Source organism: Salipiger sp. PrR003 (assembly GCF_010500785.1).
Taxonomy (GTDB): Bacteria; Pseudomonadota; Alphaproteobacteria; order Rhodobacterales; family Rhodobacteraceae; genus Salipiger; species Salipiger pacificus_A.
Genome location: NZ_JAAGOV010000051.1, coordinates 1 through 49,640 on the forward strand (window position 1 = coordinate 1; position 49,640 = coordinate 49,640).

Annotated in this window: 45 protein-coding genes and 1 pseudogene; 31 read left to right on the forward strand and 15 right to left on the reverse strand. The window is 67.0% G+C overall.

The window, feature by feature from the left end:
• Positions 1–673 precede the first annotated feature (673 nt).
• Complete coding sequence (locus tag G0D83_RS18835) at positions 674–2,023, forward strand: MmgE/PrpD family protein (RefSeq protein ID WP_164196308.1); 1,350 nt, start codon at positions 674–676, stop codon at positions 2,021–2,023.
• A 12-nt stretch (positions 2,024–2,035) separates the two neighbouring features.
• On the opposite strand, the gene G0D83_RS18840 is transcribed toward G0D83_RS18835, so the two are convergent.
• On the reverse strand, positions 2,036–2,965 hold the full coding sequence (locus tag G0D83_RS18840) for a LysR family transcriptional regulator (protein ID WP_164196309.1): 930 nt from the start codon (positions 2,963–2,965) through the stop codon (positions 2,036–2,038).
• On the reverse strand, positions 2,962–4,089 hold the full coding sequence (locus tag G0D83_RS18845; RefSeq protein WP_164196310.1) for a zinc-dependent alcohol dehydrogenase family protein: 1,128 nt from the start codon (positions 4,087–4,089) through the stop codon (positions 2,962–2,964). Before G0D83_RS18845 ends, G0D83_RS18840 begins: the two co-directional genes overlap by 4 nt.
• A gap of 184 nt (positions 4,090–4,273) precedes the next feature.
• Here G0D83_RS18845 and G0D83_RS18850 point away from each other — a divergent pair, with 184 nt between their 5' ends.
• From G0D83_RS18850 to G0D83_RS18890, 9 genes are all read left to right on the forward strand, one after another.
• Complete coding sequence (locus G0D83_RS18850) at positions 4,274–5,269, forward strand: cyclase family protein (RefSeq protein WP_164196311.1); 996 nt, start codon at positions 4,274–4,276, stop codon at positions 5,267–5,269.
• 29 nt (positions 5,270–5,298) lie between these two features.
• Positions 5,299–6,588, forward strand: a complete 1,290-nt coding sequence (locus G0D83_RS18855) for an ABC transporter substrate-binding protein (RefSeq protein WP_164196312.1) — start codon at positions 5,299–5,301, stop codon at positions 6,586–6,588.
• 101 nt (positions 6,589–6,689) lie between these two features.
• Positions 6,690–7,595 (forward strand): branched-chain amino acid ABC transporter permease, encoded by a 906-nt coding sequence (locus G0D83_RS18860; RefSeq protein ID WP_164196313.1) that lies wholly within the window; start codon positions 6,690–6,692, stop codon positions 7,593–7,595.
• Positions 7,596–7,605: 10 nt separating this feature from the next.
• Entirely contained in the window at positions 7,606–8,631 is a 1,026-nt protein-coding gene (locus G0D83_RS18865) for a branched-chain amino acid ABC transporter permease (protein WP_164196314.1), read from the forward strand.
• Complete coding sequence (locus G0D83_RS18870; RefSeq protein ID WP_235958140.1) at positions 8,628–9,407, forward strand: ABC transporter ATP-binding protein; 780 nt, start codon at positions 8,628–8,630, stop codon at positions 9,405–9,407. The genes G0D83_RS18865 and G0D83_RS18870 overlap by 4 nt, the downstream gene beginning before the upstream one ends.
• Positions 9,407–10,087, forward strand: coding sequence for an ABC transporter ATP-binding protein (locus tag G0D83_RS18875; RefSeq protein WP_164196315.1), 681 nt, complete (start codon positions 9,407–9,409; stop codon positions 10,085–10,087). Before G0D83_RS18870 ends, G0D83_RS18875 begins: the two co-directional genes overlap by 1 nt.
• Entirely contained in the window at positions 10,084–11,553 is a 1,470-nt protein-coding gene (locus G0D83_RS18880) for an aldehyde dehydrogenase family protein (protein ID WP_164196316.1), read from the forward strand. The genes G0D83_RS18875 and G0D83_RS18880 overlap by 4 nt, the downstream gene beginning before the upstream one ends.
• Before the next feature lie 80 nt (positions 11,554–11,633).
• Positions 11,634–12,383 (forward strand): SDR family oxidoreductase, encoded by a 750-nt coding sequence (locus G0D83_RS18885; RefSeq protein WP_370457268.1) that lies wholly within the window; start codon positions 11,634–11,636, stop codon positions 12,381–12,383.
• A gap of 30 nt (positions 12,384–12,413) precedes the next feature.
• A complete protein-coding gene (locus G0D83_RS18890) occupies positions 12,414–13,163 on the forward strand; it encodes a class I SAM-dependent methyltransferase (RefSeq protein ID WP_164196318.1) in 750 nt (249 codons plus the stop codon).
• Here G0D83_RS18890 and G0D83_RS18895 read toward each other — a convergent pair whose 3' ends face one another.
• The 6 genes from G0D83_RS18895 to G0D83_RS18920 all read right to left on the reverse strand — a co-directional run bounded on the left by G0D83_RS18895 (position 13,164) and on the right by G0D83_RS18920 (position 21,531).
• Positions 13,164–13,964 carry a CoA ester lyase gene (locus G0D83_RS18895; RefSeq protein WP_164196319.1) on the reverse strand — a complete coding sequence of 267 codons (801 nt, stop codon included), beginning with the start codon at positions 13,962–13,964 and terminating at the stop codon, positions 13,164–13,166.
• Positions 13,958–14,812 (reverse strand): MaoC family dehydratase N-terminal domain-containing protein, encoded by an 855-nt coding sequence (locus G0D83_RS18900; protein WP_164196320.1) that lies wholly within the window; start codon positions 14,810–14,812, stop codon positions 13,958–13,960. Before G0D83_RS18900 ends, G0D83_RS18895 begins: the two co-directional genes overlap by 7 nt.
• Positions 14,813–14,814: 2 nt before the next feature.
• On the reverse strand, positions 14,815–15,924 hold the full coding sequence (locus tag G0D83_RS18905; RefSeq protein WP_164196321.1) for a CaiB/BaiF CoA-transferase family protein: 1,110 nt from the start codon (positions 15,922–15,924) through the stop codon (positions 14,815–14,817).
• Positions 15,924–17,087 (reverse strand): acyl-CoA dehydrogenase family protein, encoded by a 1,164-nt coding sequence (locus G0D83_RS18910; RefSeq protein WP_164196322.1) that lies wholly within the window; start codon positions 17,085–17,087, stop codon positions 15,924–15,926. Before G0D83_RS18910 ends, G0D83_RS18905 begins: the two co-directional genes overlap by 1 nt.
• A 148-nt stretch (positions 17,088–17,235) precedes the next feature.
• The gene (locus tag G0D83_RS18915) at positions 17,236–18,744 is read right to left on the reverse strand and encodes a fumarate hydratase (protein ID WP_164196323.1); all 1,509 of its coding nucleotides are present in this window, start codon (positions 18,742–18,744) and stop codon (positions 17,236–17,238) included.
• A gap of 669 nt (positions 18,745–19,413) precedes the next feature.
• The gene (locus G0D83_RS18920) at positions 19,414–21,531 is read right to left on the reverse strand and encodes a gamma-glutamyltransferase family protein (RefSeq protein WP_164196324.1); all 2,118 of its coding nucleotides are present in this window, start codon (positions 21,529–21,531) and stop codon (positions 19,414–19,416) included.
• 107 nt (positions 21,532–21,638) lie between these two features.
• On the opposite strand from G0D83_RS18920, the gene G0D83_RS18925 reads away from it, so the two are divergent.
• Genes G0D83_RS18925 through G0D83_RS18940 form a run of 4 tightly spaced genes read left to right on the forward strand, consistent with a single transcriptional unit; the run spans position 21,639 to position 25,608 of the window.
• Positions 21,639–22,415, forward strand: coding sequence for a GntR family transcriptional regulator (locus G0D83_RS18925; protein ID WP_235958141.1), 777 nt, complete (start codon positions 21,639–21,641; stop codon positions 22,413–22,415).
• Between the two features lie 38 nt (positions 22,416–22,453).
• Positions 22,454–23,392, forward strand: coding sequence for a tripartite tricarboxylate transporter substrate binding protein (locus G0D83_RS18930; protein ID WP_164196326.1), 939 nt, complete (start codon positions 22,454–22,456; stop codon positions 23,390–23,392).
• Positions 23,389–24,012, forward strand: coding sequence for a tripartite tricarboxylate transporter TctB family protein (locus tag G0D83_RS18935; protein ID WP_164196327.1), 624 nt, complete (start codon positions 23,389–23,391; stop codon positions 24,010–24,012). Before G0D83_RS18930 ends, G0D83_RS18935 begins: the two co-directional genes overlap by 4 nt.
• Positions 24,013–24,024: 12 nt before the next feature.
• Positions 24,025–25,608: a tripartite tricarboxylate transporter permease gene (locus tag G0D83_RS18940; RefSeq protein WP_164196328.1), complete on the forward strand. Its 1,584-nt coding sequence runs from the start codon at positions 24,025–24,027 to the stop codon at positions 25,606–25,608.
• Positions 25,609–25,821: 213 nt separating this feature from the next.
• On the opposite strand, the gene G0D83_RS18945 is transcribed toward G0D83_RS18940, so the two are convergent.
• On the reverse strand, positions 25,822–25,980 hold the full coding sequence (locus G0D83_RS18945) for a hypothetical protein (RefSeq protein WP_164196329.1): 159 nt from the start codon (positions 25,978–25,980) through the stop codon (positions 25,822–25,824).
• Between the two features lie 126 nt (positions 25,981–26,106).
• Between G0D83_RS18945 and G0D83_RS18950 the strand changes: the two are divergent.
• Both G0D83_RS18950 and G0D83_RS18955 read left to right on the forward strand, forming a co-directional pair.
• Positions 26,107–26,495: pseudogene (locus tag G0D83_RS18950) on the forward strand (transposase); the annotation flags it as partial.
• Between the two features lie 484 nt (positions 26,496–26,979).
• Positions 26,980–27,675 (forward strand): GntR family transcriptional regulator, encoded by a 696-nt coding sequence (locus tag G0D83_RS18955; RefSeq protein ID WP_235958143.1) that lies wholly within the window; start codon positions 26,980–26,982, stop codon positions 27,673–27,675.
• A 9-nt stretch (positions 27,676–27,684) separates the two neighbouring features.
• Here G0D83_RS18955 and G0D83_RS18960 read toward each other — a convergent pair whose 3' ends face one another.
• Complete coding sequence (locus G0D83_RS18960; protein ID WP_164196331.1) at positions 27,685–28,995, reverse strand: amidohydrolase family protein; 1,311 nt, start codon at positions 28,993–28,995, stop codon at positions 27,685–27,687.
• 216 nt (positions 28,996–29,211) lie between these two features.
• On the opposite strand from G0D83_RS18960, the gene G0D83_RS18965 reads away from it, so the two are divergent.
• The 8 genes from G0D83_RS18965 (at position 29,212) to hydA (ending at position 37,583) form a co-directional block, all read left to right on the forward strand.
• Positions 29,212–30,264, forward strand: a complete 1,053-nt coding sequence (locus G0D83_RS18965) for an extracellular solute-binding protein (RefSeq protein ID WP_164196332.1) — start codon at positions 29,212–29,214, stop codon at positions 30,262–30,264.
• Between the two features lie 13 nt (positions 30,265–30,277).
• On the forward strand, positions 30,278–31,357 hold the full coding sequence (locus G0D83_RS18970; protein WP_164196333.1) for an ABC transporter ATP-binding protein: 1,080 nt from the start codon (positions 30,278–30,280) through the stop codon (positions 31,355–31,357).
• Complete coding sequence (locus G0D83_RS18975) at positions 31,354–32,184, forward strand: ABC transporter permease (RefSeq protein WP_164196334.1); 831 nt, start codon at positions 31,354–31,356, stop codon at positions 32,182–32,184. The genes G0D83_RS18970 and G0D83_RS18975 overlap by 4 nt, the downstream gene beginning before the upstream one ends.
• Positions 32,181–32,981 carry an ABC transporter permease gene (locus G0D83_RS18980; protein ID WP_164196335.1) on the forward strand — a complete coding sequence of 267 codons (801 nt, stop codon included), beginning with the start codon at positions 32,181–32,183 and terminating at the stop codon, positions 32,979–32,981. The genes G0D83_RS18975 and G0D83_RS18980 overlap by 4 nt, the downstream gene beginning before the upstream one ends.
• 4 nt (positions 32,982–32,985) lie before the next feature.
• Positions 32,986–33,885, forward strand: coding sequence for a polysaccharide deacetylase family protein (locus G0D83_RS18985; RefSeq protein WP_164196336.1), 900 nt, complete (start codon positions 32,986–32,988; stop codon positions 33,883–33,885).
• On the forward strand, positions 33,882–35,237 hold the full coding sequence (locus tag G0D83_RS18990) for an amidase (protein ID WP_164196337.1): 1,356 nt from the start codon (positions 33,882–33,884) through the stop codon (positions 35,235–35,237). The genes G0D83_RS18985 and G0D83_RS18990 overlap by 4 nt, the downstream gene beginning before the upstream one ends.
• Entirely contained in the window at positions 35,237–35,980 is a 744-nt protein-coding gene (locus G0D83_RS18995) for an aspartate/glutamate racemase family protein (protein ID WP_164196338.1), read from the forward strand. The genes G0D83_RS18990 and G0D83_RS18995 overlap by 1 nt, the downstream gene beginning before the upstream one ends.
• Before the next feature lie 208 nt (positions 35,981–36,188).
• Complete coding sequence (hydA, locus tag G0D83_RS19000; RefSeq protein WP_164196339.1) at positions 36,189–37,583, forward strand: dihydropyrimidinase; 1,395 nt, start codon at positions 36,189–36,191, stop codon at positions 37,581–37,583.
• A gap of 69 nt (positions 37,584–37,652) precedes the next feature.
• Here hydA and G0D83_RS19005 read toward each other — a convergent pair whose 3' ends face one another.
• Positions 37,653–37,865 carry a hypothetical protein gene (locus tag G0D83_RS19005; RefSeq protein WP_164196340.1) on the reverse strand — a complete coding sequence of 71 codons (213 nt, stop codon included), beginning with the start codon at positions 37,863–37,865 and terminating at the stop codon, positions 37,653–37,655.
• 503 nt (positions 37,866–38,368) lie between these two features.
• Here G0D83_RS19005 and G0D83_RS19010 point away from each other — a divergent pair.
• Positions 38,369–38,563, forward strand: a complete 195-nt coding sequence (locus tag G0D83_RS19010) for an MHC class I heavy chain (RefSeq protein ID WP_164196341.1) — start codon at positions 38,369–38,371, stop codon at positions 38,561–38,563.
• 30 nt (positions 38,564–38,593) lie between these two features.
• On the opposite strand, the gene G0D83_RS19015 is transcribed toward G0D83_RS19010, so the two are convergent.
• The 4 genes from G0D83_RS19015 to G0D83_RS19030 all read right to left on the reverse strand — a co-directional run bounded on the left by G0D83_RS19015 (position 38,594) and on the right by G0D83_RS19030 (position 43,101).
• The gene (locus G0D83_RS19015; RefSeq protein ID WP_164196342.1) at positions 38,594–39,343 is read right to left on the reverse strand and encodes a hypothetical protein; all 750 of its coding nucleotides are present in this window, start codon (positions 39,341–39,343) and stop codon (positions 38,594–38,596) included.
• Between the two features lie 520 nt (positions 39,344–39,863).
• Entirely contained in the window at positions 39,864–41,045 is a 1,182-nt protein-coding gene (gene fdhA, locus G0D83_RS19020) for a formaldehyde dehydrogenase, glutathione-independent (protein WP_164196343.1), read from the reverse strand.
• A gap of 292 nt (positions 41,046–41,337) precedes the next feature.
• A complete protein-coding gene (locus tag G0D83_RS19025; RefSeq protein WP_164196344.1) occupies positions 41,338–42,765 on the reverse strand; it encodes an alkaline phosphatase D family protein in 1,428 nt (475 codons plus the stop codon).
• Between the two features lie 141 nt (positions 42,766–42,906).
• Positions 42,907–43,101, reverse strand: a complete 195-nt coding sequence (locus tag G0D83_RS19030) for a hypothetical protein (RefSeq protein WP_164196345.1) — start codon at positions 43,099–43,101, stop codon at positions 42,907–42,909.
• Positions 43,102–43,348: 247 nt separating this feature from the next.
• Here G0D83_RS19030 and G0D83_RS19035 point away from each other — a divergent pair, with 247 nt between their 5' ends.
• From G0D83_RS19035 to G0D83_RS19060, 6 genes are all read left to right on the forward strand, one after another.
• Complete coding sequence (locus tag G0D83_RS19035; protein ID WP_164196346.1) at positions 43,349–45,481, forward strand: hypothetical protein; 2,133 nt, start codon at positions 43,349–43,351, stop codon at positions 45,479–45,481.
• Complete coding sequence (locus tag G0D83_RS19040; RefSeq protein WP_164196347.1) at positions 45,478–46,851, forward strand: toxin-antitoxin system YwqK family antitoxin; 1,374 nt, start codon at positions 45,478–45,480, stop codon at positions 46,849–46,851. The genes G0D83_RS19035 and G0D83_RS19040 overlap by 4 nt, the downstream gene beginning before the upstream one ends.
• Positions 46,848–47,354: a DUF805 domain-containing protein gene (locus tag G0D83_RS19045; RefSeq protein WP_164196348.1), complete on the forward strand. Its 507-nt coding sequence runs from the start codon at positions 46,848–46,850 to the stop codon at positions 47,352–47,354. Before G0D83_RS19040 ends, G0D83_RS19045 begins: the two co-directional genes overlap by 4 nt.
• 99 nt (positions 47,355–47,453) lie before the next feature.
• Positions 47,454–47,702: a hypothetical protein gene (locus tag G0D83_RS19050; RefSeq protein WP_164196349.1), complete on the forward strand. Its 249-nt coding sequence runs from the start codon at positions 47,454–47,456 to the stop codon at positions 47,700–47,702.
• A gap of 17 nt (positions 47,703–47,719) precedes the next feature.
• Positions 47,720–49,264 (forward strand): hypothetical protein, encoded by a 1,545-nt coding sequence (locus G0D83_RS19055; protein ID WP_164196350.1) that lies wholly within the window; start codon positions 47,720–47,722, stop codon positions 49,262–49,264.
• A 214-nt stretch (positions 49,265–49,478) separates the two neighbouring features.
• Positions 49,479–49,640, forward strand: a 162-nt coding sequence (locus G0D83_RS19060; RefSeq protein ID WP_164196351.1) for a transposase, incomplete at its 3' end; no start/stop codon positions are given.

Consider the following 49,640-nt stretch of genomic DNA (forward strand, 5'->3'; position numbering starts at 1 on the left):
ATGCTCTACTATCCACCCTACGAGAAACTGCCGCCGCTGGTCGGCACCTTCACCGACTTCTTCGAGGCCTACATCCGCGACATCGACAGTTTTGATTTTTGATCTCCGCGCCCGGTTCAGTTTCGATTGGAAATCGGCAACCCCAAAAAGGGGGTCGGGCTACGTCGATCACTTCAACTTGCTGGCAGAACGGCTGACGAGGCAGCGCTGTGTGCGCACATATCCGACAGCGCAGGTGCTGTCGCCCTTGCGAGCCTGCCCGAGCCTTGGCTTCGCCGAGGCCGGCACCACGTCTGGCCCATTTTGGGAACCGGAGAACCGGCAGTCTTGTGCGGAGCAGGTATGCGCCAGAGGAAGAAAGCACCGGCTGCTTTCCGTTCTCATGGCAAAACGAATTTCGTTTCGTTTTCGCTTTTCGAATTGCTCCGGCGCGCAACCGCTCAAACGTCCGATATGACATAATTCCCAGTTATCGGTCACTGCCGACCCGCGAGTGGACCATGTTGCTTGCCATACACCGGCTCATCGCGAACTTACCTGCTATTGTTTAAGCCAAATCCACCCTTCGCATCGCTAGTCAGAACTTCCTTCTATGGCCGACAGAGCCAAGAGCTATTGGCCCGCGGCGGCCTTGGGCGGGAAGGTGCGGGCAGCACAGAAAGAGGTCTCAGTCATGCCCGAAACAAGCCTTGCCGCGCCGGACTCTCCGGTTGTCCGTCCGCTCGACGCGCTGATCGGGCTGGCGCGCCTGGCGCCATCCGATTGCCCGTCCGAGGCGCTTGCCCTGGCGCAGGTCTCGCTGGTCGACTGGCTGGTCTGCGGCATCGCCGGCGCGACAGAGCCGGTGGCTGAGAAGATGCGCGCCTTCGCGGCGGCAGAGCAGGGTGCCGCATCCGCGGCCTCGGTGTTCGGCGGCGGCCATGCGCCGGCCCGCATGGCGGCGCTGGTCAATGGCACCACCTCGCATGCGCTGGATTACGACGACACGCATTTCGATCACGTCGGGCATCTTTCGGTCGGCATCTTTCCCGCCGCGCTGGCCATGGCTGAGGCGCAGCAGGCCTCTGCCGAGGCGCTGGCCGCGGCGTTCCTGCTGGGGGCAGAGACGGCGATCCGGCTCGGCACGGTGCTCGGGGCGGGGCATTACAACCGCGGCTTTCACCAGACCGCCACCGCCGGCGCCTTCGGAGCCACGGTGGCGGCGGCCCGGCTCGCCGGGCTGACCGAGCCGCAGATGCGCGCCGCGCTTGGCCTCTGCGCGACCCGCGCCTCGGGGCTCAAGAGCCAGTTCGGCACCATGGGCAAGCCACTCAACGCCGGGATCGCCGCCGCCAACGGGGTCGAGGCGGTGCAACTCGCGCAGCTGGGGCTGACGTCGGCGGATGACGGAATCTTCGGGCCGCAGGGCTTTGTCGAGACCCATTGCGATGCGCCGGTGCCCTTCGCCGGCGGGCTGCGCGACATGCGCTTTGCCGACAACCGCTACAAGTTCCACGCCTGCTGCCACGGGTTGCACGCGATGATCGAGGGGCTGCGCGGCATCGCCGCGGGCATCGACCTCGCGCAGGTCGACCGGCTCGAGCTGCGCACCAATCCGCGCTGGCTGCGGGTTTGCGACCTGAAGGCGCCGCGCACCGGGCTCGAGGTGAAGTTCAGCTACGCCTGGCTGGCGGGCATGGTGCTGCGCGGACTCGAGACCGGCGAGGGCGGGATCTACACCGATGCGCTGGCGCACGATCCGGGGCTCGCCGCCTTTGCGCAGCGGGTCGAGGTCACCGGCGATCGGGCGCTTTCGGATCAGCAGGGCAGCGGTGTGCTGCACCTGCGGGACGGCCGCGCGCTACGCTTTTCGCATGACCTTGCCGCGCCGCTGCCGCCGGCCGAGCTGATGCGCCGCGTCGCCGGAAAGGCGCGTGCCGTGCTCGGCGCGCGGGCCGAGCCGGTGCTGGCGCTCATGCAACGGATCGAGGCCGATCCCGCCGGCGTTCCGGCCCGCGACATCGGCGCGCTGATCCGCGCCTGACCGCTGGCTGGGTCAGACCAGGCTGGCTTCCCAGATGCCGCGCTGCACCAGCTCGCGCGCGACGTCGAGCGTCAGCTGCTCGACGGCGCGGCAGGCCCGGGTCATCACCCGGGCCGGGTTCGACACCAGATAGACCGGCCGCATCATGGTGGGCGCGACGATCGGCGCGCGCAACAGCTCGCCGCGCTGGACGAAATCCTGCGCCGCGACCGGGGCGAAGATGGTATAGCCCGAGCCGCGCGCCACCAGCTCCTTGATCTGCGTCATCGCGTCCATCTCGACCACCACGTTCAGCTTGATGCCGTGCTTGCTGCAGTAGCCCTCGATGGTGTTGCGCAGCCCGTTCGAGGTCAGGATCATGTCGAGCGGCTGTAGCGCCGCCAGCGGCACCGGCGTGCCGGGCGGCGTGTCCAACGGCCAGGCGTCGGGGGCGGAGTAGAAGAACAGCTCCTCGTCCATCACATGCGTCGCGCGCAGGTGGCCGGCGTCGGTCAGATCGTAGAGAAAGCCGATGTCGACCGTGCCGTCCTCGATCCAAGTCTTGAGATAGCCGCTCATCGCCTCGACCGCGCGCAGCCGCACCTCGGGCAGTTCGAGCCGCACGGTCTCGGCCAGCGGCACCGACATGACCATCGAGCAGGACGGCGGCATGCCGAAGCCGACCCGGCCCCGCACCACGCCGCCAAGCTCGCGCATGTCCTCGATGCAGCGGTCGAGACTGTCGCAGATGCGGCGCGCGTGCTCGACGAAGACATGGCCCTCCTGGGTCAGCAGCGTGCCGCGCGGCGAGCGGTCCATCAGCTTGACGCCCAGCTCTTCTTCCATCCGCTGGATGTGCTGCGACAGCGAGGGCTGCGCGACGCCGATGCTCTGCGCCGCCGCCGAGATCGACGGCGCATCGGCGATGGCGAGGAAGTAGCGCAGCTGGCGAATGTCGATCATCCGTCGAACTCGATCACCTGGCGGATGGCCGTGCCCTGGTCGAGCTGGTCCATCGCGCGGTTGATGTCGCGCAGCTTCAGCCGGTGGGTCAGCATCTTTTCGACCGGCAGCTTGCCCTGCGCATGCAGCGAGAACATCCGCGGCAGGTCGCGCTGCGGCACGCAGGAGCCGATGTAGCTGCCCTTCAGCGTGCGCTCTTCGGCGACCAGCTGCAGCGCGTTCAGCGCCATGCGCGCATCGGGATGCGGCAGGCCGGCGGTGACGGTGGTGCCGCCCCGGCAGGTGCAGCCCCAGGCGGTTTCCAGCGCCCTGGTCGAGCCCGCCAGCTCGATCGCCACGTCGACGCCGCCGCCGGTGGCCTCGCGCACCGCCGCGATGGTGTCGGCATCGGCCTTCACCGCCCGTGTCGCCCCCATCTCGAGCGCGGTCTGCATCTTGGCCTCGAAGGGATCGATGGCGATGATCTCGCCGGCGCCCGCCGCCACCGCCCCGAGGATCGCCGACAGGCCGACACCGCCGAGCCCGAAGACCGCCACCTTTGAGCCGGGCATCACCCGCGCGGTGTTGAACACCGCCCCCGCGCCGGTGAGCATGGCGCAGGAGAACAGCGCCGAGATATGCGGCGGAAGGTCGGCCTCGACCTTGACCAGCGACTGCCGGGCAAGGACCGCATGGGTTGCAAAGGCCGAGACCCCGACATGGTGATTCACCGCCGCGCCCTGCATCGACAGGCGGCGGTGCCCGGTCATCAGCTCGCCCACGCCATGGTGCTTCGCGGCGCGGGTGCAGAGCGCCGGGCGCCCCTCGGCGCAGGGCAGGCAGCTGCCGCAGCCCGGGGCGAAGATACACACCACATGGTCCCCGGGGGCCAGATCGCTGACGCCTTCGCCCACCTCCTCGACGTAGCCCGAGGCCTCGTGCCCCAGCACCATCGGCACCGGGCGCGGCCGCGTGCCGTTGATCACCGACAGGTCGGAATGGCACACGCCCGCCGCGGCGACGCGGATTCGCACCTCGCCCGGCCCGGGCGCGGCGAGGTCGAGCTCGCGCACCTCCAGCGCATTCGCGGCCTCGAAATCGCGCTCCACCCCCCCGCGCAGCAACACGGCAGCTTCGATCTTCATTGCTGTCTCCTCCCTGTGGCCAAAGCGGCCCCTCAGCTGCTCAGGCTAAGGCTTCGGACGGGCGCCGAAACGCCTTTCCCCAGAGGCATAGCTTAAACCTATGACCGGAAGTGCGCCAAGGTATTGGCGGCGGTTCGCTCTGTGATCTTAGGCTCTGTCACATCTCGAGCTCTGGGAGGAAGCTATGGGGACTCAATCTCAATTGTTGGGCGCGCGCCGCGGCGGCGCTTGGACGAAGGCGCTGCGGCTCTCGGTCGCGGGGCTGGCGCTGGCGGTCTCGGTGCAGGCCGGCGCGGCGCAGGACTGGACGCAGAGCCCGTGGGGCGAAGGCGACGAGCTGGGCGCGGCCAATCTGATGACCCCCGAGCGGGTGAAGCTGGCGGCCGAACTGGTCACCGAGGGCAAGGTCTACAGCCTTGGGATGATCGTCGGGCCCGACACGCCCGCCTTTCCGCCGCGCAGCCTGTCGCTGACCGTGCTGCAGCCCGGGCAGAACGGCAATTCCGGCCTTGGCAACAACAACTTCACCTACAATGACGACATCTTCATGGGCTGGCTCGGCATCGGCCCGCAGATCGACGGGCTTGGCCATGCCGGGGTCGATCACGTCTATTACGGCGGCCGCACCTACGGCGATTTCGCCCCGGCCTCAGGCCTGACCGAGCTGGGTCTTGAAAAGCTGCCCGGCCTTGTCGGGCGCGGCGTGCTGCTCGACATGGCGGCGCATTTCGGCACCGCGATGGTCGAGGAAGGCGTCGCCTACACCCGCGAGAACATCGAGGCCGCCGCCGAGGCGCAGGGCGTCGAGCTGCGCGAGGGCGACGTGGTGCTGTTCAACTCGAACTGGATGGACCTGCTCGACGGCGACTCGCCCGACCCGGCGCGCTTCGGCGCGGCCGAGCCCGGGCTTGGCGTCAGCGGCGCCGAATACCTCGCCGAGATCGGCGTCATGGCCGTGGGCGCGGACACCTGGGGCATGGAGGTGGTGCCAGCGGAGACCGAGGGAGAGGCCTTCCGCGCGCATCAGATCCTGCAGCCCGAACACGGCATCTACATCCTCGAGAACATGGACACCCGCGCGCTCGCCGACGACGGCGTGCACGAGTTCCTGTTCGTGCTGGGACAGGCCCGTCTGCAGGGCGCCGTGCAGATGATCATCAACCCGATCGCAATCCGCTGATCGGGACGGACACAGGGAGGAGACCACCAATGAAGACACTACTGACCACATCGGCGCTCTGCATGGCGCTGCCGCTGGCGGCCATGGCGGCGGACAAGCCCGCGGCACTGAAGATCGGCATGACCACGTTCCTGACCGGCCCGGCCTCGGTCTTCGGGGTGCCGGCGCGCGACGCGATGGACATCTTCGTCGCCAACCGCAACGCCGAGGGCGGCATCAACGGCGTGCCCATCGAGGTGACCTATATCGACGAGGGCGCCGGCGCCGAGGCGCTGACCTCGGAATTCCGCCGCGTGGCGCAGACCGAAGGCGCCGAGGTGATGCTGGCCTCGATCTCTTCCGGCAACTGCCAGACCCTCGCGCCGCTGGCCGAGGACCTGAAGGTGCCGAACCTGATGTGGGACTGTGGCACCCAGCGCATCTTCGAGGAACAGGCCTATGACTACGTGTTCCGCCCGCAGGGCAACGCCACCTCCGAGATGCTGGCGGCGGTCGCCTACCTGCTGAAGACCAACCCCGACTTCGAGACCATCGCCGTGGTCAACCAGGACTACGCCTGGGGCCGCGACAGCTGGGACATCTTCCACACCGCGCTCGAGGCGATGAAGCCCGGGGTGAAGGTGGTGGGCGAATTCTTCCCCAAGTTCGGCGCGCCCGACTTCTCGACCGAGATCTCGCGCTTGCAGGCGCTGCGCCCGGACGTGGTGCTGTCGACCTCCTGGGGCGGCGATCTCGACACCTTTGTGCAGCAGGCGTTCCAGCGCGGGCTGATGAACACCTCGACCTTCGTGCTGCCGCTGGCGGAAAGCTCGCTCGAGCGGCTCGGCAGCAGCCTGCCGGCGGGCCATATCGTCGGCGCGCGCGGCGATCACTACTTCCTGCACCCCGAACGCCGCGATGACGCGGACTTCAAGGGCTTCATGGAGCAGTACAAGGAAGCCACCGGCGACATCCCCGTCTACTCGGTGTTCCACGCCAGCCAGGCCTTCGCCGCGCTGACCACCGCCTACGAGAAGGCGATCACCGACAATGGCGTCGACTGGCCGGACGAGGCGCAGCTGCTGGCGGCGCTCGACGGGCTGGAGTTCCAGGGCCTCGGCCGCGCGCTGCACCTGCGCGAGGATCACCAGGGCGTGGAATCGCAGCTCATGGGCACCAGCGTGCAGACCGGAGAGTACCCGTTTGCGACGCTCGAGAACATCATGATCTTCGACGGCGAGGGGCTGCTGCCGCCGGTGGGCGAGACCTCGATCGACTGGATCAAGGGGCTCGATGCGAGCTTCGCCGACGGGCTGTCGGTGCAGACCTACGCAAACTGATCCGGACCGGCCCGGCGTGCGCCGTCGGGCCGGCCTTCCGACAGGGCCGGGGCGCGCGCGTCGCGACGCTTCCGGGCGGCCCACCAACCAGAGGCGGTCTCATGAACCTGACCATCTTCCTGCTCGCGCTGTTCGACGGGGTCTCCTACGCGGCGCTGGTCTTCATCGTCGCATTGGGGCTGACGCTGATCTTCGGCGTGATGCGCATTCTCAACGTGGCGCACGGCTCGCTCTACGCCATCGGCGCCTATGCCACCGTGTCGCTGACCGGCTTCTTCCTTGCTCTCGGCTTCGCGCCGGTGCTGGCCTTCCCGCTGATGCTGGTCTCGGCGGTGCTGGTCGGCGTGCTGCTGGGCGGGCCGATCGAATGGCTGCTGCTGCGGCGCATCTACGACAAGCCCGAGGTGCTGCAGCTGCTGGTCACCTTCGCGGTCTTCATGATCCTCGAGGACGTGCAGCGGCTGGTTTGGGGCACCCAGCCCTATTTCCAGGCGAGCGCGCTGCAGGCGCTGGGGAACGTCACGCTGTTCGGGGTGACCTACACGGTCTACCAGCTGATCCTGCTGCCGCTAGTCGCCATCGGCCTGCTGGTCGGGATGCGCTTCTTCCTGCGCCGCACTGTGATCGGCAAGCTGATCCTCGCCACCACCGAGGACCGCGAGGCGGCGCAGTCGATCGGCATCGACGCCGACCGGGTGTTCCTTTTCACCTTCGTGGTCGGCGCGGTGCTGGCCGGGCTTGGCGGCGCGCTGGCCTCGCCCACCACCTCGATCCTGCCGGGCATGGGCGCGGACATGATCGTGCTGTCCTTCGCGGTGGTCGCGACTGCCGGGCTCGGCCAGATCGGCGGGGCGGCGGTGGCCGCGCTGCTGATCGGGCTCGGCCGCTCCTTCGCCGTCTACGTCTGGCCCGAGGTTGCCGTGCTCGTGCCCTATCTGATCATGGTGCTGGTCCTGCTGGTCCGGCCTGAGGGGCTTTTCGGCAGCCCAGTCGCCCGCAAGATCTGAGGCCCGCGACATGAGCGATATTTCCCAACATTCCACCTCGCGCAGCGCCGCCAAAGCCGGCGGCCCGCCCTCGCTGCGCGCGCTGGTGACCCTCGCGGCGGTGCTGCTGCTGGCAGCGGTGCCCTTCATCGCCCCCTCGATGCAGCTGCTGATCAACCTCGCGCTGGCCAAGGGCATCGCCGTGCTTGGCGTCACTGTGCTGCTGCGCGCCGGGCAGGTGTCCTTCGGGCACGCGCTGTTCTTCGGCATCTCTGCCTATGCCGGGGCCTTCCTGATGGCCTCGCTGCCCGGGGCGGACCTGATCCTGGTGCTGATCGCCGGGGTGCTCGGCGCGGCGGTGAGCGGGCTCTTGGTCGGGCTCTTCGTGGTGCGCTACCGCGGCATCTTCTTCGGGATGCTGAACCTCGCCTTCTCGATGATCTTCTGGTCGATCCTGGAAAAGTTCTACCACGTCACCGGCGGCGCCGACGGCATCCGGCTGGCGCGCCCGACGGTGCTGGGCATGGCGCTGGAACGCGCCGGTTTCGAGGCGGTGCTCTTCTACCTGTCGATCGCGCTGATGATGGCACTCGGCTGGCTCACCCTGCGCTGGTTCGTCTCGCCGGTCGGGCAGATCTTCCAGACCATCAAGACCAACGAGACGCGGCTCGAATACCTTGGCCTGTCGCCGAAGCGGGTGCTGCTGTCGGGCTACCTGCTGTCGGCCATCCTCTGCGGCGTCGGCGGCTCGCTGATGGCGATGACGCAGGGCGTGGTGACACCGGAATACGTCTGGTGGGTGCGCTCGGCCGAGATGGTTTTCATCGCCGTGCTCGGCGGTGCCGGCTCGGTGCGCGGCGCCTTCATCGGCGCGCTGATCTACGAGATCGTGCGCATCTACGCCTCGGCCTATGCCGGCGACATCTGGCAGATGCTGCTGGGGGCCTTCCTGCTGATCATCATCCTCTTCGCGCCGAAAGGCATCATGGGCATCGCCGACGGTCTGCTCCACCGCGGCAAGGCGCGAAGCACCACCCGGGCGGAGGACGCGCAATGAACGCGATGAACATGCCGGAGGCCAGCAGGTCGCCGCTGCTCGAAACCCGCGATCTGACGATCAAGTTCGGCGGGGTGACCGCGGCCAACAATGTCTCGATGCAGATCGAGGCCGGGCGCAACCTTGCCATCATCGGCCCCAACGGCGCGGGCAAGACGACCTTTCTCAACATCTGCACCGGTTGGCTGAAGCCGCATTCGGGCAAGGTGTTTCTGGAGGGCGAGGACATCACCCCGCTGCCGCCGCGCAAAATCGTGCGGCGCGGCGTGACGCGGGCCTTCCAGATCCCGCAGCTGTTCACCGAGCACACCGCGCTCGAGAACCTGCTGATCTCTGTCGCGGCGCGCGAGGGCCTGCGCAACCCGCTGCAGAACCTGCACAATATCCGCCAGCGCGACGAGATGATGCACCTGCTCGACCTCGTGCATTGCACCGATGTGGCGGACCGGGTGGTGGTGGAACTCTCGGAAGGCCAGCGCAAGCTGATCGACATCGCCGTGGCGCTGGCGCTGAAGCCGCGGCTCTTGCTGATGGACGAGCCAACCTCGGGCGTCGCCTCATCGCAGAAGCACGAGGTGATGGAGATCCTCGTCGGCGCGCTGGCCGAGGCCGGGGTGACCTCGGTCTTCGTCGAACACGACATGGGCATCGTCGCGCGCCATGCCGACGAGGTGGCGGTGTGGAACGCCGGCCGCGTGCAGCTGCGCGGCACGCCGCAGGAGATACTCGAACACCCCGACGTGATCCGGGACGTCATCGGCGAGGAGGTGGCCTGATGCTGGAATTCCGCAATGTGACCGCCGCGATCGGGATCATCGAGATCCTGCGCGACCTCAACTTCCGCATTGAGCCGGCCGAAACGCTGGCGCTGATCGGCCGCAACGGCGCGGGAAAGACGACGCTCTTGCGCACCATCATGGGCTTCACCCGGGTCCGCGGCGACATCCTCTTCGACAGCAAGCCGCTTACTTCCGTGGCACCGCCGAAGCGCCCGGGACTGGGGATTGGCTACTCTCCCGAAGACCGGCGGCTGTTTTCGGCCTTCACCGTCGAGGAGAACATCCTGCTGCCCGCCGATGCGGCTCGGCTCGGCGCGGCAGAGACCAAGCGCCGGCTGGACAGGGTGTACGACATCCTGCCCGAGCTGAAGGAAATGGCGGGCCGCCCCGCCGGCAACGTCTCGGGCGGGCAGGGCAAGATGGTTGCGCTTGCCCGGGCGCTGATGCTCGGCACGAAGCTTGTGATGCTGGACGAGCCGTTCCAGGGCCTCGCACCGGCACTGGCCCTGCGCTACGCCGACGCGCTGCGCGCCCTGCGCGACAGCGACCGCAGGATCACCCTCATCATTACTGAATCCAATCCCTCGTTGTTGCGAGGTTTCGCCAGCCGGACGCTGGTCATCGAACGCGGCGAGGTCGGCGAAGGGTCGCTCGATCCGGAAAGGAAAAGTGCATGAAAGACTTCCCTGTTAGCTCGCGCAGCCTCGTGCTGCCGAAACCCCTGAACCTCGTCGGCAACGACTTTCTCCCGGCCGCTTCAGGCGCCGAAATGGAGGTGCTTTCGCCGCTCGATGGCCTGCCCTTCACCACGATTGCCGACAGTGGCCTCGAGGACATTGACGCGGCAGTTGCCGCCGCTCGTGCTGCCTTCGACGGCGGCGCCTGGAGCAAGCTCTCGGCAGCCGAGCGCGGAAGGCTCATGCTCAAGCTCTCGGCGCTGATCCTCGAGCATGCCGAGGAATTGGCGCAGCTCGAGTCCGCCGACAATGGCAAACCCATCGTGCAGGCGCGCGCCGACATGCAAGTGACCGCGCGATATTTCGAATTCTACGGCGGCGCGGCGGACAAGGTGCATGGCGAGATCATCCCCTTCCAGCCCGGCTACAACGTCGAGGTGCAGCGCGAGCCGCATGGCGTCACCGGCCACATCATCCCCTGGAACTACCCGGCGCAGATGTTCGGCCGCTCGGTGGCCCCGGCCCTGGCCATGGGCAATGCCACGGTGCTCAAGCCCGCCGAGGACGCCTGCCTCACGGCGCTGCGCATCGGCGAGCTGGCGGTTGAGGCTGGCTTCCCGCCCGGCGCGCTCAACATCGTCACCGGGCGCGGCGATGTCGCCGGCAAGGCTCTGTCTGAGCACCGCGGTATAGACTTCATCTCCTTCACCGGCTCTCCAGAGGTGGGCGTGATGATCCAGACCGCGGCGGCGCGGAATTTCATCGGCTGCACGCTGGAACTGGGCGGCAAGTCGCCGCAGATTCTCTTCGAAGACGCCGATCTCGACGCGGCGATCCCTGTGGTCGTCAAAGCGCTGATCCAGAACGGCGGGCAGACCTGTTCGGCGGGCACGCGGGCGCTGGTGCATCGCAGTCTCTGGGACCGCGTCGTGTCCGAGCTGACGACCGCCTTCGAGGGCATCGAGGCCAGCGCTTCAGATGAGGCGGCGGTGCTCGGCCCGCTGATCTCGGCCAAGCAGAAGCGCCGGGTCGAGGGCTACATCGCGGAGGCCGATGCGCCGCTGATCGCGCGCGGCGGCATCGCCGCCGAGGCGCCCGAGGGCGGTTACTACGTGGCACCCGCCATCTTCGGCCCCTGCGCCCCCGACGCGCGGATCGCGCAGGAAGAGGTGTTTGGCCCGGTGCTGGCGATGATCCCCTTCGACGACGAGGCCGAGGCGATCCGCATCGCCAATGGCACCGACTACGGGCTGGTCGCCGCGGTCTGGACCCGAGACGGCGCCCGCCAGCAGCGGGTCGCCAAGGCGCTGCGCTGCGGGCAGGTGTTCATCAACGGCTACGGCGCCGGCGGCGGGGTCGAACTGCCCTTCGGCGGCATCCGCAAGTCCGGCCACGGCCGCGAGAAAGGCTTCGCCGCGCTGCTGGAGTTCTCCCACATCAAGACGGTCGTCAACAACCACGGCTGAGCGCCGCGACCACTGAACAGTGCGACAGGTTTCGCCGGCCCGCGGGGGCCGACCCAAAAGACATGGCTAGGAGAAAGAACGTGAGACTTCAGGGCAAGACAACCATGATCACCGGCGCGGCCTCGGGCTTCGGCAAGGGCATCGCCGAGACCTACATCCGCGAGGGTGCGAAGGTCGCCGTCGCCGATCTCAACGCCGAGGGCGCGCGCGCCGTGGCCGAGGCGCTGGGGCCGAATGCCATCGCCGTCACCTGCGACGTGTCGAAAGCCGATCAGGTCGCGGCGGCGGTGGCGCAGACCACCGAAGCCTTCGGCAGCCTCGACATTGTGGTCAACAACGCCGGCTGGACCAACCCCAACCGCCCGCTGATGGAGACCGACGAAGAGACCTTCCGGCGCATCTACGACATCAACGTGCTGTCGATCTTCCACATGACCAAGACCTGCGTGCCGCTCTGGCGCAAGCAGGGCGGCGGGGTGATGCTCAATGTCGGCTCGGTCGCCGGCATCCGCCCCCGGCCCGGGCTGACGTGGTACAATTCATCCAAGGGCGCAGTGAACATCATGACCAAGTCGCTGGCGGTGGAACTTGCGCCGGATAACGTCCGGGTCTGCGGCATTGCCCCGGTGATGGGCGTCACCGGGCTGCTCGAGCAGTTCATGGGCATGCCCGACACCCCCGAGAACCGCGCGAAGTTCCTCGCGACCATCCCCATGGGCCGCTTCTCCGAGCCGCGCGACGTGGCCAATGCCGCGCTTTACCTCGGCTCGGACGAGGCGGACTTTATCACTGGCGTGATCCTCGAGGTCGACGGCGGCCGCACTGTCTGAGCCGGCAACGCAAGCCAAGGGAGACCGCCCATGCCAAGCCGCAAGATGCTCGACGCGACGCGCCAGGCCACGGGGCAGGGCGGGCGGCCCGAGGCCAGCATCGTCACCGCGAAGATCCTGCAGGTGCTCGCCGCCGAAGAGGTGCGGCGGGTGCTCGACATCGGCTGCGGCCGGGGCGATCTTGCTGCGGCGCTGGTGCGACGCGGCTATGCCGTCACCGGCGTCGATCCGCAGCCCGAGGCGCTGGCCATCGCCCGTGGCCGGGCGCCGGGCGCCGAGTTCCTGCAGGCCGGGGCCGAGGCGATCCCTGCGCGCGCCGGCAGTTTCGGCGCGGCGGTGTTCCTCAACTCGCTGCACCACGTCCCCGCCGCGCAGATGGAGCCGGGCCTCGCCGAGGCCTGGCGACTGCTGCGCCCGCGCGGCGTATTGCTGTTGATCGAGCCGCTGGCGCAGGGCAGCTTCTTCGAGGCGATGCGGCGGGTGGATGACGAAACCGAGGTGCGGGCCCGCGCGCGGGCGGCGCTTGGGCGCTTCGCCGCGGCGGTGCGGTGCGAGACGGTTGAGGACGGGCAGATCGACCGGATCAGCCGTTTCGCCTCTGAAGAGGCCTTTGTCACCTATCTCTGCGCCGCCGACCCCGGGCGACGAGCCGCGATAGACGCAAGCCCCGAAGCCGTGACCCGCGATTTCCTGCACTGGGCGGAAACCTCAGAGGGCGCGCCGCCCTACGTGCTGACCCAGCCGCATATGGTGCGCGTGCTGCGCAAGCTGCCCGGGTGATTAGCCATCCTGCCCGGGGTCGATCCCGAGGATGGCACGGGCGCGCAGGCGCACCGGCTCGTCGACCATGGCACCATCGACCGCCACTGCCCCGTCGCCCGAGGCGAGCACGCGCGTCGCCCAATCCCTTTCGGCCGCTGTCGGCGCGAAACCGGCGCGGATCGGCGCTACCTGCTTCGGGTGGATGCAGAGCTTGCCGCTCATCCCGAGGCTGCGGGCATGGCGGCTGTCGTCCTCGGTAATCGCCGGATCCGACAGATCGGCGGTGACGCCGTCGATGGGCGTGGCGATGCCCGCGAGCCGCGAGGCGATGACCAGCTCCAGCCGCACCGGGCGCAGCGTCTCGCGCAGGTGCTCGCAGCCGATGTCGGCGCAGAAGTCGATGGAGCCGAAGGCGAGGCGCAGCACCTCGGGGCAGGCCGCGATTTCGCGCGCGGCGGAAAGGCCGCGGGCGCTCTCGATCAGCGGCAGGATCGGTTTGCCGGTGCGCCGCGCAACCGCGGCCACCGCCCCGGCGCTTTCGGCCTTGGGCAGCATGAGCGCGGCAATGGGCAGGCTTGCCGCGGTGAGCAGATCGTCCTCGTGCCATGGCGTGCCGGCGGCGTTGATCCGCAGCAGCACCGGCAGATGGGTGAAATCGCAGGCAAGCGCGGCGCGGGCCGCGTCCTTGGCATCCACTGCCACGGCGTCCTCGAGGTCGAGGATTACCGCACAGGCGCCCGATCCCGCGGCCTTGGCAAAGCGCTCGGGACGGCTCGCCGGAACGAAGAGCGGGGCGCGCAGCGTTGCGAGGCTCACCATGTGGCGGTTGCCTGCATGGCGATCGGCCCGCCCGTGCGCGCTGTCCAGAGCATCAGCCCCTCTGCAGTGTCCTGCGCATTCAGCGAGAAATCCGCCGTGTCGAAGATCGGCGACAGGCTGCGGAAGCGGAACTCGGACGGCACGGTGCCGCGCAGGTCGGCGGCATATTGCGCCAGCAGAGTCGCCTGCAGGGGGCCGTGGATGATCAGGCCGGGATATCCTTCCTCGCCGGTCACATAGGGCTGGTCGTAGTGGATGCGGTGGCCATTGAAGGTGAGCGCCGAATAGCGGAACAGCAGCACGGGATCGGCGACGATCTCCTTGCGGTGCGCTCCGGGATCGGCGGCGGCAGGCTCGGATTTCGGCGCGGCGCTGTCGATGCCGCGATAGACGATGTCCTGCCGCTCGGTGAGCGCGGGACCGCTTTCGTCCGAGATCTCGTGCTCGACGATGACGAAGCAGAGCGCGCCGGTGCGGCCTTGCTTGAGCGTCACGTCGCGGATGGTCGAGCGCCGCGTGACCAGTGCGCCGATGCGCAGCGGGCGGTGGAAGGCAAATGCGCCGCCGGCCCACATGCGCCGGGGCAGTGGCACCGGCGGCAGGAAGCCGCCGCGCGCCGGATGGCCATCGGGTCCGAGCTGATTGGCGGGCACCGCGGGCTGGGTCAGACACAGGTGGATCAGCAGCGGCGCCTCGGCGCCATCGTCCAGCGGTCCGCTGCGCCCGAAAGTGGCGTTGAACCGTTCAGCCAGCGCCGGGGTCAGCAGCTCCAAGCGGGTCTCTTCGCCGCCGATCCAGCCGCGCAGGGCGTCGATGTCGAGCCCCGGATCGGTCTCGGTTTCGCGCATGCTCATTTCTCCGTCTCGAGGTGCGGCACGGGCAGCCCGGGAACCGGCCCGTAGCTGCGGGTCTCGCCCGCCACGCGCGGCGCCGGGGCGGGATAGGACACCGGCCCGTTGGGCGTATCGACCGCGATGCGCCGCAGGTGCGGGTGTCCCGAAAGCCCGGCCATGTCGTTCACCGATGCCATGGCGACATCCGCCCTGTCCAGCGCGGCGAGCGCCTCGGCATGGGGCATGGCGGCGAAGGCCTCGGCGACGATGCCGTCGGTCTCAGGGCGGTTGGCCACCCGCGCCACATTGGTGGCGAAGCGCGGGTCGCGGCCCAGTTCGGGGCGTCGCAGGAAATGCTCGCACAGGCTGCGCCACTCGCGGTCGCTCTGGATCGATATCAGGATGAGCTGTCCATCGCGGGTTTCGAACGCGCTGTAGGGCGAGATCGAGGGATGCGCCATCCCGACCCGTTTCGGGCTCTTGCCGCCCTCGTGGTTCAGCAGCGGCACGGTCATCCATTCGGCCACGACGTCGAACATCGAGATCGAGATCGCCGCGCCCCTGCCGGTGATGCCGCGGGCGATCAGCGCCTCGAGGATGGCGGCATGGGCGGTGGCGCCGGTGGCGACATCGACGATCGACATGCCGACGCGCGCCGGCTCGGACGGGCCGCCGGTGATCGAGCACAGCCCCGACTCGGCCTGGATCAGCAGGTCATAGGCCTTGCGGTCAGCCATCGGGCCGCCCTCGCCATAGCCGGTGATCGCGCAGGTGATGAGCCGGGGGTAGTCGCGGGCCAGCCGCTCCGGGGTGAACCCAAGGCGACCAAGTGCGCCGCGCTTGAGGTTCTGCACCAGCACGTCGGCATCCTGCAGCAGCCGCGCCAGTTCCGCGCGCCCGCCCTCTGACCGCAGGTCGAGCGCCACCGAGGTCTTGCCGCGGTTGAGCCAGACGAAATAGCTCGACTGCCCGGCGGCGACGTCATCGTAGCCGCGGGCGAAATCGCCCTCGGGGCGTTCGATCTTGATCACCTCGGCACCGGCATCGGCGAGCCGCGAGGTGGCGAAGGGCGCCGCAACCGCCTGCTCGACGGCGACGACCTTGAGGCCGGAGAGGGGCAGGGTCATCAGAAGCTCCGCGGCAGGCCGAGCACATGCTCGGCGACGTAGGACAGGATGAGGTTGGTCGAGATCGGCGCGACCTGGTAGAGCCGGGTCTCGCGGAATTTGCGCTCGACGTCATACTCGCACGCGAAGCCGAAGCCGCCGTGGAACTGGATGCAGGCGTTGGCGGCCTCCCAGCTAGCCTTGGCGGCGAGGTACTTGGCCATGTTGGCCTCGGCGCCACAGGGTTTGCCGGCGTCGAACAGCGCGCAGGCCTTGTAGCGCATGAGGTTGGCGGCCTCGACCTCGATGTAGCTCTCGGCGATGGGGAACTGCACCCCCTGGTTCTGGCCGATGGGGCGGCCGAAGACCTCGCGCTCGCTCACGTATTTCGACACCCGGTCGATGAACCAGTAGCCATCACCGATGCATTCCGCCGCGATCAGCGTGCGCTCGGCGTTGAGCCCTGTGAGGATGTACTTGAAGCCCTTGCCCTCTTCGCCGATCAGGTTTTCCTCGGGGATCTCGAGGTTGTGGAAGAACAGCTCGTTGGTCTCGTGGTTGACCATGTTGGGGATCGGGCGCACCTGCATGCCCGAGCCCATCGCCCCCTTGATGTCGACGAGGAAGATCGACAGCCCCTCGGACTTCTTCTTGACCTCAGACAGCGGCGTGGTGCGGGCGAGCAGGATCATCAGGTCGGAATGCTGCACCCGGCTGATCCAGACCTTCTGCCCGTTGATCACGTAGCGGTCGCCCTTCTTGACGGCGGTGGTCTTGATCTTGGTGGTGTCGGTGCCGGTGGTGGGCTCGGTCACGCCCATCGACTGCAGCCGCAGCTCGCCCGAGGCCAGCTTCGGCAGGATGCGGCGCCGCTGTTCTTCGGAGCCGTGCCGCACCAGCGTGTTCATGTTGTACATCTGGCCGTGGCACGCGCCAGAGTTGCCGCCGGCGCGGTTGATCTCTTCCATGATCACCGAGGCCTCGGTCAGCCCCAGTCCCGAGCCGCCGTATTCCTCGGGGATCAGCGCGGCCATCCAGCCCGCTTTGGTCAGCGCGTCGACGAACTCTGCCGGATAGCCGCGGGCCTCGTCGATTCTGCGGTGGTACTCGTCGGGAAACTGGGCGCAGAGCGCGCGCACTGCATCGCGAATGTCCTGAAAGTCTTCTTCAACGTGCTGAAGCAACGCGCTCTCCTTCCGTCGGCTTACCTGCGCCCCGTGGCGCCCTGGTCTGCAGACTGCCGCATCGCGGCGGATCAGCGGAAATACGGGTTTGTCATGGGGGCCATATGCTCAGTCTATGGCCCCTTTGGTTGACGCGTGGAGGGCCGGTTCAGCTTTCGGCAGGCGCGGGGGCCCGGCGCCAGCGCGCCGGGCCGAGCCGGTGCACCGACTGCCCGGTGCTGTCCACCGCCACTGTCACCGGCATATCACGGATCTCGAACTCGCGGACCGCCTCCATGCCGAGGTCCTCGAAGGCAACCATGCGTGCGCCCCGGATCGCCCGAGATACTAAAACCGCCGCGCCGCCCACAGCGATGATGTAGGTCGCGCCGGCTGCAGCGATGCGCTCGACTGCATCGGGCCCGCGCTCTGCCTTGCCGATCATCGACAGCAGCCCCTGATCGAGCATCATCTGCGTGTACCCGTCCATCCGGGTCGAGGTGGTCGGCCCGGCGGGGCCCACCACCTCGGAGCCGACCGGATCGACCGGCCCGACGTAGTAAATAACCCGGCCCTGCAGTGAGAAGGGTAACGTCTCGCCCCGCGTGAGGATCTCGCTGATACGCCGGTGAGCGGCATCGCGCCCCGTGAGGATGTGCCCGCTCAGCAGTAGCGTCTCTCCGGGCTGCCACTGGGCCATTTCCTCCTTGGTCAGCGTGTCGACATTCACCCGGCGCAGGATCCTGTCAGACGCGCTGCCGTCGATCTCGGGCCAAAGCGAGAGGTCGGGTGGATCAAGGTAGACCGGCCCCTCGCCGGTGAGCGTCACCTTGGCGTGCCGGTTTGCCGCGCATTGCGGCATCAGCGCCACCGGCTTCGATGCGGCATGGGTCGGGTAGGACGTGACCTTCACGTCGACCACCGTGGTCAGCCCGCCGAGCCCCTGCGCGCCGATCCCCAGGGCGTTGATCCGCCGGTAGAGTTCCACCCTCAACTCCTCCTCGGGTGTTGCGGGGCCGCGCTCCAGCAGATCGTGCATGTCGATCTCGTCCATCAGCGCGCGCTTGGCAAGCAGCATGGCCTTCTCGGCGCTGCCACCGACACCGACCGAGATCACCCCGGGTGGGCACCAGCCCGCGCCCAAGCCCTCGACGGTCTCGACAACCCAGTCGGCGACCGAGGCGGCGGGATTGAGCATGGCATAGCGCGCCTTGTTTTCCGAACCGCCGCCCTTCGCGGCCACCATCAGTTCGAGCCTGTCGCCAAGACAGCTCTCCACGTGTGTCACGGCCGGGGTGTTGTCGCGGGTGTTGCGGCGGGCGAAGATCGGGTCGGCCACCATCGAAGCGCGCAGCGGATTGCCCTCGTCGAGATAGGCAAGGCGGACGCCTTCGTTGATATACTCCTCCAATGTCCGGTCGCCGGAGATCGTCGCCGACTGACCGAGGCGCGCAAAGACCGTCACCATTCCGGTGTCCTGGCAGACCGGGCGGTGGCCGAGCGCCGCCATCCGCGCGCTTTGCAGGATCTGGCCGATCGCGTCCCGTGCCGCGGGACTCTCCTCGTTCCGATAAGCCTCGGTGAGGCGCTGCATGTAGTCCGGCGCATGGTAAACCGCGATGTACTGAAGCGCTGCGCGGATCGTTTCGGTGATGTCCTCGCCTCGGATCGTGGTCATGGTGTCTCCCTCCCTCACGCGCGCAAGGATGCAGCACGTCACAGATATTTGCGAGTGCGCCGGCCAGAGCGGAATCCTATTGCCGCGTGAAGTGCATCCAATGGGCGGTCGTGAGCGATACGTTTCTTGGCTATCACCTCGAAAGACCCGGCTCGAGGCGCTTGGCTGAAGGCTACGTGTGGCTTATTTCTAAGAACGACGGCCCGACGAGGCGATGTCGGCAGCCAGCGCACCCGTCCGGCTGCTGGTCGATCACCTCTCGGATTTCATCGCGACGATCCCGCCGCATCTTCTGGGTTGATCTTGGTTGGACGGCGTTCCGGGAGCGGGCCTCGCACTCGCGTCGCCCGACAGCCGGAGAACGTTTTGCAGTTCGCAATAATGTGCGGCGACCACAGCCTGTTGTTACATAGTTCGGCCTTAACCGAGCGGTGTATTCACTCTGCCGCCCCAATGCAGGGCGTTTGTCTAGAACGTCCGTGTCGTGGCCCGCCGATCACTGTCTGTTCCCCTCATGGTGCTTGGTGAAACCTAACGCTGCCTAGAGAAAGCGTTGTTCGATCCGCTTCAGGTACGTCGAGCCGGCCGGTTATAGACGCACCCTAAGCTGCAAAAAGACTCGAATGGTCGGCGCAGCTGTGGCCAAGAGAACGAAAGTCTTCCGCGGGTCTATTCTAGCTTTCCGCGACGGGCGAGGGCTTGGGCGTACCTGCGGCCACGGGCGATGTCTTCGGTGGAAAACGCCGGGGCGTCGCGCAGGTAGTTGATCGTCCCAAGCACGCGGTCCTCCGAAACCACGGGAATATTGAGCACCGCCTGCAGCCCGAGGCTGAGTATGGTCTCATGGTCCGAGAACGCCCAGGCGATGTCCGTGGGTCCGAACCCGGTGTTGACCTCGCGGCGCATTAGCACCTTCTCGCCCCAGGCTGTGGCGCGCTTTGGTTTGCGGCCGCTCACCGGATAGACCTCGGGTAGTGTGGAATGGAGCCGCTCGACCTCCATTGCCTCGGCATGGAAGCGCATCGCAGTGAACAGCCCGTTGGGGATGGCTGCATCGCAGAGTGCGTAGGCTTCGGCCAGCGGGGTGGCGGGATCGGCGATGCGGGTGAGGTCGGTCTGCGGTTCGGGGGCGCTGCCGGTGGCGGCGGTGCCGGCTCGGCGGGTGTCGGCGATGGCGAGGGGCCCATCCGGGCCGCGCAGGGCTATGCATATGCCGCCGGCCATCCATGTTTCCTGCGGCCAGGCATCGAGGTCGTGCCCGCGCTTGGTCAAGTCGTCGATCTGGGCGGCGTCGAGATCGGCCTCGTAGAGCACCTTGTTGGGGTGCACGTCATGCGGCGCGAAGCTGCCGGGGAAAGCATACGTGGCGACGCGCGGCGCGCGCACGGCGTCTTCGGGCGTCATGCCGAGATCGAGCATGTTTAGAAGCACCTGCGTCATGGCCTGCACCTGCACGTCGCCGCCGGGGGTGCCCATGGCGAGCCACGGCTTGCCGTCCTTCAGCGCGAGGATCGGGTTGGGCGTGAGCCGCGGCCGTTTGCCCGGCGCGAGGGCGTTGAGGTGGCCGGGGATCGACCGCGACTGCGACCCGCGCGAGGACACCGAAAGACCGGTGCCGGGGATTACCTGCGTGTCGTAGCTGGGATCGCTCGGCGTGGCCGAGAAGATGTTTCCCGCGCCGTCGATGACGCTCACATGCGAGGTGTCGGCGCAGCCGACGCGGAAGACCGCGGGAGCGCCGCTTGGGGTCGCAGGGATGCCGGGGGCGGGGAGCGGGTCCGAGTGCGCGCCAATGCCGGCAAGCCGGTCGGCGAGAAACTCGGGGGCGAGCAGCGCGTCGGGGTGGACCGCCATGTGATCGGGGTCGGTAACGAAAGCCTCGCGGTCGGCGAAGACGCGCTTGAGCACCTCGATCAGGAAATGCAGGTCGAGCGCGCCGTCGCGGGTGGCCGCGCCGGGGCCGGCGGCCTCGATCATCGCCAGAGTCTCGGCCATCGAGATGCCCTGGCACCACGCGCCGCAGCAATGCACCTCGGCGCCCCGGAACCGCACGGGCACCGTCGGCTCCTCGCGGACCTCGTAGCCGGCGAGGTCGGCCGCGGTGAGCAGACCGCCGTTTGCCTGATGGAAGGCGACGATGCGCTCGGCGATGGGCCCCTCGTAAAAGGCGGCGCGTGCGGCGGCCAGTCCTGCCTGGCGGTCACCGGGACAGGCAGCCTCGGCGGCGATCATTTGCTCCAGCGTCCAGGCAAGGTCGCGCTGGAAGAAGCGCTCTCCGACCACGGGCGGGCGGCCGCCGGGCAGAAAGATCTCGGCGGTGGAGGGGAAGCGGGCGTATTTTTCCTGCCGGGAGGCGACGAAGTCGGCAAAGAGCCGGTAGACCTCAAAGCCGTCGCGGGCGGCCTTCAGGGCCTCCTCGGCGATGTCGGCGAAGCGCAGTGTGCCCTTTTCGGACAGCGCGCGGATCCAGCTCGCGGGAGCGGCAGGGATGACCGTACGCAGGAGGCCCTCGGGCACGTGCGCTCCGTGCGCCTCGTGCATCGCCTCGACATTGGCGGCGGCGGGCCAGCCTCCGACCCCGTCCTGGCTGGTGACCTGACCCGTTGCGGCGTCGAACATGACAATGGGCGCGACCCCGGCAATCGAAACGAGGTCGGGCTGGACCACGCCGAGCGTCAGCCCGGCGGCGACCCCGGCGTCCACCGCATTGCCACCCGCCAGGAGGATGCGCTCGGCGGCGCGGGTCGCGGTCGGGTGTCCGGAAGCAACTGCCCAAGTTTCCGTCATTCCGTCCTGCCTTCCTAATAACTTCCAAGTTTTTTCAGCGTAGTTTATTAACTACGTAGTTGACAAGTCGAAAGGAGCATTACTACCGTTGTTGTATGAGTCACCCGATGAGTAAACTGTCCCTGGCGCCCCTGGCAGCGCAGTGGGAGGCAACCCCCGATACCGGCGTGAAGTACCAGCGCTTGGCAGAGGCCTTCGCCGCTTGCATCCGTTCCGGCACCTACATGCCGGGTGGTCACCTGCCCAAGGAGACCGAGATCAGCGCCTCGCTCCCGGTCGGCCTGTCGACGGTCCAGAAGGCGCTGGCGCAGCTGGTCGAGCAGGGGCTCATCATCCGCCGCCGCAAGCTTGGCAGCTTCATCGCCGATCTCGACCACCAGGTTCCCGAGGTCCACGTCTACCGGTTCCGCGATCCTGCAACGGGCGAAGAGATGATGCCTTTTACCCGTGTCGTGCGGGTACAGCGGGTGCCGACGGCGGAATACGGGGCGCTGCTCACAGGCTTCGAGGCAGAGGAGGTCATGCGCATCGACCGCCTTGTCTGGGTGTCGGGGGCCTCGCCCGCCTACAGCTCTTTTTTCATGCGCTGCGAGTATCACGTGGAGTTGCCCGGCGAGGGGTCAGAGACCCTGCACGGCGCCTCGTACCACCGCCTGCTGTGGGAACGCTTTGGCATCCGGACCGCGCAGGTCCGGCATAGCGCCAGCGCCGAGCTGTTGTCACGTCACGCCTGCGAACAGCTCGACCTCGCCGCGCCCCACGTCGGGATGATCTGGGATGCGAGCGAATACGACCGCGACGGCCGTTTGCAGATCGTGCAGCGCTTCGAGCTGCCGCGCGGCCACCGGCCGATGGAACTGGTCGAGGGCAAGACCGGATTCTGACCCTAACGAAAAGCCTAAACACAACAGTGGAGATAGATATGAAAAGATCGCTTCTGATCGCCGTCTCGATGCTGGCCCTCGCCAGCCCCGCCCTCGCCGAATGGCAGCCCGACGGGCCGATCCGCCTGTGGATCGGCTACGGCGCCGGTGGAGGCACCGATGTGCAGGGCCGCACGCTCGCGAAGGAAATCGAGGCGCGGCGCGGCTGGAAGGTCGTGCCCGAAAACAAGGCCGGCGAGGACGGTACGGTGATGTCGGCGCAGCTCAAGTCCGAGGCGCCGGACGGGCAGACGCTCGGCTTTGCAATCACCACCACCTACGACTTCGCGCCGATGAACAGCGACAATCTCTCGCCCGAGGATTTCACCTACATCACCACCACCGCGGGCTCGCAAATGGCCGTTCTGGCGCGCGCCGACAGCGGCTGGGAGACCCTAGAGGACCTGCAGGCTGCGGCCGCGGGAGGTGAGCAGATCGTCTGGGCCAACTGGGGCACGCAGGTCGAAGCCGGTGCCGAGCTGGTGGCGCGCGGGCTGGACATCAGCGTCAACCACCTGCGTACGCAGGGCGGCAAAGGCGCGCTCAACGCGCTGGTGTCGATGGATGCGAACGTGGGCTGGGGCGGCGGCGTGCAGAAGCCCCTGGTCGAGGCCGGCGTGCTGAAGATCCTCGCCTCGGCCGAGGCGACGCCGGTGGCGCTCGACCCGGAGAAGCCGACGCTGAAGGACATGGGTATCGCGCTGAACCTCGGCTACCAGTACATCATCACCGCGCCGGCCGGGCTTCCGGACGAGATCCGCGACGAGATCGGCGCCGTGGTGGCCGAGATCCTCGCCGACCCTGAGAGCGAAACCCGCCAGTTCATCGAGAAGCAGTATCCGCCTGCGCCGATCGTGACGCAGGGCGACGCGCTGCGCGAGCAAATCCTCGCCACCTACGACACCAACGTCGAGATGATGAAGGCCTTCGCGCAATGACCGGCCGTCCCGGGAAAACTGCGGCACGCCCGGCCCCTGCCGGGCGCTGGAACCTCTGGATTGGTCTCGGCACGCTGGCTTTTGTGATGCTGTGCCTGCTGGTCTGGTTTCCCCGGGACATCGGCAGCGGCTTTCGGCAGACCAATCTCACCGGGCGCACGGTGCCCGGTGACAGCTTCTTTCCCATCCTACTGGTGGGTCTAATGGTGCCGCTCGCGGCGCTGCTGATCCTGAGCCAGCTCGGGGCAAGGCGCGGGTCGGACGGGGAGGAGGTGGGGCGTATCAGCCTGGGCAACCTCGGATTTCTCGGCCGCGCACTGCTGCTGACCGCCGCGAGCCTGCTGGTGATGAACTGGACCGGTCCGGCGCTGGTCGCGCTGACCAACGCGCTGAGACTCACCGATTTCAGCGGCTACCGGGCGGCCTCGGCGAGCTTTCCTTTCGACGTCTCGGGATTCTTCGTCGGCGGCACGCTGATGACCTGCGGCTTCATCCGAACCACCTGCCACCGGTTGCGGACACGTCACGTGCTGATCGCCGCCGCCACAGTCGCGGTGATGATCCTGATCTTCGACGGCCTGCTGGACAATATCCAACTGCCCCCGAACGCCGACCTCTGAGGACGCCTCTTCATGGACCTTCTCCTGCAATACGTCGAGCTCGGCGTGACTTCCGTGTTCATAGGCGCCGATGGTGCTCTGCAGCTACTTCCGCTCCTGATGGTTCTGGTCGGGGTTCTGGTCGGCATTCTCATCGGCGCGGTGCCGGGCATGTCCGGCCCCTTCGCCATGGCAATCGCGCTGCCCATTCTCGTGTCGATCTTCGGTTACGGCAACGACGCGCTCTACCCGGTTCTCGGCTGTCTGCTCGGCATCATGAAGGGCGCCACGGTGGGCGGCGCGGTGCCGGCGATCCTGTTCAAGACGCCTGGAACGCCCGATGCCTTCCTCACCACGCTCGACGGCTATCCAATGGCGCGCAAGGGGCAGGGCCGCAAGGCAATCCAAACCGCGCATTTTGCCTCTGTCGTGGGCGACAACTTCTCGGACATCGTGCTCTTCATCGCGGCCCCGGCCATCGCCGTGGCGGTTGAGCGCATCCTTGGTCTGCCGGAGAAGTCGGCGCTGATCATCCTGTCGCTCTGCTTCATGGCCGCAGTGGTCGGCAGAGCGCCGCTGAAGGGGCTGATCGGCGGGCTTTTGGGCATGTTCGTCTCGCTCGTCGGCTCGACCATGTCAGGTAACGGCCCGCGGCTCACTTTCGGTATTCCCGAGCTTGGCAACGGCTTGCCGCTGACCTCGGCGGTGCTGGGGGTGCTGGTGATCTCAGAGGTGCTGATCTCAATCGAGGAGATGCATGACGCCCGCAAGGTCGACGCGCCGCCCCCCACCAGGCCCCAGATGGGCCCGCGGCTGACATGGTCCGAGCGAGCGCGGATGCTGCCCGGCATTCTGCGCTCTGCCGCCATCGGCACGATGATCGGCGCGCTGCCCGGGATCGGCACCACCACTGCTGCGACGCTGAGCTATGACACGGCCAAGCGGCGCTCGAAGACGCCCGAGTCCTTCGGGCAGGGCACGCCCGATGGGGTGGTGGCAACCGAGGCGGCGAACTCCGCCGTCTCCGGCGCCAACCTGATACCGGTGATGAGTCTCGGCATTCCCGGCAACTTCGCGGCCGTTTTCATCATCCTTGCGGTGGAGACGATCGGCGACTTCTCCTTCGGCCCGCAGGTGTTCCAGTTCACCCCCATCCAGGAGATCGAGGGCTTTGACACGATCCTCAACACCAACCTCGTCATGGCCTTCGGCATGTTCACGATGATGGTGGTGGCGAACCTTTTCAACTGGACGTTGGGCGGGGTGCTCATGGGCTTTCTCGGCCATCTCGTGCGCATTCCCAAGGAGCTCATGCTGCCGGTTATCCTGACCGTCTCGCTCACCGCGGCATACGTGCAGGACGGCGGCTACCTCGGGCTCTTGACCGCAGCGGCCTTTGCGCTGATCGGCTACGCGCTGCGGCGGCTGCGGATCTCGATCCTGCCCTTCGTGATCGGCTTCTTGCTAGCGCCGACGCTGGAGGGCCTGGTGCGCGGCGCCTTCACCGCCTCCGGCGGGGATGCGCTGTTCCTGCTCAAATCGCCGATTGCGGTGGGGATGCTGGCCTGCTCGGGCTTCCTGCTGGTCCGCATGGTGCGTCAGGCCAGGAGTGTGTGAGTAAACCCGCGGCAGGGGTTCGCATCCTGCGCTCGGTTACCGGCCGCGTGCTAAGAACGGAAAACCGGGCGCCTGCAGTATCGCGACGCCGGCGCTCGGAACCCGGGCGGGTGCATTGATTACCGTCGACAAAGAGGGCGGCCGAGGCGCCAAGCCCTCCGCCGTGGATCAGCTTGCGACAGAGCCGCAGGAACAGGTCGCGTTCCTGCTGCGTCAGCGCGCGAAGATCTCGTCCTGGCGTTTCAGAACTTGCCCCTCGATCCTTTCAAGGACCCGCTTCCCTTGCTCTGTCGGGAAGAGCTGCTTTGCCCGCGTCTCCTCTTCGCTGGCTTCGACGGTGATCCAACCGCGCTCGCGCAGCTGCGCGGCCAACCGAGTTCTGCGGGCGGGGGAAGAGCAGTTTGATGTCTTTCGCAAGCAAGCTCGGAAGATGGACCACCGCGTTCTGAGGAGGTCTCTGAAAACAGGACATCCTGTTAAGCTTGCCGGGAGAACAGCGTGGCTGGCAAACGAAAGAATTACGGCGCTGAGTTCAAGGCGAAGGTGGCGCTTGAGGCCATCCGTGGCGAGCTGACGGTCGCCCAACTGGTGGCAAAGCACGGCGTGCATCAGACCCTTATCAACACCTGGAAGCGGCAGGCGCTCGAGGGCATGTCCGGGATCTTCTCCGGCAAGGCCGAGGCGAAGGCGGCCGCGAAGGAGGGCGAGATCGAGAAGCTGCACGCCAAGATCGGCCAACTGGTGGTGGAGCGGGATTTTTTAGTCAAAGCCTCCGGACGGTGAGCGTGTCCCGAAGGCGAGAAATGATCGAGCCGAGGCACCCGCTGCTGTCGATCACCCGGCAATGCGCGCTGATCGGGATCAGCCAATCGGCGTGGTATGGGCCGTGCTACCGCATCTTTCGCACATGTCGTTGTCCTCGCTGTTGGGCACGGACAACGAGGCGGCGGTCATTCGTTCAGGCAGGCCGGGCCAAATCGTCCATGACAATTTTTCTCGGCACGCCAACCTGGAGAAGAGGGACGAACACTGCCGTAATGCGATCGGATCAATGGCTCGGCGGGCAGTGTGCCCTTCCTGCGCTGACATCGAGCCTGCGCGCTCCGGAGCGGCAGGTGAGAGTGCGGCGCACGGAACCGCCCGCGGAAAACACGCGATTGTCAGGTTATTGGGAAAATGGGATGCCAAGATTTCGGATTTTTAGGCAGCGCGATGCTGCACGGCCTGTCGAGGAGGCGGTGATGCGGGCGACTCAGGGGCAGGGGACCCGGGTCGGATCGGGTCAATGCGCACCGCACACTCCGCGGTTGCATCGTATCGCGCCATCGGCAAGATGGGATGCCAAGTCAATCCTCTCGGGAAGCCGTTTCATTGCCCCAGCCTCTGCCCGACCTGCCGCCGCCGCCGCCCGCCACGGAATCGCCGACTGCGATCGCGCAATGGGTGGCCGAGGTGCTGCGCAACCGCATCGTGAAGGGGGCCTACCCGCCGGGCTCGCGGCTGGTCGAGCGGCGCATCTCGGCCGAGCTTGACCTGTCGCGCACGCCGGTGCGCGAGGCGCTGAAGCTGCTGCACCAGGACGGGCTGATCGACATCTCGCGCAACAAGGGCGCGCAGGTGGTGCAGTGCAGCGCTGAGCAGGCAGTGCAACTCTTCGAGGTCATCGCCTCGCTCGAGAGCCTCGCCGCCGAGCGGCTGGCGCGGACCATCACGCCCGAGGAACTGGACGAGCTCGAGGAACTGCACGCACGCATGCTGACCTTCTACAAGGTCGGCAGCAACAGCGACTATTTCGACACCAACAGCGAGATCCACGACTTCGTGGTCGAGCGCTGCGGCAACCCGGTGATCCATGACGCGCACAAGCGGCTGATCGCACGGGCGCGCTACGGGCGTTTCGTGGCGATCCACAACCCCGACAGGCTGGCGCAGTCGGTGGCAGAGCATGAGACTCTGATGGAAGCGCTGCGCAGCGGCGACGAGGCCGCTGCCGCGAAGGTATGGCGCCAGCACCTCCAGCATACCGGCGAGAGCTTTGCTGCGATGCTGGAGGCGGAGACGCGCTAGGCCGGGCGCTCAGCCCCGGGCGCGCGCCCAAAGCCCGTCGCAGACCCGCTGCGCGGTCTGCACCACCTCGGTCATGTCGACCCGCGTCGGGCGGCGCTGGCGCACCAACCATTCGCCCTCGACCATTACGTCTGTGACGTTGCCGGCATTGCCCGAGTGCACGACGATCCCGGCCCCGTCGATCACCGGACGCAGGTTGGGCGCGTCGGGGTCGAGCAGGATCAGGTCCGCCGGATCGCCCACCCGCAGCGTGCCGCTGGCGCCGTGGCCGCGCAGCGCCGCCGCTCCGCCGGTCGTGGCCCAGCCCAGCACCTGCGCCGCGTCGAAGTCAAAGGACATGCCCGCCTTCCAGCGCGCCGTCGCCAGAGCCATGCGCATCGCCTCGAACATGTCGGCCGACTTCGTGTCGGTGCAGAGCGTGATCCGCGCGCCGGCCCCGAGCAGCGCCTTGATCGGCGCCGCCGCACCGAAGCTGGCGTTGCCGATGGGCGCATGCGCCACGGCCGCCCCTGCCGCGCCGAAACGGGCGATGTCGCTGTCGTTCATGAAGATGCAATGCGCGGCGATGAGATCGGGCGAGAGCACGCCTACGTCTTCCAGGAACTCGGTCGGGGTCATGCCTTCGCGCGCGAGCAGCTGTTCGACCTCCATCGGCGACTGGCTGAGGTGTGTGTGGATCTGCTTGCCGCTCGTGCCCGCCAGATCGCGCATCAAAAGGAACATCTCGCGCGAGCAGCTGTCGGGCGCGTGCGGGGCGAGGATGGTCGAGATCCGTCCCTTTCCATCCCATTTTTCCTGCACCGCGAGCGCCGCGCCCAGCGTCGCCTCGCCGAGCGCCTCGTCCCGGACGAAACGCCCCTCCGAAAGCGCGGCGCTGTCCATATCCATGACGCGCCCGCCGACCATCGCGCGCAGACCGAGTTCCTGCGCCGCCAGCGCCAGCGCTTCGGGGCAGCGGTAGTAATCGACGATGGTCGTGGCCCCGGCGCAGAGCATCTCCATCACGCCGAGCCGGGCAAGGGCGAGCGTCTCCTCGTCCGACAGCCAGTGGCCCTGCGGCACGCCGGGCGTGTAGGCGGGGGCAAAGCTGACATCCTCGATCATGCCGCGCACGATCATCAGCGGCGAGTGGTTGTGCGCGTTCACGAAGCCCGGCAGGCAGAGCGCGCCGCGGCCCTCGACCAGCTCGGCCCCGGGGCGCCGGGGAAGGGTGGCCCCGATCTCGGCCACCCGGCCATCGTCGCCGACGAGCAGATCGACGCCCTTGCGCAGCCCCGAGTCGGGGGTCAGAAGGGTCACGTCTCGTAAATGGGATGCCATTTTGGTTTTCCTTGCGTCCACGCGCGCGGCACGAGACGTGCCAGCCCGCACAATTTTCGGTCACTTTCGAAATTGCAGGAGATTCCCGTGATTTCTTCTCGGAGATTGGGCAGGCTGCCCGCATAAGTCAAATGGCATTCCATTGTGAAATCCGGCGACAGAACCGGTTCCGTCCTCGGCACAAACGCCGTCCAACCCGACAGAGAAGGACAGTCCATGACAAGCCTCACGCCCCGCGGCATCACCCGCCGTTCGCTCCTCAAGACCTCGGCCTATGCCGCCGCCGGCACGCTGGCGGCCCCCGCGCTGCTGCGCGCGCAATCCGCAGAGCTGGTGATCGGCTGCGCCGGTTCACACACCGCCTGGATGGAAGAGATCGTCGTTCCGCACATGAAGGCGACGATCGGCGCCGTCATCCTGTTCGAGGGCACCAAGTCCTCGGTCAACCTCGAGAAGATGGCCTCGAACAAGGACAACCCCTACTTGTCGGTCGTGCAGATGGACGACCCGGTGATGATCCAGGCGGTCGAGGCCGACCTGCTGACCCCCATCACCGCCGAGGCGGTGCCAAACATGACCGACCTGCGCGGCGACGCGGTGCACATGGAGGGCATGTGGTGCAACTACGTCCAGCCCTGGGCGGGCGTGGCCTACAACACCGACTTCGCCGAGGGCGTGCCCTCGTGGGAGGCGCTGTGGGATCCGGCGAACGCCGGGCAGGTGATCATTCCCTCGTTGCAGAATACCGAAGGCATGTGGACGTTGTTCATGGCGGCCATGCTGGGCTCGGGCAAGCCCTTCTCGGAAGCGCAGTACGAGATCGACGCCGCCTTCGCCAAGCTCGAGGAACTGAAGCCGAACCTGCTGTCGGTCTACTCGACGATGAGCCAGGCCTTCAACCTGCTCGAGCAGGGCGAGATCACGCTGCTGTCGGGCAACTTCTCGTCCTACACGCTGCCGCGCAAGGCCGAGGGCGTGCCGGTGGATCTGGCCGCGCCGAAGGAAGGCATCTTCGCCATGCCCTCGGGCATCTGCCTCGTGAAGGATGGGCCCAACGCGGAACTCGCCGCGGCCTACGTGAACGAGATGCTGGGCGAGAAGATGCAGACCGCCATCGCCGATTTCGCCGCCTCGGTTCCCGCCAACACCACTGTCAAGGCCGGCGCGGTGATCCCCGACGGTGTCGAGATCTACAGCCCCGACTGGGCTTTCGTCGCCGCCAACCGCCGCGACTGGATCGAGCGTTTCGACAAGCTGATGGCGCTCTGAGACGATGACGGACATGGCTCAGACCCCTTCGCCCGCAGACCGGCGCTACCTCGATGTCTGGGGCGTCGGGAAATCCTTCAAAGGCACCCGCGTCATGTCCGGCATGAACTTCCGGGTGGACCGGGGAGAGCTTGTCTCTCTCCTCGGTCCCTCGGGCTGCGGAAAGACCACGCTGCTGCGCATCATCGCCGGGCTCATGGAGGCCGACGAGGGCTCGGTGGTGCTGGGCGGGCGCGACATCAGCCGCTTCCCGGCGCACCGGCGCAACGTGTCGGTGGTATTCCAGAACTATGCGCTTTTCCCGCACCTGACGGTGGCCGAGAACGTCGCCTTCGGGCTGCGCGCCCGCGGCACGCCCAAGGCCGAGATCGCCGCGCCGGTGGCCGAGGCGCTGCGCCTCGTGCGGATGGAAAGCTTTGCCGAGCGGCCGATCTCGGCGCTGTCGGGCGGTCAGCAGCAGCGCGTCGCGGTGGCCCGCGCGCTGGTGGTCGGCCCGGACCTGCTGCTGCTCGACGAGCCCTTCTCGGCGCTCGACCGTAAGCTGCGCGAGACCATGCAGGTGGAACTCAAGTCACTGCTGCGCGACCGCGGCATCACGGCCATTTTTGTCACCCACGATCAGGAAGAGGCGATGGGCGTCTCGGACCGGATCGCGGTGATGAATGCCGGGAAGATCGAGCAGTTCGCGGATCCCTCGACACTCTACGCGCGGCCCGCCTCGCCTTTCGTCATGGATTTCGTCGGCCTGTCGACCCGCTTGCACGGACGCGTCACCGCGGCCGAGGGCGGGCTGCTGTCGATCGAGACGCCCTATGGTGCGCTGCGCGCCCGCGGCGAGGTGCCGCTCGGCGCGACGGTGATGGTCGGGGTGCGCCCCGAGCTGATCGCGCTGGGGCAGGGCGAGAACAGCCTCTCCGTCGCGCTCGAGGACGCGATGGTGCTGGGCTCGAAGACCGTGCTGCACGGCCGCGCCGCCGAGGCCGACCGCCTCCTGTGCGAGTTGCCCGGCATCCGCACCGGGCTGGCGCGTGGCGAGACGGTGACGCTGGGCTGGGCGGTCGAGGACACGCTGGTCTACGGGGACGCGGCATGAGCGGCCGGATCGACCGCATCTCGCTGCTGGCAGTGCCAGCGCTCGGCTTCCTTGCCGTGGTCTATGCGCTGCCGCTGGTTCTGCTCCTGGCCAAGTCGGTGCAGACCCCCGAGGGCTTCTCGCTGGCCGAGTACCGCGCCTTCTTCGCAGACGAGTACAACATGCGGGTGCTCTGGCGTACGCTGCGGGTCGCGGCGCTGACCACGCTGCTGGCGCTGGTCATCGCCTATCCTACCGCCTTCGCCATGAGCCGTGCGAGGGGAGGCTGGCTGACCGTCTTCCTCGTGGCGATGGTGCTGCCCATGTCGCTCGGCGTGGTGGTCAAGGCCTTTGCCTGGTCGATCCTCTTCCGCGCCAACGGGGCGCTCAACGGGGCGCTGCAATGGATCGGGTTGATCGACAAGCCGATGCGCATGATGTTCACCGAAGCGGCGCTGGTGGTCGGGGCGGCGAACGTCTTCCTGCCCTTCATGGTGCTGCCGATTTACGCCGTCGTCCGCCAGCTCGACCAGCGCCTGCCCGAGGCCGCGGCCTCGCTCGGCGCAACGCCGTTGTTCCGCTTCTTCAACGTCACGCTACCGCTGACCCTGCCCGGCGTGGTGGCGGGTTCCGCCTTCACCTTCTCGCTGGCGGTGTCGATGTACGTGATCCCCTCGCTGATCGTCGGCGAGCGCCAGCAGACGCTGTCGATGCTGATCGCCCGGTCGTTCCTCTATCTTCGCAACGAGCCGCTCGGCTCGACCATCTCGGCGGTCCTGCTGGGCATCGCGGTGCTGGTGGTCGTGCTGTCGAGCTGGCTTGCCCGCCGGCTGGGAGCCCGCCAATGACCCAGACAGACCGCATCTTCCGCACGCTCTCGTGGATCGTCGGGCTCGCCTGCGTGGCCTTCCTGATGCTGCCCATCGTGATCACGCTGGCGGCCTCTTTCACCTCATCGCCGGTCTACACGCTGCCGCCGCCGGATTGGTCGCTGCGCTGGTATCGCTCGCTGGGCGAGCGCAGCGGGCTCTGGGACGCCGTAGTGCTCTCGGTGAACCTCGCCGCGGTCTCGACGCTGGTCTCGCTGGTGCTGGGCACGCTCGCCGCGGTCGCCGTCACGCGCGGCCAGTTTCCCGGACGCGAGGCCGTGGCCACCTTTGCCGTCTCGCCGCTGATGATGCCAGGGCTGGTGCTGGGCGTGGCGCTCTTGCAGTTCTTTCGCGAGATCGGGCTGCGCGACGCTTACTGGTCGCTGCTGCTGGGCCATATCGTCATCACGCTGCCTTTCGTTATGCGCACGCTGCTGGCCTCGATGGCGGCCTTCGACTTCTCGCTGATCGATGCGGCCCGCACGCTGGGCCTCAGCTATCCGAAGTCGATCCTCAAGGTGCTGGTGCCGAGCCTTGCCCCTGCCTACCTGACCTCGGGGCTCTTCGCCTTCCTCGCCTCGATGGACAACTACCCGATCTCGATCTTCCTGACCGACGCGCGCAACAAGACCCTGCCGATCAAGATGCTGCAGTATCTCGAGGAACAGCCCGACCCGTCGCTGGCGGCCATGTCCTCGGGGCTGATCCTGTTGGCGATCATCGTGCTGGTGATCGGCGCGCGCACCGTCGGCCTGAACCGCATGATCCAAGGATGAGCAGATGACCGACCACCCCGCAGACCGCCGCGACTTCCGCGGCTACTTCGGCGCCGAGCCCGCGCCCTGCTGGCCCGGCGACGCCCGGCTTGCCGTCTCCTTCGTGGTGAACGTCGAGGAGGGGGCCGAGTATTCCATCGGCGACGGCGACGCGCGCAACGAATCCACCTACGAGATCCGCGAGGAGGTCGAGCACGCGCCGGATCTCTGCATGGAGACGCATTTCGCCTATGGCACCCGGCAGGGCTACGCCCGCATCGCCCGCGCCTTCGGGCGGGTCGGGGCCAGGGCCACCTTCTCAACCTGCGGCCGCGTCGCCGAGCGCGCGCCCTGGCTTTTGCAGGACGCGGTGGCGCACGGGCACGAGGTCTCGTGCCACGGCTGGCTGTGGGAACGGCACGCCAACATGGACCGTGCCGCCGAGGAGGCGGTGATCGCCCGCACCCACGCCGCCATCACCCGCGCCTGCGGCGTGGCGCCGGTCGGCTGGCACACCCGGTCCTCGTCCTCGGTCAACACCCGCGATCTGCTGAAGGCGCACGGCGATTTCCTGTACGACAGCGACGCCTACGACGACGACATCCCGCGCATGGAGGGCGGGCACGTGATCCTGCCCTATGCCTTCGACACCAACGATATGCGCTTCTCGCCCGGGGGCGGCTTCGTGCAGGCGCGGGATTTCGCGGACTACGTGATCGGCGCCTTCGAGCGGCTCTACGACGAAGGGGCCGAGGCCGCGCGCATGCTGTCGATCGGCCTGCACCTGCGGCTGATCGGCCGCCCGGGGCGGATCGCCGCGCTCGAGCAGCTGCTCGACCACATCACCTCCCGCGAGGGCGTCTGGATCGCGCCGCGCCGGGACATCGCCGCCCGTTGGGCGGACACGCAGGGAGCCCGCGCATGAGCCTCATGGACCTGACAGCAACCGCGCTTGCCGCCGAGGTGCGCGCCGGGCGGGTGACACCGCAGGCCGCCGCCGCCGCCGCCCGCGCCCGCGCCGAGGAGCGGAACCCGGCGCTCAACGCGCTGACGCTGGTCAACCCGGCGCTCGAGGCCGAGGCCGAGGCGGTGGCCGCGCGGCTCGCGGCGGGCGAGGAGTTGTCGCTGGCCGGGGTGCCGGTGGTGATCAAGGACAACATCTGGGTGAAGGACCTGCCGATCACCCAGGGCTCGAAGCTTTTCGAGGGGTTCATCGCGCCCGAGGACGCGCAGGCAGTGGCGCGGCTGCGCGCCGCCGGAGCGGTGATCCTCGGCATCGGCACCTGTTCCGAGTTCGCCTGCAAGGGCTCGACCAACACGCCGCTCTATGGCATGACCCGCAACCCGCTCGATCTCTCCCGCACCCCCGGCGGCTCGTCGGGCGGGCCGGTGGCCGCGGTCGCCGCGGGCATGGCGCCGCTGGCGCTCGGTACCGATGCCGGCGGATCGACCCGGCGCCCGCCGGCACACGTGGGGCTGGTGGGGCTGAAGCCGACGCAGGGTCTCATCCCCTATGGCCCCGGCTTCGACGAGCCTGTCTGGGGCATCTCGGTGCTCGCGCCGATCGCCCGCACGGTCGAGGACATCAGCCTTGCCATGTCGGTGCTCGCCGATCTCGCCCCGGAGCCGCCGCTGGAGGGCACCATCGCCTTTGCCGCCGACTTCGGCCTCGGCCAGCGTCTCGACCCCGGAGTCGGCGAGGCCTTCGAGGCCGGCATCGCCGCGATCGAGGCGGCGGGCCATGCCCTAGAACCGGCGTCCCCCGACTGGCAGGGGCTCGACGGCATGTCGGTCATGCCGCTGCAGCACGCGGGGCTTGCCGCGCTTTTCGGGACACGCTGGCGCGCGGCACCGGAACTCTTCGACCCGGACCTCGGAGCGCAGATCGAAAGCGGGCTCGGGCTGAGCGGCGTGGCTGTGGCCGAGGCGCACCAGGCCAGCCACCGGATCCGGGAGATCATGCTGGAGTTCCTGTCACGCCACGCCGCGATGATCACGCCCACCACGCCCTGCGCCGCGTGGCCGGTCGAGTTGAGCGCCCCGCCAAGCATCGGCGGCGCGCCCTGCGGTCCGCGCGATCACGCCGCGTTCACCTCGCAGTTGAATCACGCGGGATGCCCGGCGATTACACTGCCTTGCGGGACCGACGCGGCGGGCCTGCCGCTCGGGATGCAGATCATCGCCGCGCCCGGGCGCGATGCGGACCTTCTGGCCCTCGCGGCCGCTATCGCGCCGCTGCTGCCGCCGGCCACGCGCCCCAGCCCGGAGGGTCGGTGATGAGGCTTCTTCTCGTCAATCCCAACATGACCGAGGCGATGACCAACAGCATGGCCACCATCGCCCGCCGTGTGGTCGGCGGACGGGCCGAGATCCTGCCGCTGACCGCCCCGCGCGGCTTTCCCTACATCGCCTCGCGCGCCGAGGCGCAGATCGCCGGCGGCATCGCGCTCGAGATGATCGCCGACAATATCGAGGGTATCGACGCGGTGATCATCGCCGCCTTCGGCGATCCAGGCCTCGTGGGGGCGCGCGAGATATTCGACGTGCCGGTCGTCGGCATGGCCGAGGCCGCGGTGCTGTCGGCAGCAATGCTGGGCGACCGGTTTTCGATCGTCACCTTTTCGCCGGTGATGACGCGCTGGTACAGCGACTGCGTCGCGGCGACGGGGCTTGTCGGGCGCTTCACCGGCGTTCGCACGCCGAAGCGCCACGCGCCGGAGCTGCTGCACGCCCGCGACGCGCAGCACGCGGCGCTGGTCGAGCTGGCCCGCGCCGCGGCGATCGAGGACGGCGCGGACGTTGTCATTCTGGGCGGTGCGCCCTTGGCCGGGCTCGCACCCGAGATCGCCAGCGAGGTGCCGGCGGTGGTGCTCGACCCGATCTCGGCGGCCACGGCGCAGGCGCTGACCCTCGCCGTGCTGCGCACCGCCGGGCAGGCGCGCGCCTCGCGTCCGATCGCCAAAACCTCGGTCGGGCTCTCGCCCGCGCTGAGCCGGATCATCGCGATGGAGGCGCCGTGAGGCGGCCGTCCGGGGGTGCGCGGCATCCGGGGCGCTCGGCTGCTGCCGCCTGTTGCGGCGAGGTGGCGCACAAACGCGCAAATCCCGGGTGTTTCATGCCTTCCGTGTCGACGCCGGACGACGGCGCGGGTGCCTGCCGCGAGATCGGGCAGAAGGGTTCAATCCCCGGCTGTGGTTTCGAAATTTCAGTTCCAAGGACGGTGAACACATGATCCACGACCTCGTAATCAAGGGCGCCCGCGTGGTCTGCCCCGGCGTGGTGAGCGCCTGCGACATCGGCATCCTCGAGGGCCGGATCGCGACGCTGGGCACCGCGCTCGAAGGCCGCGAGGTGATCGACGCCACGGGCCTTATCGCCATGCCCGGCGGGATCGACAGCCACGTCCACATCTCGCAACCCTCGGGCCCCGGCGTCGAGATGGCCGACGACTTCGCCTCGGCGACCCGCGCTGCGGCCTGTGGCGGCAACACCACCGTCATGCCCTTCTGCCTGCCGGAAGAGGGGCAGACCCTGCGCGAGGCGGTAGCGGCCTACCACGCCAAGGCCGAGGGCCAGTGCCTGATCGACGTCTCCTTCCACCTCATCGTGAAATCGGTCGATCCGGTCACGCTCGGGCAGGACCTGCCGGCGCTGATCGCGCAGGGACTGACCAGCTTCAAGGTGTTCATGACCTATCAGGGCATGCGGCTCAGCGACGCCGAGATCCTGCAGGTGATGGATGTCGCGCGCGCGCAGGGCGCGCTGACCATGGTCCATGCCGAGAACGAGGATGCGATCGAGTTCCTGCGCGACAAGGCCGAACGAGCCGGGGACATCCAGCCGGTGTTCCACGCCCGCACGCGCCCGGTGCCGGTCGAGCGCGAGGCAACGCACCGCGCCACCACGCTGGCCGAGGTGGCGGATGTGCCGGTGATGATCGTGCATGTCTCGAACGGCGCCGCGCTCGACGAGATCCAGCGCGCCAAGGCGCGCGGCGTCAAGGTCCTGTCCGAGACCTGCCCGCAGTACATCACGCTGACCGCCGACGATCTCGACCGGGCCGGCTTCGAGGGGGCGAAATGGGTTTGCTCGCCGCCGCCGCGCGACACCGGCGAGCAGGCGGCGATCTGGGCGGGGCTCAAGCAGGGCGCCTTCGACGTCTTCTCGTCGGACCATTGCCCGTTCCGCTTCGCCGACACGGCGGGCAAGGACGCCCCGGGCGCGCGCGCGTCGTTCCGCAACATCCCGAACGGCATTCCCGGGATCGAGACGCGGCTGCCGATCCTGTTCTCGGAAGGTGTGGTGAAGGGGCGCATCTCGCTGACCAGCTTCGCCGCGCTAACCGCCACCAACCATGCCCGCATCTACGGGCTGACCGACAAGGGCGCGATCGCGGTCGGCAAGGACGCCGACATCGTGCTGTGGGACCCGGCGCTGCAGAAGACCATCACCCAGGCCGACCTGCTTCATGGATCGGACTACACGCCGTGGGAGGGCTTCTCGGTGACCGGCTGGCCGGTGCGCACGCTGCTGCGCGGCGTGACGGTGATGCTGGACGGCGCGCCGACCGGCGGCACCGGCGGCCGCCACGTGGCGCGCGCCTGTCCCGACGTCGCCCGCTGAGCCCGGGGCGGCGACCCGTGCCCGCCGCCGGACTTGCCCGCCACCACTTGGCCGGGGACCTGCCCATCATCACCCATCCAGGGACCTGTTCCGCGCTGCCGGACCGGCCGAAGGCGCGCTGCCGATGGCCGAGGCGGTCACCATGCAGGCGCCGAGCCCTAGCGTGGCGGGGAAACTCTCGTCAGTAACAAACGAATGCGCCATGGCTCTGGGTGTCGCAAATGCTGGATAGCTGTGCAAGACTTTCAACGCGCCGCAGAAAATCCAGTCCTTGTCAGCCAAGCGGCGCTTCCACATCACCCACGGCGGAGAAGGATTGCAGACACCTGACCCGCCGAGAGCCGCACGCAGTCGTCGCCGAGGAGCTCGTGTGAGCCTCAAGCCAGTCGCACGGAGACGAGTGCGACATTTTTGGATTTTTCCATGGGTATAATTTCGAGAAGTCGAATGCAGCAGTTCCACCTGCCACGAAGCCAATCGGCCAGACCATAGGCCATGACATGTCGAAAAAGTTGCATCCGGATGGCCTGTTCCGTAAGCCATGGCGGAAGAAAGACACCATAATTTCCCTTACGCGCACAAGAACAAATCATGAACAATGAGCTTGCCACGCCCCACTTCGGGCATTTACTCAAAGGTCATACCTCGAGCAGAAGGTAGCTCAATCTGCCTGAGGTTGAAATCTCCCCTTGCCGAGATCGGGTCTTTTCGCCGACGTTGGAAGAAAACGGAACACTGCTGCAGGCAAGACATCGAGCGACGGCATCGCTGCGCTGGAGGAAGACATGTCAGCCGAATGGACCAACATTCACATCTTGGAATGCGAAGACGAAGTCGGCCACGCCGTCACCGTGTTCCGGCAATCTGATGGAACCCACCAACGCTATGTGCTCGGCAACGGGCGCAAGGTCGAGGCGAACGCGGACGGCACCTTCGTCATCGCGGAGTCCGCCACGGAATTGCGGGTCATGGGCCTCTAGCAAGGTTTGCAGCGCGGGCCTGGAGCACGGCTAAGCAGCTAGCTTTTTCCGGGTTCGTGCTGCGAGGCCGCGCATGACTTGCTCGAAATCGCCCTCAGCAAAACGTGCGACTCCGTTGTGAGCGGCGCAGACGGACTTCGTGCCGGACCATCGCGCCCCGATTTCTTCGAGCCAGCGGCAGAACCTCTCCGCTGCGCCGTCCTCGGCATTCATCGCCGCCCCTAGCGTGGGATGCAGGACGAGCCGCGGTATGTACCCGCGCAGAGCCTCTGGCACAGGCAGAACATTCAGCGTGTCGTCAACGTGGAGCGATCCGCTGGCCGGGTGAAAGGCCAAGAGCGAGCCTGCGTGCACCTTCTCGTTTTCGGAGAAGTACTGGATGCCTTGCGGCAGAGAAAGTTGCAGGTCTCGAGAGTACTTCTCTGCCACCGCTGCGCTTTCCACGCGCTCAGTTTCCCAGGGCACCGAGGGGCAGACACGATGATGCCGCTCCGAGCCGTAAAATTTTGCTGCTGGGAAATCCCGTGCCATGGCGGCGCAGTGCAGCGTGTGGAATGGATGAACATTGAGGACCGCTTCCACCAGACTTCCATCCTGCGTCAGCCCCATGACAAGCTCGCGGATTTCCCCATTTAGCGTGTAGCTGTCGAGAAATACGAAACGGCCGCTCTGTAGCCGAACGATCGAGACCTGCGTCCCGACGTTGACGATTCCGGCCAGCTTCATGGTGCAACGGACATTCCAGAAACCGCTCCCGAGGTTCACCAACCTGCGCGTCATCGCTCTCTTCCCATGTAAACTGGTACGACTTTCCATCGCGAGTTTTTTGCGGAGGTAGCGCGATAGACACCTTCGACGAGGCGCGCGTGAGGCGCGCCGGGTGAGGTGACAGTCTTGTGCAGGCACTGAAGTCCAAGAGGTGACCAGACTGAACTGGCAGTAAATCGCCGCAACTTATGGCCATTGGGAGCAAGCGAACAGAGATTGGGGGCTGATCGCAACTTGTTGTGCCGAGGCCCCTGCCCTCTACCACAAGATAATCTTGTCTCGCCGCAAGGCCGCTCAGGTCCCGGCGCTGCCTTTGCCAAGCCGCGCTTTGCTGCATGTGCATTCGGCTGATGCCAGCCCTCAGCGGACGGGCGTATCGGTGGCAGGGCTGTGATGCTGGTGGTGAAAGTCGAGATCGTCGCGTTCCCAAGAACCGGCACCCGTGAAAGATTTCCCGCGCAGCCTTAAGCAAAACGCAGCAGATGAGATGACCGCCGCTCCTTGGGGCGGCGGGCCGGCGACTGACCAAGGGTCAAGACGCGAGCATACCGTGCGGATCGAGGACGAACTTCTTCGCGACACCGCTGTCAAAGCTCTTGTAACCCTCCGCAGCCTGGTCCAGCGGCATGATCGTCGCGTTGACGATGTCCGCGATCGGCAGGCGGTCGTGCAGGATCGCCTGCATGAGCTGGCGGTTGTATTTCAGCACGGGGGTTTGACCGGTGTGGAAGCTCTGCGCCTTTGCCCAACCCAGACCAAACCGCATCGAGAGGTTGCCGGATTTGGCCGCGTCGTCCACCGCGCCGGGATCTTCGGTGACATAGAGCCCGGGAATGCCGATGCCGCCCGCGACGCGGGTGATTTCCATCATCTGGTTCAGCACGATGGCCGGTTGCTCTCCTCCCGAATGACCGCGCGCCTCGAAGCCGACCGCGTCGATCGCCGCATCCACCTCGGGAGAGCCGGTGATCTCCGCGATCATCTCCGGCAGGTTGTCGCCCTTGGAGAGGTCGACCGGGGTGAAGCCAACCTTGGCCGCGTGGTCGAGACGCTCCTTGTTGAAGTCACCGATCATCACCACCGCGGCGCCGAGAATGCGTGCCGAGGCTGCCGCCGCAAGGCCCACGGGGCCCGCGCCCGCGACATAGACGATAGAGCCGACGCCGACGCCCGCCTGCAGGGCTCCGTGGAAACCGGTGGGCAGAATGTCCGAGAGCATGGTCAGGTCGCGAATCTTTGCCAGCGCCTGGTCTCTGTCCGGGAACTTCAGCAGGTTGAAGTCCGCGTACGGCACGGTGACATAGCGGGCCTGGCCTCCGATCCAGCCGCCCATGTCAACGTAGCCATAGGCCCCGCCCGCGCGTTCCGGGTTCACCGTCAGGCAGACGCCCGTGTCCCCCTCGCGGCAGCACCGGCAGCGGCCGCAGGCCACGTTGAACGGAACCGAGACGATATCCCCGACCTTCAGCATTTCGACATCCGACCCGATCTCGATCACCTCCCCTGTGATCTCGTGGCCCAAGACGAGGCCCGGCTCGGCGGTCGTACGCCCGCGAACCATGTGCTGGTCGGAGCCGCAGATGTTGGTCGAGATAACCTTCAGGATAACCGCGTGCGCGAGTTTGCGCCCATTTGGGGCCTGAAGTTTCGGATCCTCGATTTTCTGAACCTCGACGGCCCCCGGACCGGTGTAAACAACCCCGATATTGCTCATGTGCGTCTCCTCCATAGATCTTGCACGGGCGAGGCGCCGCATGTCGGCATGCCAAGGGACGCAGGGCCTCGTTCGCAGGATGCTATCTTTGGCGCGTTGGATCACATGGCGGGAAGCGACATCGCCACGGACGCCAGCGACAGCGCGATTTTTCGCGACCTGCCGGGCGAGAGCCAGCGCTACTGCGACATTCGTGCAAGACGCAGCAGAACGCCAGGCTCCGGCACGAAGGGCGGGAGGACTAAGCCGCTGCGCGGCATTGGTGCGCTTGGCTGATGTTGCGGCCCGGCGCTCAGAGGGGCAACGGATCCGTGGTTCCGCTCTCTTCGAATTCCCAAGTCGCGATCCAGGCGTCTGCCTTGCGCTCGAGCATCAGATAGTTCCGCTCGGCCACGTAGCGCGACGCGTGCCCCGGTGGGCGCTCGATGCGGATCGGATGCCCACTCAGTGGCGACTCACCCAGCCATGACAATGTGCCCAGCAGGTTGGCCCAGGCTTTCGGCGGTGCGCGGTGCGCGACTCCTGAGGCGACCAGCTGCTGGATCCGCTGGCCCTGACCGAGATCCATGCTCCCACGCGTCGCGAGGTGGATCTCTCCCGACACCACCGTAAGGCTTTGTCCGTCCTGCAGCGCCATGGAGCGGACGAGCCGCAGCATTCGGCGCCACTCCGCGCGATGGGCGCGGCTCTGCCACTGGTCGCGAAGATCGTCCTCGTATTTCTGCATGCTCGGCACCATCACCATCAGCGCCTCGAGGATCGACAGCCGTGGCCCCAGGAGGGGAACACTCGACATGAGAAACGTATGCCCGGGTGCCGGCCGCTTCGCCTCCTCCTCCATCATCTGCCAGCCGCCTTGCCCCATGACCGCGCGGCGGCTTCGCTCGGAGCGCAGATCCGGAGCGACAATCCGCAACCCTGGGGTGCGCACGGCCCAGCCGAGGTGCTGACCATCCTCGTCAGCAAAGCGGCCGGGCAGATCGCCATCGACTGCAGCATGCTGGAAAATAAGGAAGCTCTCTCTCGCGGCCGAGAACAATGTCTGACCCACGCCGGAATGCGTCTTGGACGATGACAGGGATCCCCAGCCATCGCAGATGTCGTGATCGTCCCATTGCATGAGCGACGGCACACGCGCGGCGAGCCAGGAAAATTCCGGCGAAGCATAGAGCGTCGCATAGCGCTCGAAGAAAGCTTCCCTCAGATTCTCACGGAGATCGGCCAATTCCTCGTGCGACGGGTCCTCTGGGATGTCGTCCGGCCAGTCCTTGCTGAGGGCGTGCCCCTCGGTGACCTCATCTGCATACACCTGGTCGCCGCCATGAAGCAGAAGTGCGAACTCCTGCGCCTGATGGTCGTCCCTTAGGCGAGCCCACATGGCGTTCCGCTCGGAGCCTTCGCGGAGCAGGTCTCCGATCTCTTCCCCGTTACACGATACGTAGGCGATGCGGGGCTTGCCCGAGAAATCGCAGCACACTGGATAGCGGGTGCCGTTCCACTCGTATTCCGACCGGCCGCCAAGAGGAAGGTCGAACCGCACGCGCCAGACAGTCGCCTGGTTGAACTCTGTTAGGCGCCTAGCGGGAAAGCATACCCCGTCTACCCTCACTTGAGGGACCAAGACGCCTCTCGGAGCAATGAAGAGCGCCGCGATCTTGACCGAGGTGTCGTCGATATCGTCCAGGAACAGGATCGGGCCGGTGATGGGTGGTGAGCTCATGGTCTCGTAGATAGGAGCCGATCAGCCGCACACTAGATGCCGGCACATCCGATAGGCCGGTACCCGCTCTTGCCGCCCGCGCCAACGGTAGTGATCGGCCGGAGCCAATCCAAAGTGAGGTGGTCGCACCTCTTCGCGGCGTCAAGCGTGGCGCGGCCCCAGCAGCAGGGTGCCGAAGAGCGCGGTCATGTCGGCCGGGCGCTGCATGCGGGTGACCACCGGGGCGCCGTCCTTCGTGGCCTCGACCAGCTCGAACCCGCCCCAGCGGATGCAGTCCTTCGTCAGCGGCAGATCCCGGAAGACGCCGTGGCGGATGTGCGGCCCTTCGGCCTGCACGTCCAGCGTCTAGTCACCTGCAGACCGCCAGCGCCGTTTATCGTGATTTCGCTGATGAAGCTGCGGATGTGTTCATCGGCATGAAGCGATGCTGCGGACAGGAGGATGAAGAAGAGGGCGGGGAGGATGCGGAACGGAAACCGCTTGCCACCATCCTATGCCCGGCAATAATCCGAGCATAACCAATGGCCTGGGTTCACATCCGGAACCTGTCTGTTAGCGTCGCGCTGACTCACAAGGGGGATGGATGACCTATCGAACACTCGGGCTGGGCCCGATCCTTGCTCTGATCAGCGGTGCCGCTTATGCGGAAACGGTGACCTTCGATCCACAGCCCGGCGCGGCGCGCACCTGGCGGATGGAGATGTCCGTCCGCCCAGGCCGCGAGGGCGAACCACCGGACTATAGCTATGCCACCCAGCGCATCTCGTCGCTGACCAGAATGCAAGTCGTCGATGCGCAAACGCTGCACATCCTGCCGCTATGGTTTCAGACGGTGGTCGCAGGCGAAACCTACGGCACCCAGGGGCCGCTTCCCGACAACATGCGGCAGGCCATGGCGGATGGATTTGATGCCACGCTGAACGCCGGGATCATCACCGAAGTTACGCCGCACGGGACCGTAGATGTCCCGCAAGAGATGTTGACGGGGCTTAGCCAGCAGTTCGGTGCCGTCTTGCCCCCCGCCCGTCTCGAGGCAAGGGAGGGCTGGAGCACGACCATCGCGGATTTCTCGGGCGTGCCGGACGTCATGGTGACGGTAACCCATGTCACGGATGACAGCCTGTTCCTGCGGTATTCGGGCGATGATGCTTCGTTTCGCCTCGCGGGGGTTGCGGTGCTGGATCGAGACGAGGGCTGGCTGCGCCGTATCGTCATGACAACCGATCAGAAGGCCGATGACGGCACCACCCTGCGTACCACCCTGGCGATGGCACCGCAGGATTATCCCTTCCCGCTCCATGCTGATTACACTTTTGAAACGCCTGACTGGCAGACCATGCCCGACAGTTTTCCCGCGACGGAGCCGCTCCCGACCGAGGACGATATCTTCCCGCACGATCGGGGGCGCGTGCGCCTGGAGAACGACCTGCTGTCGCTGGATTTCACCCACCTGCATGAGATCATGGCCAATACCGGGCGCTTGGTGCTAAGCGGTCCGCAAGTGTTCCGGGGCGATCGGCCGGTCGACATGCCGATGCTGGCACTGCCGCCCATCACCCTGCCGAACTATCACGAGGAAGATGGCGATCCGTCCTTCACCTCTACCCTCCTGATCCCGACAGAGCAGAAGCAGATCTTACCTGATGTGCTAGAGGCGACCGAGATCCGGGCGAAGGTGGCGTGGTATCCGGCGACGCCCTTCACGATGACGCTGACCCCCGACGAGTCCGGCTATGCCGAGGTGACTAAGAACGGCGCCACCGCGACGCTGTCGCCAACCGACGAGGGGTTCGACCTGATCCTGTCGGGGCGTGAGGGCGACGACTTCATGTGGGCCGTGGACGCAGAGACGGACGCGGGCAGCATGATCTATGCCGCCGATCGCGGGCCGGGCTGGCTGACGCCGGCCGAAAGCCTTGCCCGCCGCATCGCCTCTCCCGATTACAGCGGTATCCGGGTGGCGATCCAGACGGACGCATCCGCGCCCACGCTGTCCGTGCGGGTGAACCGCCACGCCGACACTCCCGCCGCCACGCGCGAGATGACGTTCCAGACCGACAACGGACGGCGCACGGACCCTGACCGGGCCCCCGACAAAGTGCTGCTGTTCAAGGGCGACCCGCCGCCGCGCCTGGAAGATGTGCGCCCCGAGGGGCTGGATGTCGCCGCGCTGCACTTCCGCATGGGCAGCCTTCAGGCCGCACGCTGCTCCGCAAAGTTCGCGCTGCCGCAAACGGAGGCGGTCTTTGCCGAGGCCACCCCGAACACCGATGGCTACGGCGGCACCCGTCTGTTGCAGATGCAGACGCCCGATGGCATCCGCACGCATTTCTATGAACACGGCACGCAGGACGTGACTCTGAGCTGCGACGCCACCGTGACCTGGGAGGACGCCGAGGCGCAGCCTGATCCCGACCGCCCGTGGCGGATCGACTTCGAGGCGCTGGATATCTCGCCCGAGCTGACCTACGCGCAACTGATCGACCAAATCCGCTTCGTGGACGCCCATGGCGACGCGCTGGCGCTGGTCACCCCTAACGGGCGGGGCCTGGCGCTGTCCGACAAGATCAACTGGGCGATCTTCCCGGATGGCACGCTGCGGGTCGCAGGCACGCCCGCCCGCATCCTGCACGCCGTCAGCCGCCCCGATCCCTTCACCCGCAGCTTCACCGTGACCTTCCCCGACCTTCCCGTGCCGGAGGAGGCGCCGCAATGATCCGCACCGCAGCCCTGCTTCTCTGTCTCGCGACGCCCGCCTTCGCCCAAGTCGCAGATGGCGTGCAGAGGGACTTCTACGACGACGGCACGCTTGCGCGGGAAATCACGCGCAGCGGTGGCGAACTGGATGGTCCCTGGCGGCTCTATTACCCCTCTGGGCAGCTGGAAGAGGAGCAGTTCTATGTCGCGGGCCGCATAGATGGGGTCGAGCGAAAATTCCACGAAAACGGCCAGCTTGCCGCCGAAGTACACTGGACCGATGGAGAGCGCGACGGCGACTTCCGCGACTATGACCGTGATGGCAACCTGACTATGCAGGGCGCTTATGACATGGGGAAACCCGTCGGGCCGCATATCGAGTTCTGGCCATCCGGAGCGCGCCGTTCCCTGCGGCATTTCGACGATGGACGCGAGGTGGGCCTGTCGCGGCGCTGGTCGCGCGAGGGCGTGCTGACGCGCGAGGCCGAATACAGCGATGCGGGCGACTTCCTGCGCGAACGGCGCTGGAAGGACGACACGCTGATCTTGGTGCGCGAACCCGTGCAGGTCGATGGCCATGGATGGGGCGAGAAACTGACGGAATACGAGGGGGACTTCACCGAAACAGACATCAGGGCCGAGGGCTATCGCCTGACCACCCGTCACCTGAAGGACGAACTGATCGACCGGTCAGAGGTGATCGACGGCCAGATGCAGGGGCTCTACATCAGCACGGACCCGATCCAAGGCGACGTGACCCGCTTCACCTATGTCGACAACCAGCCCGACGGGCTCTTCACCCGCACATGGAACGGCAAGGTTCTGGACCGGGGCATGTACGACCGAGGCAAGCGTGTCGGCGAATGGCGGCGAGAAGAGACGACGCCTTTAGTGGAACTGGAGACCTACGACTCCCAGGGGCGGCTGGACGGCGAACAACGCACTCTGGGCTTGGACGGAAAGGTGCGGATGCGCGTGACCTATGCCGCCGGAACGCTGGACGGGCCGTATGAATCCTTTGCCCCCGCTGGCGAGATACTCGAAGTGGGGCAATACGACATGGGCCAAAAGACCGGCCCGTGGCAGGAGATCTCCGGGAACCTCGAGGACCTCCACTCCGGCAGCTACGCCGAAGACAAGCGCGACGGGCGCTGGACCATCATCGGCGCAGATGGTCATCCGGCCGACGTCCTCCACTATGACATGGGCGAGGAAGACGGATTGCATTACATTTTCGCCCGCGACGGTGCGGTGGACGAGGTGCAGGCCTGGCGCGACGGCGTCCGTGACGGCTACACCACCTACTATCAGGATGGCCGCCCGGTCGTGCGCGATCTGTGGCAGGACGGCTCGTTGATCCGGACCGACCTGCCGGTGGGGCCGGAATGACGTTCGGTCGAGCTCTCCGCACCTGCCTGCGCAAGTTCATCCGCTTCGGCGGACGGGCCTCTCGCGCGGAATATTGGTTCTTTGTGCTGGCCCTCGTGATCGCGACCTGGGTCACCGGGGCGCTGGATTACATCCTCTTCGACGGTCGGCATCCTCTTGGCGTGTTCCTTGTCGTCGTCACCATCCTGCCAATGACATCGGCGGGGTGGCGGCGGTTGCACGACGTGAACCGGCGCGGCTGGTGGCTGCTGTTGCCGGGCATCGCGTCGCTGATCTTCCTCGTCGGTGCCTTCGCCGTTCGCGGCCTGACCGCGCAGCCGATGGCGGAGATCCCCACCTTCGGCAACTCCGAAGGCTGGATCTACACCATCATGCTGGGGTTTCCGGCGGTGTCGCTTGTCTCGACGATCTGGCTCGTCGTGCTGCTGGCGCGAAAGGGCGACCCGCATGACAACCGCTTCGGTCCCGCGCCGCAGGACGGCCAGGGGGGATGGAATGGGTGATCCACTGACGGAAACGGGCCTGCCGGCCAGCCTCGACACAGCCGCCATTGCACGGGATCGGCTGACGGCCGACACCCTGCGCCCGATTTGCAGTCCGACATGATCCCCGTCGCACAGGGTGGGCTGACCCTCCTGCTTCGCGGCTGGCAGGGGATCGCGGTGATCGGCGTCATCGCCCTGGCCTTCGCGCACACGGACGGGCAACGACGCCCGTTCTTTCGTCGCCATAGGTTTCTCTACGGCCTGATCTGGCCGATCGTCGCGCCGGTGGTGGGCGCCTACCTGCTGCTGACGATGGCAGGGATGGCGGCAGTGCTCTGGATGTGGATCAATGGTGATTTCGGCTGACCATGAAAGGAATTCCCATGCGCTTAGTCGTCGTAATCGCACCGCTGCTCTGGGCCGGCCCGGCCCTTTCCGAACCCGTGATCTTCCGGCCAGACCCGGAGAGCACGCGAAGTTACAGCCTGTCCGTGGGTGACGAGGCGCGCCCGCTGGCCTTCGACGCGCTCTATGGCCGTTGTCTCGACGCTTACCTGGACGTGACGGCGACGGAAGACGCGGTTCACACGATCCAAACGCGCGTGGAGCTGCGGGAGGATGGGGAATACACCAGCTCTTCAGCGCCAAGGCAGTGGTCGGACGCTCTAACGGCCCTGCAACGGGCGGGCTATGACACGACGATCGCCCGCGACCATGCGGATCGCAACTTCGCCAGTGCCGCGCCCGAGGTGGAACGGGGCGCCGGTGCCAAGGCCGGGCTCCTGCACGCCGCCCTCTCAGATCCCTTCGCCAGCCCCGCCTTCCCGATCACGGTCCAGGCCGAGGACGGCTGGACCACCACCCTGCCGGAACTTGGCAGCTACCGGAACGTCGATGTGCGCGTGACAGGGGTGACCGACACGGAGGTGCGCGTTGCCTTCGCTGGGGGTGTCGGGCCAGACACCGCCCCCGATGCCAATGATCCCCGCCGCTGGCGCACGCGCGGCCACCGTATCGCCGGGCTCGCCGTTCTGGATCGCGCCGACGGATGGGTAATTCGCCAGGTGGTCACGCGGGAAACGACGCTGATGGTCGATGGGCAGCAACTGCCCTCCCGTCGTACGACCGTCCTGACCCCACTGGTGGACCGGCAGGCAAGTTTCGCCCCCGAAGGCAGCCACTGGCCCCGCGACATCGACAAAGTGACAGCGCCAGCGGATCTGCCCCCCGCGACGACGGACCAGATATTCGGAGACGCGCCGACATTCGAATTTTTCGGCGCGCCCGCCATTCTGGCCATCCCTGCGGACCTGAGGAGCTTCGTCCAGGCTGGAAGGATGACTTTTAGCGACCTGCGCCTGTTCGACGAGGCCGGAGAGCCGGTCGACATCCGCACCCATGTCGGTCCCGTCTATGCCCAGCCGGATTTCGGCTATCCCGACAGCCTGAGATCCGCCGCGCTGGTGACGCCGAATGTGATCGGCCCCGTCATGCTGGACCAGATGTCCCGCATCACGGCCGAGTTCGCCTGGTATCCCTCCACGACCCAGCTCATCGAGATGACGGCGGATGAGAACGGGCGCGCTTCGGTCGACAGCAATTGTGTGCGGGCCCAACTATATCCCGGGGACATGCGAGGCACCTACATACTGCGCTACAGTGGACAGAAGGATGACCTGATCACTTGGTCGGCGCCGGAAGAGCTTTCGGGGCAGGCCGCGCTCTATGCCCATGACCGCGGACCCGATTGGCTGTCACCCGCAGAAAGCCAGGTCCGCATGTTCGCCGCCGAGCACCCCGAGGGGCAGACCCTGGTTCTGCACACCGAAACCGCGCCGCAGGCCATTCGGATCCGGCTCGACCGTCCGGCCGAACAGCCGCAGGTACGCCGGGAAATTAACTTCGCGCCCCGCGAGTACGGTCGCTGAGCAGGCCTCCGGGGTCTGTGGCAGTCACCTCGGGCGCATGCTGATCCAGCCGCGAGTGGCCGGTATACGACTTTGCCATCGGTGCTGACTACGCAACTACGCTCTGCCAAAATGACGCCTCAGGGCTCGGTGCCGCCGTGCGGAGGTGCGAGGTGGTCCCTGAAAATCGGACACTTTGCTAAGCTTGCCGCCAACGATGGCGAGGAAGAACAGCGTGGCTGGCAAACGAAAGACTTACGGCGCCGAGTTCAAGGCGAAGGTGGCGCTTGGGGCGATCCGTGGCGAGCTGACGGTCGCCGAACTGGTGGCAAAGCACGGCGTGCATCAGACCCTCATCAACACCTGGAAGCGGCAGGCGCTCGAGGGCATGTCCGCA

What these genes read in the sequence shown, in the direction of transcription:
- G0D83_RS18835 (WP_164196308.1), top strand. Translation starts at nt 674, where the DNA reads ATGCCCGAAACAAGCCTTGCCGCGCCGGACTCTCCGGTTGTCCGTCCG.
- G0D83_RS18840 (WP_164196309.1), bottom strand. Translation starts at nt 2,965, where the DNA reads ATGATCGACATTCGCCAGCTGCGCTACTTCCTCGCCATCGCCGATGCG.
- G0D83_RS18845 (WP_164196310.1), bottom strand. Translation starts at nt 4,089, where the DNA reads ATGAAGATCGAAGCTGCCGTGTTGCTGCGCGGGGGGGTGGAGCGCGAT.
- G0D83_RS18850 (WP_164196311.1), top strand. Translation starts at nt 4,274, where the DNA reads ATGGGGACTCAATCTCAATTGTTGGGCGCGCGCCGCGGCGGCGCTTGG.
- G0D83_RS18855 (WP_164196312.1), top strand. Translation starts at nt 5,299, where the DNA reads ATGAAGACACTACTGACCACATCGGCGCTCTGCATGGCGCTGCCGCTG.
- G0D83_RS18860 (WP_164196313.1), top strand. Translation starts at nt 6,690, where the DNA reads ATGAACCTGACCATCTTCCTGCTCGCGCTGTTCGACGGGGTCTCCTAC.
- G0D83_RS18865 (WP_164196314.1), top strand. Translation starts at nt 7,606, where the DNA reads ATGAGCGATATTTCCCAACATTCCACCTCGCGCAGCGCCGCCAAAGCC.
- G0D83_RS18870 (WP_235958140.1), top strand. Translation starts at nt 8,628, where the DNA reads ATGAACGCGATGAACATGCCGGAGGCCAGCAGGTCGCCGCTGCTCGAA.
- G0D83_RS18875 (WP_164196315.1), top strand. Translation starts at nt 9,407, where the DNA reads ATGCTGGAATTCCGCAATGTGACCGCCGCGATCGGGATCATCGAGATC.
- G0D83_RS18880 (WP_164196316.1), top strand. Translation starts at nt 10,084, where the DNA reads ATGAAAGACTTCCCTGTTAGCTCGCGCAGCCTCGTGCTGCCGAAACCC.
- G0D83_RS18890 (WP_164196318.1), top strand. Translation starts at nt 12,414, where the DNA reads ATGCCAAGCCGCAAGATGCTCGACGCGACGCGCCAGGCCACGGGGCAG.
- G0D83_RS18895 (WP_164196319.1), bottom strand. Translation starts at nt 13,964, where the DNA reads ATGGTGAGCCTCGCAACGCTGCGCGCCCCGCTCTTCGTTCCGGCGAGC.
- G0D83_RS18900 (WP_164196320.1), bottom strand. Translation starts at nt 14,812, where the DNA reads ATGCGCGAAACCGAGACCGATCCGGGGCTCGACATCGACGCCCTGCGC.
- G0D83_RS18905 (WP_164196321.1), bottom strand. Translation starts at nt 15,924, where the DNA reads ATGACCCTGCCCCTCTCCGGCCTCAAGGTCGTCGCCGTCGAGCAGGCG.
- G0D83_RS18915 (WP_164196323.1), bottom strand. Translation starts at nt 18,744, where the DNA reads ATGACCACGATCCGAGGCGAGGACATCACCGAAACGATCCGCGCAGCG.
- G0D83_RS18920 (WP_164196324.1), bottom strand. Translation starts at nt 21,531, where the DNA reads ATGACGGAAACTTGGGCAGTTGCTTCCGGACACCCGACCGCGACCCGC.
- G0D83_RS18925 (WP_235958141.1), top strand. Translation starts at nt 21,639, where the DNA reads ATGAGTAAACTGTCCCTGGCGCCCCTGGCAGCGCAGTGGGAGGCAACC.
- G0D83_RS18930 (WP_164196326.1), top strand. Translation starts at nt 22,454, where the DNA reads ATGAAAAGATCGCTTCTGATCGCCGTCTCGATGCTGGCCCTCGCCAGC.
- G0D83_RS18935 (WP_164196327.1), top strand. Translation starts at nt 23,389, where the DNA reads ATGACCGGCCGTCCCGGGAAAACTGCGGCACGCCCGGCCCCTGCCGGG.
- G0D83_RS18940 (WP_164196328.1), top strand. Translation starts at nt 24,025, where the DNA reads ATGGACCTTCTCCTGCAATACGTCGAGCTCGGCGTGACTTCCGTGTTC.
- G0D83_RS18960 (WP_164196331.1), bottom strand. Translation starts at nt 28,995, where the DNA reads ATGGCATCCCATTTACGAGACGTGACCCTTCTGACCCCCGACTCGGGG.
- G0D83_RS18965 (WP_164196332.1), top strand. Translation starts at nt 29,212, where the DNA reads ATGACAAGCCTCACGCCCCGCGGCATCACCCGCCGTTCGCTCCTCAAG.
- G0D83_RS18970 (WP_164196333.1), top strand. Translation starts at nt 30,278, where the DNA reads ATGGCTCAGACCCCTTCGCCCGCAGACCGGCGCTACCTCGATGTCTGG.
- G0D83_RS18975 (WP_164196334.1), top strand. Translation starts at nt 31,354, where the DNA reads ATGAGCGGCCGGATCGACCGCATCTCGCTGCTGGCAGTGCCAGCGCTC.
- G0D83_RS18980 (WP_164196335.1), top strand. Translation starts at nt 32,181, where the DNA reads ATGACCCAGACAGACCGCATCTTCCGCACGCTCTCGTGGATCGTCGGG.
- G0D83_RS18985 (WP_164196336.1), top strand. Translation starts at nt 32,986, where the DNA reads ATGACCGACCACCCCGCAGACCGCCGCGACTTCCGCGGCTACTTCGGC.
- G0D83_RS18990 (WP_164196337.1), top strand. Translation starts at nt 33,882, where the DNA reads ATGAGCCTCATGGACCTGACAGCAACCGCGCTTGCCGCCGAGGTGCGC.
- G0D83_RS18995 (WP_164196338.1), top strand. Translation starts at nt 35,237, where the DNA reads ATGAGGCTTCTTCTCGTCAATCCCAACATGACCGAGGCGATGACCAAC.
- hydA (WP_164196339.1), top strand. Translation starts at nt 36,189, where the DNA reads ATGATCCACGACCTCGTAATCAAGGGCGCCCGCGTGGTCTGCCCCGGC.
- G0D83_RS19010 (WP_164196341.1), top strand. Translation starts at nt 38,369, where the DNA reads ATGTCAGCCGAATGGACCAACATTCACATCTTGGAATGCGAAGACGAA.
- G0D83_RS19015 (WP_164196342.1), bottom strand. Translation starts at nt 39,343, where the DNA reads ATGACGCGCAGGTTGGTGAACCTCGGGAGCGGTTTCTGGAATGTCCGT.
- fdhA (WP_164196343.1), bottom strand. Translation starts at nt 41,045, where the DNA reads ATGAGCAATATCGGGGTTGTTTACACCGGTCCGGGGGCCGTCGAGGTT.
- G0D83_RS19025 (WP_164196344.1), bottom strand. Translation starts at nt 42,765, where the DNA reads ATGAGCTCACCACCCATCACCGGCCCGATCCTGTTCCTGGACGATATC.
- G0D83_RS19035 (WP_164196346.1), top strand. Translation starts at nt 43,349, where the DNA reads ATGACCTATCGAACACTCGGGCTGGGCCCGATCCTTGCTCTGATCAGC.
- G0D83_RS19040 (WP_164196347.1), top strand. Translation starts at nt 45,478, where the DNA reads ATGATCCGCACCGCAGCCCTGCTTCTCTGTCTCGCGACGCCCGCCTTC.
- G0D83_RS19045 (WP_164196348.1), top strand. Translation starts at nt 46,848, where the DNA reads ATGACGTTCGGTCGAGCTCTCCGCACCTGCCTGCGCAAGTTCATCCGC.
- G0D83_RS19050 (WP_164196349.1), top strand. Translation starts at nt 47,454, where the DNA reads ATGATCCCCGTCGCACAGGGTGGGCTGACCCTCCTGCTTCGCGGCTGG.
- G0D83_RS19055 (WP_164196350.1), top strand. Translation starts at nt 47,720, where the DNA reads ATGCGCTTAGTCGTCGTAATCGCACCGCTGCTCTGGGCCGGCCCGGCC.